Genomic DNA, 54893 nt, shown 5'->3' with positions numbered 1-54893 from the left:
CTGGGCGCGGGGGCCAACCTCGTGTTGTTCGCCGCGGGCCGCATCGGCTCGACGCAGCCCCCTGTGGTGCCGCTGGGCGAGAGCGTCCTGGCACAGGCGGCAAACCCCCTGCCCCAGGCGCTCGTGCTCACGGCCATCGTGATCGGCTTTGCACTGGTGTGCTTCTCGCTGGTGCTGGTGCTGCGCCTGATCGAGCGCGCGCGCACCGATGACGCGCTGAAGCTGCGCGAAGCCGAACCCGAGCCCACCGACCCGGTCAAGCCGCCGCTGCCCACGCCGCAAGCCGATGCCCGTGCCGGAGGTGCCGCATGAGCACGAGCGCGTTGGCCGTCACCCCGGTGCTGGTGCCGCTGGGCACCGCGATGCTCGCCGCGCTCGCGCAGCAACGCCCCACGGTGCAACAGACCATCAGCTTTGCGGGCATCGCAGCGCTGACCGTCTGTGCCCTGCTGCTGGTGGCCCAGGCCTCTTCGGGCACGCCGGCCGTGGCCCAGTTCGGCGGCTGGGCGGCGCCCTACGGGATCGAATTCGTGGTGGATGGCACCGGCGCCGCGCTCGTGCTGATCACGGCTCTGATGGGCGCGGCCTCGCTGCTGTTCCTGCTGAGTGATGCCGACCCGGGGCCGCGTCATCCGCTGCTGCTGCCGCTGGTGCACGGCGTGCTGGCCGGTGTGGGAGGCTCGTTCTGCACAGCCGACCTCTTCAACCTCTACGTCTGGTTCGAGGTGATGCTGATCTGCTCGGTGGGCCTGTTCGCGATCGGCGCTCGGGTGGACCAGCTCGACGGCACTTTCAAGTACCTGGCGCTCAATCTCTTCGGCACCCTGCTGTTGCTGATGAGCGTGGGCCTGGTCTACGGTGCCACCGGTCACCTGAACTTCGGCGCGCTGGGCGAAGCCTCGGCACAATGGCCGCCGGCCCTGGGCCTGGCCTTGCTGGCCGCGCTGACGCTCGCCTTCCTGATCAAGGCGGGGGCCTTCCCGCTGTTTGCCTGGCTGCCCGCGTCTTATCACACCTTGCCCGCGCCCGTGCTCGCCCTGTTTGCAGGCCTGCTCACCAAGGTGGGCGTGTATGCCGTGCTGCGCACGCTGGGTGACGTGTTCAATCCGGCACCGCAAGTGCTGTACGAAGCCTTGGGGTGGGTGGCCGCGGCAACGATGATCACCGGCGTGCTGGGCGCGGCCTACCACTGGGACATCCGCCGCATCCTGGCCTTCCACATCATCAGCCAGATCGGCTACATCCTGCTGGGCATCGCACTGGCCACGCCCGAGGGCCACGCGGCCACCCTCTTCTACACGCTGCACCACATCGTGGTGAAGGCCAACCTCTTCCTGATCGGCGCCATCGTCTGGGCGCTGACCGGCAGCTACGACCTGCGCCGCATCGGTGGGCTGTATGCGCCCAAGCCGCTGCTGGCCGTGCTCTTTCTCATTCCGGCGCTGTCCCTCGTGGGCATTCCGCCGTTGTCGGGCTTCTGGGCCAAGCTGCTGATCCTGCGCGAAGCCATCGCGCAAGAGCGCATCGTCTGGACCGCAGCCGCCCTGCTGGTGAGCGTGCTCACGCTGTACTCGATGATGAAGATCTGGATGGAGGCCTTCTGGAAGGCCCATCCTGATGAAACCTGGCAGCCCCCGCGCGTGCGCTTGGGGGCAGCCTACCTCGCCACGGCCGGCCTGGCGGCCGTGACCGTGTGGATCAGTCTGTGGCCGCAAAGCCTGCTGGCCTATGCCCAGGCCGCCGTGGACGGCTTCGGCCGCTGAGGATGAGAGGAGGAACCACCGTGGCCATCCTGCGTCACCCTCTGGTCTGCCTGGTGCTGCTGCTGCGCTTCCTGCGCGCCGTGGTCGTCTCGGGCTGGCAAACCGTGCGCGTGATCCTGCGCGCCAGCGGCCCTGCGGGCAAACGCCCGCCGGTGGGCTTCATCCGCATGCGCTTTGCCCCGATGAGCGAGCAAGGCGCCGCCCTGCTGGGCTGCATGATCTCGCTCACCCCGGGCACCACCACCATCGACATCGACATGGAACGCCACGAGATGCTGCTGCACATGCTCGACACCTCTGACGCCGCAGGCGCGGTGGCCGGCATCCGGCGCGAGTTCGAACGCTACCTCGTCATCCTGTTTGGAAAGAGCCCGGCATGATCATGACCTTGCTCGTCCTGAGCGCTCTGGCCGCCTCGGTGCTGGCCACCGTGCGCATCGTCCAAGGGCCCACGCACGCCGATCGCGTGGTGGCGCTGGACATCCTGCTGGCCGCCGGTGTGGCGCTGTGCGTGGCCGCGTCGCTGGCCACGGCACGCACCGTCTTTCTCGACGTGGGGATCGGCCTGGCCCTGGTGGGTTTCGTCGCGACGATCGGCTGGGCCCGCCTGATCGACCGCGCACCGCACAGTCACGTCGAGGAGACCACACCATGAGCGGTGTGTTGGAGATCCTCGCATCGCTGCTGCTGCTGGCCGGTGCTGCCTTGCTGCTGATGGCCGCCTGGGGGGTGATCCGGCTGCCCGATGCCTTGGCCCGCCAGCACGCCGCCACCAAGGCCGGCACCTTGGCACTGGCCTGCGTGTGCCTGGGAGCTGCTGGGTGGGCGCAGGATACGGGCTGGACGATGCGGCTGCTGGCGATCCTGGTGTTTCTGCTGATCACGCTGCCGGTGGCCTCCCACCTGCTGGCCCGGGCCGCGGTGCGTGAAGGCCGGGTCCAGGCCGACATCGATGCCGCTCCCCGAATCGACGACCCGCCCGGCCAGGCTTGATCAGGGGCGGGGCTGGTCGTGCGGCACCGGCGCCTTCGAGGGGCTGCGCAGGTGCATCGCCGCCTTGGCCAGCAGGTTGGCCGACACCGGCGCGGTGACGAAAAGGAACAGCGTGATCAGCAGCTCATGCAGGCTGTAGCGGCCCTCGGCCCAGTTGCTGGCCATGCTGGCCACGAGCACACCTCCCACCCCGAGGGTCGTGGCTTTGGTGGGCGCATGCAGGCGCATGTAGAAATCGGGAAAACGCAGCATGCCGATGGCACCCACCAAGGCAAAGACACCGCCAACCACCAACATCAGCGCGATGACGGCCTGGACGGCCCAATGAAGTTCGTTCCACATCGTCCACCTCACTCAATCACGTCGCCACGGGACAGGTAGCGCGCCAGCGCCACCGTGGAGGCAAAGCCCAGCAAGGCGATGATCAGCGCCGCCTCGAAGAAGAGTTCGGTGCCGAAGCGCATGCCAAAGAGGATCACCAGGGCGACGACGTTGATGTACATCGTGTCCAGGGCCAGCACGCGGTCTGGGGTCTGCGGTCCACGCAGCAGCCGCCACGCACACAGCACCAGTGCCAGGCCCACCGTCGCGAAGGCGAAGTTGAGCGCCCAGTCGATCAGGGGCCATCCGTTCATCCGAAGATCTCCATCAGCGGTTGCTCGTAGCGCTGTTTGATCTGCTCGGCCAGCGCTTGCGGGTCGGCACAGTCGAGCGCGTGCACCAGGATCTCGTGCCGCTCGTCATCGACGATGCACGACACGGTGCCCGGCGTGGTGGTGATGATCGTGGCCAGCAGCGTGATGGCTCCTGGCTGCTGCAGCTTCAAAGGCACGCGCACCCACGCAGGACGGGGGTCCGACGAGGGCGACAGCACGATGCGCGCCACGATGAAGTTGGATACCACGATGTCCCACAGCACGATGAACACGAAGCGCAGCGCCACGACCGGCTTGTGCAGGCGCGTGGCAGGCCCCAGAAAGCCATGCACAAGCCGCGGCACCACCAGCCCCAACACGGCAGCGGCAAGGATGTGTGCCGGGGCCAGGCTTTCCTGAAGCAGCAGCCACACGGCGGCCAGCAGCACCGACAGCACGGGGTGCGCCCCCCAGCGCCCGGGTCCGATCGCCTCCCGGGAGGTGGGTGCCGCGCGAGGGGCGGAAGAAGAAGTGGGACGATTCATCATGGGGTCTCCTGCCGCCCCCGATAGGGGCGGGTCGTCTCGGCCCGTTCGCCACCGTATTCGCTCAGGGCCGCACGGGCGTAGGCGGCGCGGTCGACCAACTGCTCGGCCGTGGCCTGGGTGTAGCGCTGCACAGGGGCGGCCAGCACGCTCAGCGCCACGCTGGCAGCCAGCAGCGAGCACGTGGCCAGGACCAGCTTGGCGCTGGCCCCCGAAGCCCCGCCGGCGGGCAAGTCGTCACGCACATGCCAAAACAGAATGCTGCCGGCACGCGCCAGCCCCACCAAGGTCAGAAAACCGGCCACCAGCAGCACACTCCACACCACAGCCTGCCAGGCATGATTGCTGGCCGCTTCGAGGATCATCAGTTTGCCGATGAAACCCGGCAAAGGCGGCAAGCCCGCGGTGGAGGCTGCCGCCAACAGCAGCATCAGGCCCAGCAGCGTCGGCTGCGCCACCGGCGAGGCCGGCACGAGCTGCGTGGCTGCGTCGCCGCGCTGGGCACCGACGAGCTCGGCCAGCAGGAACAGCCCAGCCGTCACCAGCGTGCTGTTGAGCATGTAGTACAGCGCCGCAGACCAGGCCTGGGTGGAAAACAGGCCCAGGCCGGCCAGCACGGTGCCGACCGAGGCCACCGTGAGCCAGGCCACTAGGCGCGGCAGCGTGCGTGCCGCCAGCGCCCCGGCCACCCCCACGGCGCTGGTGACCAGGGCCAGCGGCAGCAGGACCGGCTCCACGGTGAGGGCGGCGTCCCCAGCCCCTGCACCGAAGACCACGCCGTGCACGCGGACGATGGCATAGACACCCACCTTGGTCATCAGGGCAAAAAGCGCCGCCACCGGCGCACTGGATGCGGCATACGTGGCCGGCAGCCACATGGCCAGGGGCATCAGGGCCGCCTTGAAACCGAACACCACCAGCAGCACCAGCGCCGCGGCCTGCAGCACGACCGACTCGGGCGCCGTCACCTTGGGCACGCGCAGCGCCAGGTCCGCAAGGTTGAGCGTCCCCGTCTTCGCGTAGATGAGCGCCACACCGATCAGAAAAAGCGACGAGGCCGCGAGGTTCAGCACCACATAGTGCACACCCACGCGAAAGCGCTCCTTGCCTTGGCCATGCACCATCAGCACATAGGACGCGATGAGCAGCACCTCGAAGAACACGAAGAGATTGAACAGGTCGCCGGTGATGAAGGCACCGTTCAGGCCCATGAGCTGGAACTGGAAGATGGCATGAAAGTAGCGGCCGCGCGCGTCCCAGCCACCCGTGGCGTACCACAGCACGGGCAGTGCCACGCAGGCGGTGAGCAGCAGCATCATGGCCCCCAGGCGGTCGATGAGCACCAGGATGCCGAATGGCGCGGGCCAGTCGCCGACCTTGTAGGCCCTCAGCTCACCATGGCCGGCCTCGACGGCCAGTCGCGCAGCGATGACCCAGCCCAGGACGGCCGAGGCCAGCGCGATGCGGCGCGCCCACAGCAGCTTGCGATGGCCATGGCCGCCGTGAGGCTCGCCGCCATGGTCGCCCAGCAGGAGCAGCACGACCGCGGTGATCGCCGGCAGCAAGACCGGCAGGATGGGCAGATGGGTGCTGAACCAGTTCATGCGTGCCCTGCCTTGTCCGAACGGCCGTCGACATGATCGCTGCCGTTTTCATGATGGCTGCGCAAAGCCATCTCGATCACGAAGCCCGTGGTGGCAAAGCCGATCACGATGGCGGTGAGCACCAGCGCCTGGGGCAGCGGGTCGGCCACCTGTGCGCCCGGGGTGAGGATGGGCGGCGCGGCGCTCCACAGCCGGCCCATCGCGAAGATGAAGACATTGACCGCATAGCCCAGCAAGGTCAGGCCGATGACGACCGGGAAGGTGCGTCCGCGCAGCAGCAGGTAGATGCCGCAGGCCGTCACCCACCCGATACCGGTGGCCACGAGGAATTCCATCGTCATGCGCTCGCTCCGTTGTCCTTGGACGTTTCCTTGCTGGCCGATCCCAGCACCGACAGCATCAGCATCGTGGCACCGACCACCGTGACATAGACCCCGAGGTCGAACAGGGCCGCGGTGGCCAGCGGCAACTCGCCCAGCACGGGCACGACCGGATGGCCGTGGGCGCTGGTCAGGAAGGGTTCACCGAAGAAGAAGGCCCCCACCCCCGTGAGCCAGGCGATGCCCAAGCCCAGACCGATCCAGCGCACGAAGCGACGACCGGCCGCACCGCGCAGCAGCGCCTCGGCGCGCGCCTGGCCCATGGCCATGTACTGCAGCACCAAAGCCACGGCCGTGATCAGGCCGGCGATGAAGCCCCCACCGGGCAGATTGTGGCCGCGCCAGAAGATGAAGGCGCTCACCACCAAGGCCAGCGGCAGCACGAGGCGCGCCACCACCCGCAGCATGAGCGGCTCCTGGCTGTAACTCCAGGGCCGACCCTGCGGGTCGAGTGTCGGGCGATGCACGCGCAAGCCCTCGAGCAGGGCCAGCACACCCACGGCCGCAATGCCCAGCACGGTGATCTCGCCAAAGGTGTCGTAGCCGCGGAAGTCCACGAGAATGACGTTCACCGCGTTGGTGCCACCGCCTTCGGGCAGGGACTTTTCGAGGAAGTACCAGGAGATGGACTCGTGGTCTCGGGTGAGCATGAGCCAGGCCACCCAGGCCACACCACCGCCGCCGGCGGCCGCCAGCACCGCATCACGCCACTTGCGGCGCGCACTCGACTCAGCCGGGGTGGTCTGCGGCAACAGCGCCAGGCCCATCAGCAGCAGCACCGTGCTGACCACGTCAACCGAAAGCTGCGTCATGGCCAGATCGGGGGCCGACAAGGCCACGAAGGCCAGGGAGGACACCAGGCCCACCGCACCGGCCAGGACGACGGCCGTGAAGCGCTGGCGATGGGCCCGCAACAGCGCCACCCCCACGACCAGCAGGATGAGCCACACCGCCACCGCCACTGCAGGGGCTGGGAGCAGCTCGCGGCCCTGGGCTCCCAGGTTGTCGGCCGCCGGCAGCCAGAACGGCCAGGCCGCCAGCACGATTGCCAGGCCGATCATCCAGGCCAGGTATCGCTGCAGCGAACCGTTCTCGAGGGCGGCCGTGATCCGGCCGGCCAGGCCGAACAGGCCGTCGATGAAGCCCGTGAACACGGCCTTGCCGCTGAAGGCGCGTGGCGCGTGGCGATGCAACCGAGCGCCGGACTGCCAGGCGAAGTAGTAGACGGCACCGCCGCCCACCGCGACCGCGCTCATCAGCAGTGGCAGATTCAGGCCATGCCACAGCGCGGGCTGGAACTGCGGCGGCGGCGCGCCCAGCACCGCGGTGGCCGCGGCCACCACCAGCGGCCCGGTGAGCAGCGCCGGCATCAGGCCCACCGCGATGCAGATCGCCACGAGCAAGGCCACCGGGGCCTTCATGCCCCAGGGAGGTTCATGGGGATGGGCCGGGAGCTCGCGGGCCGGGCCGTTGAAGAACACGTCATGCACCAGGCGCAGCGAGTAGGCCATCGAGAACAGCCCGCCGACGGTGGCCAGCACCGGCACGAGCCAGCTCAGCGAGCCCCAGAACTGCGCCTGCACGGCCTGCTCGAACATCATCTCCTTCGACAGGAAGCCATTGAACGGCGGCAGACCGGCCATCGAGGCCGAGGCCAGCAATGCGAAGCTGCCCATCCACGGCATGGCCTTCATCAGGCCGCCCAGGCGGCGCATGTCGCGCGTGCCGGTTTCGTGGTCGACGATGCCCGCGGTCATGAACAGCGCCGCCTTGAAGCTGGCGTGGTTGAGGATGTGGAAGATGGCCACCACCGCCGACATCGGCGAGGACAGGCCGATCAGGAAGGCGATGAAGCCCAGGTGGCTGACGGTGGAGTAGGCCAGCAGGCCCTTCAGGTCGTGCTTGAACAGGGCCACGAAGGCGGCGAACACCATTGTGACGAGGCCCACGGTGGCAACGATGCCTTCGAACAGGGCGTTGCCGCCGATCACCGGGTACAGCCGCGCCAGCAGGAACAGCCCTGCCTTCACCATCGTGGCCGAGTGCAGGTAGGCCGATACCGGCGTGGGCGCGGCCATGGCCTCGGGCAGCCAGAAGTGGAAAGGAAACTGCGCGCTCTTGGTGAAGCAACCCAGCAAAATGAGGACGAGCGCCACCGGGAACATCGGGTGGGCCTGGATCTCGGCACCGCGGCCAAGCATCTGCGAAAGCTCATAGGTGCCGGCGATCTGGCCCAGCACCACGAAGCCAGCTAGCAGCGCCAGGCCCCCGCCGCCGGTCACCGCCAGGGCCATGCGGGCGCCGGCGCGCGACTCCTCCTTGTGGCCCCAGTAACCGATGAGCAGGAACGACGAGAGGCTGGTGAGCTCCCAGAACACCAGCAGCAGCAGCAGGTTGTCCGACAGCACGATGCCCAGCATGGCCGCCATGAAGAGCATGAGCGTGCTGAAGAACTTGCCGGCCGGATCGTCGTGGTGCAGGTAGTAGGCGGCGTACAGCACGATGAGGATGCCGATGCCGCTGATCAGTGCGGCGAACATCCAGGCCAGGCCATCCAGCCGCAGACCGATGTTCAGGCCGATGGCGCTCACCCAGGGCCAGTGGGCGAGCAGGGTCTGGCCCGCAAAGACCGGGGCGGCCAGACCAAGCAGCACCCCCAGCGCGCAAACGGCCACCAGGCCGGCCGCCCAGGCCGTGGCGCGCCGGCGCGCGGGCGTCTCGACGCGGCCCAGCCAGAAGCACAGGACGGTGCCTAGCACCAGGGGGAGCAAGACGACCGTGGCAAGCAGGTTCATCGTGTCAGGCAGGTAGGTGTGGCAGGACGCACCCGCCGTCGCAGCCGACGGCGGCACGCAAAAAACGGCTGATTTTAGAAACATGTGCCGCCGGACCTGCCTGTGGCAATCACTCAGGCGCTCCGCGCCGTCTTGTCATGTCCTTGCAAGCTCGATCGGTTTCGATCCCCGCGCTCACCGGGTGGCCCGTTAAAATTCAGCGCTTGCCCGGGGCCCTGCCCCTCCGTCCTTCGCCCCACCACTCCAGCCAGCCCCATGACCACCACGATCCAGCACGACGACCTCGTCGAAAGCGTGGCTGCCGCCCTGCAGTACATCAGCTACTACCACCCGGCCGACTACATCGCGCACCTGGCACGCGCCTACGAGCGCGAGCAGTCGCCGGCGGCGAAAGATGCGATCGCCCAGATCCTGACCAACTCGCGCATGAGCGCCGAGGGCCGCCGCCCGATCTGCCAGGACACCGGCATCGTCAACGTCTTCCTGAAGATCGGGATGGACGTGCGCTTTGCCAACTTCCCAGGCTCCATCGCCGACGCGATCAACGAAGGCGTGCGCCGCGGCTACCTGAACCCGGACAACAAGCTGCGCGCCTCGGTGCTCGACGATCCGCACTTCGAGCGCAAGAACACCAGGGACAACACGCCGGCCGTCATCCACATGGAGCTGGTGCCCGGCCACACCGTGGACGTGACGGTGGCGGCCAAGGGCGGCGGCTCCGAGAACAAGACCAAGTTCGTGATGATGAACCCCAGCGACTCGCTGGTGGACTGGGTGCTCAAGACCGTGCCCACCATGGGGGCCGGCTGGTGCCCGCCGGGCATGCTGGGCATCGGCATCGGCGGCACGGCCGAGAAGGCCATGCTGCTGGCCAAAGAAGCGCTGATGGAGGACATCGACATGTACGAACTCCAGCAGCGCGGGCCGCGCAACAAGCTCGAGGAGCTGCGCCTGGAGCTGTACGAGAAGGTCAACGCCCTGGGCATCGGGGCGCAGGGCCTGGGGGGCCTGACCACGGTGCTCGACATCAAGATCAAGACCTACCCCACGCACGCCGCCTCCAAGCCGGTGGCGATGATCCCCAATTGCGCCGCCACGCGACACGCGCACTTCGTGCTCGATGGCTCGGGCCCGGCCTACCTGGAGCCGCCGAGCCTGGACCTGTGGCCCGACGTGCACTGGGCCCCTGACTACAACAAGAGCCGTCGCGTGGACCTGAACACGCTCACGCGCGAGGAGGTGGCCAGCTGGAAGCCTGGCGAGACTCTGCTGCTGTCCGGCCGGATGCTCACGGGCCGCGATGCCGCCCACAAGCGTATCCAGGACATGCTCGCGCGCGGCGACAAACTGCCGGTGGACTTCACCAACCGGGTGATCTACTACGTCGGCCCGGTCGATCCAGTGCGCGACGAGGTGGTGGGCCCCGCCGGCCCGACCACGGCCACGCGCATGGACAAGTTCACCGAGATGATGCTGGCCCAGACGGGACTGATCGCGATGATCGGCAAGGCCGAACGCGGGCCGGTGGCCATCGAGGCGATCAAGAAGCACAAGAGCGCCTATCTGATGGCCGTGGGCGGGGCGGCCTATCTGGTCAGCAAGGCCATCAAGGGCGCCAGGGTCGTCGGCTTCGAGGACCTGGGCATGGAAGCCATCTACGAGTTCGACGTGCTCGACATGCCGGTGACGGTGGCCGTGGACGCGGGCGGCACCAGCGCTCACATCACCGGCCCGCGCGAGTGGCAGGCCCGCATCGGCAAGATCCCCGTGGCGGCCGCCTGAACCTGCGCCCGCCCCGTGCGGCCGGGACGATCGACGTCCCGCCGCCAGCGTTGCGGGGCTGAACCGGCGCGGGCCGGCGCCGCCTTTGGGGGGCGCAGGGCTGCTGTTACGCTTGAGGGTCACCACCTGCCCGCGCATGGATTTCAATTTCATCAATGTCCCTCTGCTCATTGCCTCCGCCTTGCTGCTCAGCAGCGTGCTGGCGGGCATGCTGTCGGCCCGGGCCGGCTTCTCGTTCCTGCTGATCTTCCTGATCGCCGGCGGCCTGGCCGGTGAAGACGGCCCCGGAGGGCTGAAGTTCTCGGACTTCACGCTCAGTTTCTGGGTGGGCAACGTGGCGCTCGCGGTGATCCTGCTCGACGGCGGTTTGCGCACCTCGCTGTCGACCTTCCGCACCGGGCTGAAGCCCTCACTGCTGCTGGCCACCGTGGGGGTGCTGATCACGGCCGTGCTGACCGGCCTGGGTGCGATGCTGCTGCTCGGACTGCCCTGGCAGCACGGGCTGCTGCTGGGCGCCATCGTCGGCTCCACCGACGCGGCCGCCGTGTTCGCCCTGCTCAAAACCTCGGGGGTGCAGCTCAACGAGCGCGTGGCCGCCACGCTGGAGATCGAGTCTGGCATGAACGACCCGATGGCCGTCTTCCTGACGCTGGCCTTCATCGCCCTGATCACGGCGATGCCCGACGCCGGGGGGTCGGGCCTGGCGATGATGCTGTGGTCCTTCGTGCAGCAGTTCGGCCTGGGCACGCTGATCGGCGTGGGCGCCGGGTTTCTGATGAGCGAGGTCGTGCATCGCCTGCCCCGCCAGCATGCCGGCGGGGGCATCATGGGGCTGCTGCTGGCGGCCTCGGGCCTGCTGGTGTTCTCACTCACCGGCATGGGCGGAGGCTCGGGGTTCCTGGCGATCTACCTGTACGGCATGGTCCTGGGCAACCGGGGTGGTCGCCGGGTGCGTGCAGCCTTCTCAGCGATGGACGGCTATGCCTGGCTGTCGCAGGCCATCATGTTCCTGCTGCTGGGGCTGCTGGTCACCCCCTCGGGTCTGCTCGACAGTGCGCTGCCGGCCCTGGGCGTGTCAGCGATCCTGATGCTCATCGCCCGTCCCGTGGCGGTGTGGCTGTGTCTGGCGCCGTTCCGCTTTGCCGCCCGGGAGGTGTGGTTCATCTCCTGGGTGGGGTTGCGCGGGGCCGTCCCCATCGTGCTGGCCATCTTCCCGTTGATGGCCGGTGTGGGCCACGCGATGCTGCTGTTCCAGGTGGCCTTCGTGGTCGTGCTGGTGTCGCTGGTGCTGCAAGGCACGACGATCGGCTGGGCCGGCCGGCGCTTCGGGGTGGCCCTGCCCGACCGGGACGACGAGGAACTCACCCGCGCCGTCTTCGGCGACTTTGTGCTCGACGGCCATCAGCCCACCGGGCTGCTGTGCGAGTTCTACGGGCTGCCGGCGGTGCCCGACGCGCAACTGCCCCTGTCGGAGTGGGTGGCGCGGCAATTGGGCCGCCCCGCCGTGGTGGGCGACCGCGTGCCGCTGGGCGGGGCGATGTTGAGCGTGCGCGAGATGGACGGCCCGCGCATCCGCCGGCTCGGGCTGTCGATTCCGCTGCATCCGGCCGAGGACGACCCCAGCCACGAGCGGTGACGACGCGTCAGCCGGTGGGGCCGGCCACCCCGTCGCCGTGCGCCGGGGCGCGCAGATGTACCACGCGCTGAGGGTAGGGGATCTCCACGCCCCGTTCCTCGAACAAGGCCAGGATCGCGAGGTTGACGCCCGAGCGCACATTGGCCTGGCCGTTCTCCGGATCGGCGATCCAGAAGAAGACCGTCAGCTCCAGCCCGTCGCTGGCAAAGGCGGTCAGATGCGCCGCCGGTCCGGGATCGGCGAGCACCCTGGGCACGGTTCTGACACGCTCGACGATGTGCTCGCGCAGGGTCTGCACATCGGTGCCATAGGCCACCTGCACGACGGTGGACAACAGCATGTTGCGGTCGGCCAGCGAGAGGTTTTCGACCCGCGTGGTGATCAGCGTCTCGTTGGGCACGATAGACTCACGGCCATTGGGGGCGCGGATCACCGTGTAGCGCGTGGTGATGTCGGTCACATGGCCTTCGAAATTGTCCACGCGCACGAAGTCGCCGATGCGCAAGGACCGTTCGGCCAGGATCACGAAGCCGCTGACGTAGTTGGCCGCCAGCTTCTGCAGGCCAAAGCCGATGCCCACACCGAGCGCACCGCCGAGCACCGACAGCGCCGTCAGGTCGATGCCAACCGAGGACAGCGCCACCAGCAGCCCGACGAACAGCAGCAGCGCGCGCACCGCATTGGAGGCCGCCTTGCGCAGCGACAGGCGCTCGCCCACCGCCCCCTTGAGCAGCCGGGCTTCGAGAGCGGCGGAGATCCACAACGCCACCATCATCACGAAGCCGGCCGACAAGGTGCCTTCGAGGATCTGGCGCAGCGACAGCGTGGAGCCGCCAAGCTTCCACTGGATGCCCTCGAGCTCGTCCAGCAGGACCGGCAAGGCCCCGGTGATCCACAGCACGACCGCGATCCAGGCCAGCCAGGAGATCGTGCGCTCGGCCGCGCGCATCAGGGCCGAGCCCGGAAAGGCCGCCGACAACACCCGCACGCTCATGCGGATGATCACCAGCGACAGCAGCACCGGCACGGCCACGCGGAACACCGCGATCGGCACCAGGCCCTGGACCGCCAGACGCGCACCGTACACCAGGGCCAGGGCCACGACGGGGAACAGCACGCCATCGACGATGCGCCGGCCGAACCAGATCGAGGCCTCGGGGATGCGGGGGCCGCGCACCAGCCGCACCAGAATCCAGGCCAGCCCCAGGCAGGCCACGATCACGCCGGCTTCAATCAGCGACGAAGGCTGGACGATCGCCGCCAGCAGGTCTTGCAAGTCTTTCGGGGCAGCAGCAGGGGAAGACGCCATCGCAGGGTGCCAGTAGTGGATGCGGCGCGAAGCATAGCGCCCCGCGCCACCGTGCCGCCGATCACACCCCGGCCAGCACGCGCAGATGGGCTGCGACGCTGCGCGCCAGCGCACCGAGGTGGTAGCCGCCTTCCAGGCTGGACACCACCCGCCCTTTGGCGTGGCGCTCGGCGACGTCCATCACTCGCCGGGTGATCCATTCATAGTCGGCCTCGACCAGGCCGAGCTGGCCCAGATCGTCGTCGCGGTGGGCATCGAAGCCGGCGGAGATGAAGATCATCTGCGGCCGGAAGCGCTCCAGGCGCGGCATCCAGATCATCTCGATCAGCTCGCGCACGTCCATGCCCTTGGTGTAGGCCGGCACCGGCAGGTTGCACATGTTGCCGGCCGCGGGCTGGTCCCCGCTGTAGGGGTACAGCGGATGCTGGAAGAAGCTCACCATCAGCGCGCGGTCGTCGCCGGCCAGGATGTCCTCGGTGCCGTTGCCGTGGTGCACGTCGAAGTCGACCACCGCCACGCGCTGCAGGCCGCGCACGTCCAGTGCGTGGCGTGCGGCCACCGCGACGTTGTTGAAAAAGCAAAAGCCCATGGCCTGGCTGCGCGTGGCGTGGTGGCCAGGCGGACGCACGGCGCAAAAGGCATTGTCCAGCTCACCATCGATCACCGCGTCGGTGGCCGCCACCGCCGCGCCGGCAGCGCGCAGCGCAGCCGTCCAGGTGTGCGGGCCCACCACCGTGTCCAGGTCGATGGCACGCCGCTGCCCCGAGGCCGCCACCTGCTCCATGAAATCCTTGAGGTTGGCAATATAGCCTGCGTGGTGGGCCCGTTGGACATCGCGCAGGTCGGCCAGCGGCGCCTCGCGACGCTCCAAGGCCACGTCCAGGCCGGTGGCGATCAGGTGGTCTTCAATGGCTGCGAGCCGCTCGGGGCATTCGGGGTGACCGGGCCCCATGTCATGGCGCCTGCAGTCGGGGTGACTGAAATAGCCGGTGGCCATCGTGAACTTGTCCCCTTGGGGTCTTTGCGTTTTCGGGTAAGGTCCGCGCCATGAATGCGCCGGCCTTTCCCGACTTGCACAGCCAGCTTCAGCGGCTGCGCGATCAGATTAACACGATCATCGTGGGCAAGCCGGCCCAGGTGGACGATGGCTTGGCCTGCCTGCTGGCCGGCGGCCACCTGCTGATCGAGGACGTGCCCGGCGTGGGCAAGACCACCCTGGCGCATGCCCTGGCAGTGTCGCTGGGGCTGCGCTTTGCCCGGGTGCAGTTCACCGCCGACCTGATGCCCACCGACCTGGTGGGCGTGAGCGTGTGGGAGCGCGGCAAGGAAGCCTTCGTCTTCCACCCCGGCCCGGTGTTCACCCAGGTGCTGCTGGCCGACGAGATCAACCGCGCCGGCCCCAAGACCCAAAGCGCGCTGCTGGAAGCGATGGAAGAGCACCAGGTCAGCGTCGAGGGCGAGACCCGCCCGCTGCCCTCGCCCTTTTTCGTGATCGCCACACAGAATCCGAACGACCAGCTCGGCACCTATGCCCTGCCCGAATCGCAGCTCGACCGCTTCATGATGTGCATCACCCTGGGCTACCCGGACCGCTCGGCCGAACGCGAGCTGCTGGCCGGGCAGGACCGCCGCGAGGCGGTGTCCCGGCTGCAGCCGGTGATGAGCCCGGCCGAGCTGCTGGCGGCCCAGCAGGCCGTGGGCGCCGTGCATGTGGCTCCGGCCTTGCTGGACTACCTGCAGGATCTCATCGCCGCCACGCGCGACGGCCGCTGGTTCGTCGAAGGCCTGAGCCCGCGCGCAGGCCTGGCCGTGCTGCGTGCCGCCCGCGCCCGCGCCTTGCTGGCGCAGCGCGACTACGTGGCCCCCGACGACGTCCAGGCCATCCTGCCGCAGACCATCGCGCACCGCCTGCAACCCCTGCCGGGCAGCGGACGCGGGCGCGTGGAGCAGGTGCGTGCCCTGCTCGAAGCCGTGCCCCTGCCCTGAGTTACCGATGAGCGCCCTGACCCTGCCGGCGCGCGCTCAGGCCTGGCGCGAACGATGGCAGCGCTGGTGGGCGCTACGTCATCCGCGCAGCGACAACCTGCAGCTCACCCATCGCAATGTCTACATCCTGCCCACCCGCCCCGGGGCGTTGTTCGCACTGACCTTGCTGGTGCTGCTGCTGGCCTCGATCAACTACCAGCTCAACCTGGGCTACCTGCTGACCTTCTTGCTCGCCGGCGCCGCGGTGGTGAGCATGCACGTGACCCATGGCACCCTGCGCGGCCTGGGCCTGTCGCTGCGCGCCGCGGCCCCCTGCTTCGCCGGCGAAGACGCGCGCATCGAGGTCACGCTCCAGCACACCCGGCCGCGCCCCCGCCATGGCATCGGGCTGCGGGTGGCTGCGCCCGGACGCCGGCCTCCCGCCTGGGCCTGGACGGATGTGCCCGCCGCCGGCATGGCCCAGGTGCACCTGGGCTTTCCTGCCACCCGACGCGGCTGGCTGGACGTGCCGCCACTGCACATCGAGACCCGCTTCCCGCTGGGCATCTTCAAGGTCTGGACGCTGTGGCGACCGGCCGCCCGCGTGCTGGTCTATCCCCGGCCCGACCCCCGCCCTGCGGCGCTGCCAACACCTGAGGCCCGTCCCGGCGGCCCGACCGTCAGCGCGGACCTGTCCGGCGTGGAGACCGAGGGCGTGCGCGCCTACCGCCGGGGCGACCCTCCCCGCCGCGTGGTGTGGAAGAAGGTGGCCAAGACCGACCAGCTCGTCAGCCGTGAAGGCGCCAGCACCGCCCAGCTTGAACTCTGGCTGGACTGGCAGGCCGCCGGTGGGCCCGACGCGGAGCAGCGCCTATCGCGTCTGTGCGCCTGGGTGTTGGCAGCCGAGCAGCGTGGCCTGCGCTACGGCCTGCGCCTGCCCGGCCTGGAACTGCCACCCGGCAGTGGCCCGGCGCACCAGCGCGCCTGCCTGGAAGGCTTGGCCTTGTGGTCATGACACCCGACCGCCCCCGACCCCGCGTTGCCGGACCCTGGTCGCGGCTGCGCAGCTTGCCGCGCGAGGCCCGCGACACCCTGTTCCTGCTGGCCGTGATCGCCTGGGTGGTGGCCCCCCACGCGGGTCACCTGCCCATGTGGTGCACGGGCCTGACGGCCGCCATGCTCGCCTGGCGCGCCCGCCTGGCCCTGCTCGGCCGCGCGCTGCCGGCACGCTGGGTGATGGTGGGGCTGCTGCTGCTGGCCATGGCCGCCACGGCCTGGACCCATCGCACCCTGCTGGGCAAGGACGCCGGCGTGACCCTGCTGGTCGTGCTGGTGGCCCTGAAGACGCTGGAGCTGCGGGCGCGGCGCGATGCCTTCGTGGTGTTCTTCCTGGGCTTTTTCCTGGTCCTGACCCATTTCCTGTACTCGCAGGCTCTGCCGGTGGCGATGGCGATGGTGGTCGCCGTCTGGGGGCTGCTGACCGCCTTGGTGCTGGCCCACATGCCGGTGGGCCAGCCCAGCCTGCGCCAGGCGGCAGGGCTGGCCGCAAGGATGTGTGGGCTGGGCGCGCCGATCATGGTGGTGCTCTTTCTGCTGTTCCCCCGTATCGCACCGCTGTGGGGCGTGCCCGGCGACGGCCTGGACGCCCGCACCGGCCTGTCCAACCGCCTCAGCCTGGGCAGCGTGGCCGAGCTGGCCCTGGACGACAGCGTGGCGATAACCTTGCGCTTCTTCGGTCCGGCACCACCGCCCGAGAGCCTGTACTTTCGCGGGCCGGTGCTCAGTGAGTTCGACGGCCGGGAATGGCGCCCCCTGCCCGCCGGCCTGTTCCTGCCCGGCCTGCTGCGCCCCGAGATGCGCGCGGATGCCGCCGGTGCGGTCGACTACGAGATCACGCTGGAGCCCACCCGGGTGGCCGTGCTGCCCATGCCCGAGCTCACGCCCGGCTTGCCGCCCGGCCTGCCCGAGGACCTGCGGCTGCGCCAGCGTGCCGATTTGCAATGGGCCACCAGCCGCCCCCTGGACGAGCGGCTGCGCCTGCGCGCCACAGCCCATCCGCGCTTCGAGCACGGCCCCGCGGAGCCGGTGGCCGGGCTGCGGCACTATGTGGAGCTGCCTCCGGGCTACAACCCGCGCACCCTGGCCTGGGCGGCGCAGATGCGTCGCGACCCGCGCCTGGCCCAGGCCGATGCCGACACCCTGGCCCAGGCCCTGCTGCGCCACATCCGCAGCGCCGGCTACACCTACACCCTGAACCCCGGGGCCTATGGCGACGCGCAGGGCCGCCATGCGATCGACGAGTTCTGGCTCGACCGCCGCGAAGGCTTCTGCGAGCATTTCGCCGCCGCCGTCACTGTGGTGTTGCGCGCGCTGGACATCCCGGCACGCATCGTGACCGGCTACCAGGGTGCCGAGCGCAACCCGGTGGACGGCTACTACCTGGTGCGCAACAGTTTCGCCCATGCCTGGGTGGAGTACTGGCAGCCCGGGCGGGGCTGGGTGCGCCTGGATCCCACCGCCGCCGTGGCCCCCGACCGCATCGTGCGGCACACCCCGCTGCGCCCCGCGCCCGGCCTGCTGGCCACGGCCCTGGGCAACGTCACCCCCGGCCTGCTGGCGCAACTGCGCCACCAGTGGCAGGCCCTGAACACCGCCTGGAACCAGTGGGTGCTGAACCACTCGCGCGGCCGCCAGCTCGAGCTGCTGCGTCACCTGGGTCTGCGCTCGCCAAGCTGGCAAGACCTGGTGCTGGTGTTGCTGGGCCTGCTCGTGACGGCCAGCCTGGCCGGTGCGGCCTGGGCTTGGTGGGAAAGACGCCATGTGGACCCCTGGCTTGCCACCCTGCGCCGCATGCGCGCCGTGCTGGCCCGGCGCGGGCTGGCCAGTGACGACACCACCGCCCCGCGCGAACTCGCCCGGCGGGCCCGCGAGCGCTGGGGCCCTGCGGCCCAGGCGGTGGAGGCCGTGCTGCTGGAGATGGAGGCCCTGCGCTATGCCCCCGGGGCCTGGCCGCCGATGCGCGGGCCCACTACACTGGGGCTGGGCGCCTTGGGTGCCCTGCTGCGCCGCCTGCGCCGGCATGCCCGACACCTGCCCCATGCCTGACATCCTGCTGCGATCCTCCCGCCTGTCCCAAGCCCTCGCCCTCGGTAGCCTGGCCTGCACCCTGGCCTGGGCCGCCCCCGCGTTCGCCCAGGCTCCGTCCAAGCGGCCCGCCGCCGAAAGCGCCGCGCCCACCTATGCCGGCCGTGCTGACGCCATGGCGCTGGCCGACGAGATCGCCCAGCGCCATGGTCTGGATGCGGCATGGGTGCGCGGCCATCTGGCCCAGGCCCGGATGCTGGCCGCGGTGCAGCGCCTGATCATGCCGCCGCCGGCCGGCACGGCCAAGGACTGGACAGCCTACCGCGCCCGCTTCATCGAGCCTCAGCGGGTGCGCCGCGGCGCCGAGTTCTGGCGCGAGCACGCCACCTGGCTGCGCAAGGCCGAGGCCCTGTACGGCGTGCCTGCGCAGGTCGTCGTGGGCATCATCGGCGTGGAGACGCTGTATGGGCGCCACATGGGCGGCTTCCGGGTGTTGGACGCCCTGGCCACGCTGAGCCTGGACTTCCCCCCCGGCCGGCGCGACCGCAGTGCCTTCTTCCGCGAGGAACTGGCCCAACTCTTCGTGCTGGCCGCCAGCGAGGGGCTCGACCCGGCCTCGCTGCGCGGCTCCTATGCGGGCGCCCTGGGGATGCCGCAGTTCATGCCCAGCAGTTGGAACCGCTATGCCGTGGATTTCGACGGCGACGGCCGGGTGGACCTGCACGGCAGCGTGCCCGACGTGATCGGCAGCGTCGCCCACTACCTGGCCGAATTCGGCTGGACGCCCGGACTGCCGACCCATTTCGAGGTGCGCGCGCCCGTGGACACGGCCCAGCGCGCCGAGTTGCTAGCCCCCGACATCGTGCCCAGCTTCACGGCGCAGGAGTTTCTCGACCGCCAAGCCTGGCTGCCCGAAGCCGCCCAGGCGCATGCGGGCCTGCTGGCACTCGTGGAGCTGCAAAACGGCAGCGCCGCGCCCAGCTACGTGGCGGGCACGTCGAACTTTTACGCGATCACGCGCTACAACTGGTCGAGCTACTACGCGATGGCCGTCATCGAACTCGGTTCGGCGGTGGCGCAGCTCGTGCGGACCGAGGCCGCCGCACACCAAGTCAGCGCGGGCCGGACGGACTGAACAGATCGTCGGGCAGGTCGGTGATTTCGGTCACCTCCAGCCCCTTTTCGAGCTCGTGGGCCGAATCCATCCACCAGGTCTTCTCGGCCACCGCCCCGGTAGGGTGCGTCAAGCTGTTCTCCATCGATTCCCGAAGCGCCTGAGGGGCCCGGGAGGCGGGCTTGCCGGACTTGCTCGCGAAGGAAAACATGGGCGACCTCGGACTGCTGATCTGGTGTCCATGATGCGTCGCCGGGTCACCCCCGGCAATCCCCGCATTCGTGTGGGAAGCCCCCCCAGCCGGCGCAGGACGTGCGCTGCATCACACCCCAGCCATGTTCGGCAGGCGAGCAAGTCCTCCCGGCCGCGACGGCGGCCTCAGGCCATGGGCACCAGGAAGTCGCGGCTGATGCCGCGGCCCAGATCCCCGATGCGGTCGAGGAATTGCGTCAGGTAGGCGTGCAGCCCGGTGGACAGGATCTCGTCGATGCGGGCGTACTGCAGGTCGGCATGCAGCCGTCCGGCACGCCGCCGCGTCTCGGCGGACTGCTCGTTGGCCACATGCGAGAGGTTGGACACCACCTCGGCCACGCAAGCCGCCAGCGAGCGCGGCATGTCCGGGCGCAGGATCAGCAGCTCGGCCACCTTCTCGGGCCGGATCACGTCGCGGTAAACCTTGCGGTAGACCTCGAAGCCCGACACCGACCGCAGGATCGCCGACCAGTGATAGAAGTCGTACTCCTGCTCCCGGGCCGCCTGGCTGCCGAAGAAGTCGCCGTCCATGCCCTGGAACTTCACGTCCAGCAGCCGCGCCGTGTTGTCCGCGCGCTCCAGGAAGGTGCCCAGGCGCAGGAAGTGGAAGGCCTCGTCCTGCAGCATCGTGCCCAGGGTCACGCCCCGCGACAGGTGCGAGCGGAACTTCACCCATTCGAACACCTCGCCCGGCTCGCGCTCGAAGCGCCCCTCGGCGATCAGCCGCCGGAACTCCAGCCAGGTCTGGTTCTGCGTCTCCCAGACCTCGGTGGTGAGCGTGCCGCGCACCGCACGGGCGTTCTCGCGGGCCGCACGCAGGCACGACAGGATGCTCGAGGGATTGCGCTCGTCGCACACCATGTAGTGCATCACCTGGCGCGATTGGATCGCACCGTAACGCTCGCCATAGTCGCCCGTGAGCTCGCAGATGCCCAGCAGCCCGCGCCACAATTGCTCGGCCGAGGCCGCGCCGCGGGGCATCAGCAGGGTCTGGTAGTTCACGTCGAGCATGCGGGCGGTGTTCTCCGCCCGCTCCATGTACCGCGCCATCCAGAAGAGGTGGTCCGCCGTTCGGGAAAGCATGGTCAGGCCTCCAGTACCCAGGTGTCCTTGGTGCCGCCGCCCTGCGAGGAATTGACGACGAGCGAACCCTCGGCGAGCGCCACGCGCGTGAGGCCGCCCGGCACCATCTGCACGGTGCGGCCGGTCAGCACGAAGGGGCGCAGGTCGATGTGGCGCGGCGCGATGCCGCTATCGACGAAGGTCGGGCAGGTCGACAGGCTCAGCGTGGGCTGGGCGATGTAGCCAGCCGGATCGGCCAGCAGTCGCGCCCGGAAGGCCTCGATCTCGGCCTTGGTGGCCGCCGGCCCCACCAGCATGCCGTAGCCGCCGGCACCGTGCACTTCCTTGACCACCAGATCGGCCAGGTGGTCGAGCACGTACTTCAGGTCCTGCGGCTGGCGGCACAGATAGGTGGGCACGTTGTCCAGCAGGGGCTTTTCGCCCAGGTAGAACTCCACCATCTTCGGCACATACGGGTAGATCGATTTGTCATCGGCGATCCCGGTGCCGATGGCGTTGGCCACCGTCAGATTGCCGGCACGGTAGACGTCGAGCAGGCCCGCGCAGCCCAGCACCGAGTCGGGCCGGAACGCCAGCGGGTCGAGGAAGTCGTCGTCCACGCGGCGGTAGATCACGTCCACGCGGCGCGGGCCGCGCGTCGTGCGCATGTACAGATAGCGGTCCTTCACGAACAGGTCCTGCCCCTCGACCAGTTCCACGCCCATCTGCTGCGCCAGGAAGGCATGCTCGAAGTAGGCCGAGTTGTACATGCCTGGCGTGAGCACCACCACGGTGGGCTCGCTCACGCCGGCCGGCGCGACGGCGCGCAGCGACTCGAGCAGCAGATCGGGATAGTGGGCCACCGGGGCCACGGCATGGTCGCTGAACAGCTCGGGGAACAGCCGCATCATCATCTTGCGGTTCTCGAGCATGTAGCTCACACCGCTGGGCACGCGCAGGTTGTCCTCCAGCACGTAATAGCGGCCGCTGCCGTCGGGCTGGGCGGCGCGCACGATGTCGATGCCGGCAATGTGCGCATACACCCCGCCGCTGACGTCCACGCCCTGCATCTCGGGACGGTACTGGCTGTTGCGCAGCACCTGCTCGGCGGGCACGACACCCGCGCGCAGGATCTCCTGGTCGTGGTAGACGTCATGGATGAAACGGTTGAGCGCGGTGGCCCGCTGCACCAGCCCCCGCTCCAGCGCGCGCCATTCGGCCGCGGGAATGATGCGCGGGATCAGGTCGAAGGGGATGAGCCGCTCGGTGCCCGAACCGTCCTCATCCTTGTCACCATAGACGGCAAAGGTGATGCCCACGCGGCGGAAGATCATCTCCGCCTCGCGGCGCCGCGCCTGCATCAGGTCGCGGGGCTGACGGGCAAGCCAGCGGTCGTAGGTCTTGTAATGGTCACGCACCGTCGCGCTGGTGGCATGCATCTCGTCGAAGCTGGGTCTCATCGCTCGGTTCCCTTGGCCTGGATCTAAAGCAAGTTCCGGGCCCAGGCCAGGTCCAAGCCTTGGGGCCGCGGTGCTCCATGGTGCCAGTAACGTCGGCGCAGGTCACGCTCGCATTGCCCGCGCCCGGCCATCCAGCGGTAGGCTCCGCAGGTCGGGGTGGCGATGCGCTCGATGCCGCGTTCACCATAGCGGGCCCACACCGACGCAGCCGGATGGCCGAAGCGGCTGCGATACGCCGCCTGGAACACCGCCACACGCGGCTGCACGGCCTGCAGGAAGTCGTCGGTGCTCGAGGTGCGGCTGCCGTGGTGCGGAACGAGCAGCCAGTCGGCGGCGAGCCGCTCGGCCTGGGTCTGGACCAGGCGCACCTCCTCCCGGCGCTCGATGTCGCCGGTGAGCAAAGCCCGGTGCTGCGGGGTCGAGACCTTCAGCACGCACGACACCTGGTTGGGCTTGAGCGGTGGGGCTCGGTCCTGCGGTGCCGGGTGCAGGATCTCGAAGTCCACCCCATCCCACCGCCAGGCCTGGCCGGCCGTGCAAGGCGTGTGCGACACCATCCACCGATGCAGTTCGTGGTCCGGTTCCAGCGAACTCATCACGGGCGTGTCCGGATAAGCCGCCAGGAACGCCCGCGCCCCGCCCACGTGATCGGCGTCGCGGTGCGAAAGCACAAGACGGTCCACCCGCCGCTCGCCCAGCGACTGCAGCACTGGCACCAGCACGCGCTGACCCGCATCGTCGTCGTCCGAATAGACCGGCCCGGTGTCGTAGACCAACGTATGGTGCGCCGTGCGCACCAGCACCGCCGTGCCCTGGCCCACGTCCAGCGCGATCAGCTCGAACTGCCCTGGCACCGGGCGCGACACCGTGGGCCAGCACAGTGGCAGCCACAGGGCCAGGGCCAGCAGGCGCAGGGCCGGCGGCAGGGGCAGCACCGCCAGCACCCCCCCGGTCAGACCGGCGGCCATCGCCCAGGCCGGCGCGGCCGCCGTCGCCCACTGCGCCAGGGGCCAGGCCGCCAGCCAGGCCAGGCCGCCCATGAGCCCCCCGAGGATGGCCGCCGCCACGTCCCACAGCGCAGCCCAGGCCACACCGAGCAGCGCCAGCGGTGTCACCCCCAGAGTCACGACCGGCACAGCCACCAGGTTGGCCAGGAAACCCACAACCGAGACCTGCTGGAAGCACACCAGCGTCAGCGGCGCCAGCCCCACGGTGGCGATGGCCTGGGTGCGCAGGCCGGCCCCCACCGAGCGGCGCAGCCAGCCCCGCCAGCGGGCCGCGCCGCCCGGGTCGGTCTCCAGCGTAGCCTGCACCCATTCGCGTTCGCTGCCGGCCAACAGCAGCGCCACCGCGACGAAGGACAGCCAGAAGCCCGGTTGTAGCAGCGCCCAGGGATCGACGACGGCGACCACCGTGGCCACCACCAGCAGCATCAGGCCCCAGGGCCAGTGCCGACCGAGCTGCGCCAGCACCGTCGCCGTGGCCAGCATCCACACGGTGCGCTGCGCCGGCACGCCCCAGCCGGAGAACACCGCGTAGGCCACGGCCAGCACCAGACCGCCCCAGCGCGCAGCCACCGGCGCGGGCACGGCCAGCATCCAGGCCGGATGCCCCCGCCACAGCCGGCGCAGCACCGCCGCCGCGAGCCAAGCGAACATCGTGACATGCAGGCCACTGATGGCCATCAGGTGGGCCACGCCGGTGATGCGAAAGAGGTCCCAGTCCGCCTCGTCGATCGCCGACTGCTCGCCCACCACCAGCGCCGTCAGCACCCCCGCCTGGCGCGGATCGGTCACGCGCTCGACGATGCGCTCGGCCACGGCCTGGCGCCAGCGGTCCACGAGATGCCCGTCGGCCTCGTCGAGCTTGCGATGGCGCGCACTGCGCAGCGCGCGCACGTAGCCGGTGGCGCCAAAGCCATTCTCGAAAAGCCACAGCTCCGCATCAAAACCATGGGGATTGAAGCTGCCGTGCACCTGCCGCAGGCGCACCACGAGCTGCCAGCGCTGGCCCGCCGTCAGGTCCTGCGGCGGCCGCTGCTGCAACTGGCCCTCGCGCAGCCCCCCGCGCCAAGTCAGCAACACACGCTGCGGCACCCCGACCTCTTCGGGGCGGCGCGCGGCCTGCCCGTCAGGGGCCCAGGCCGGCCGCACGGCCTGCACCTCGAAGGCAAAGCGCACACTTCCCTCGCGCCACAGAGGCAGACCCGCCACCCGGCCCACCAGCTCGAGATCCACGCCCTCCTGTGCCGGATCGAGCCGGTCGGCCAGGCGCGCATGGGCGCGCAGCTCCGTCAGACCGAAGCCCAGCAAGGCCGCCGTGAGCGCCACCCCCAGGCACCACAGCCGGCTGCGGCATGCCCGGCCGCACCACAGCACGGCGGCCCCGAGCCCGGCCAGCGCGATCGCCGCCCCATCCAGCCACAACGGCCACAGCGCGGCCTGATGCAACTGCCCGACCGTGCCCGTGCCATAACCCACCAGGGCCCAGGCCAGGCCCCATCCCTGCTTCTTCGTCATCCGACGTCCTCCCTGAACGCCTCATGGTGCGAAGTGTAGGATTGCCTGTTGTCCCGCAAGGAGCCCCGACATGTCCGTTTACAACCAGCTCAAAGCCCTGAACATCGAATTGCCGCCCGTGGCCACGCCTGCGGCCGCCTACGTGCCCTTCGTGCGCACGGGCCACCTCGTCTTCCTGTCCGGCCACATTGCCCGCAAGGACGGCAAGCCCTGGGTGGGCCAGCTCGGCAAAGACCTCGACACGCAAGAAGGCAAGGCCGCCGCGCGCGCCGTCGCGATCGACCTGATGGGCACCTTGCAGGCCGCCGTGGGCGATCTGAACAAGGTCCGGCGCATCGTCAAGCTGATGAGCCTGGTCAACAGCACGCCCACGTTCACCGAGCAGCATCTCGTGACCAACGGCGCTTCCGAACTGCTGGCCCAGGTCTTCGGCGACCGGGGCGCGCACGCACGCAGTGCCTTCGGCGTGGCGCAGATTCCGCTGGGTGCCTGCGTCGAGATCGAGCTGATCGCCGAAGTGGAGTGAGGACACCGTCTTGAATCGACTGACCCTGAACACGGCACTGGGCGCCGTCATCGTGCTCTGCCTGGGTGGCGTGGCGGCCGCCCTGGTGTCGCAGTACGTCTTCGAGATGCAGCCGTGCCCCTGGTGCATCCTGCAAAGGGTGATCTTCCTGGCCGTGGCGTTGTTGGCCGCGCTGGCCCTGCTGCTGCCCGCGCGCGCCCTCCGGCAGGCCTTGGCCGGCCTGGGCCTGGCCCTGGCCGCCTCGGGCATCGCGGCGGCGGTTTACCAAAACCGTGTGGCCGCGCAGGAGTTCTCCTGCAACCTCACGCTGGCCGACCGCATCATCAGTGCCCTGGGCCTGGAAAGCGCCGTGCCCTTCTTGTTCCGCATCTCGGCCTCGTGCATGGACGCGGCGGTCGACCTGCTGGGCCTGCCCTATGAAGCCTGGAGCGGCCTGCTCTTCCTGGTGGTGGGGCTGGTGCTGCTGGCGGGCCTGCGCGCGCGCTGACGCGCCTGAGCCCGGCCCGCCATGGCAAGCTTCTTCGACACCCTGTCGGCCCGGCTGGGCCAGGCCTGGAAACCGCAGCGCCGAGCGCGCGCCTTGCGCGCCTACCGCTGCGTGTGCCATCGCCCGGTGTTTTTCCGCAACAGCGAATGCCTGGCCTGCCACGCCCCGCTGGGCTATGAACCCTCACGCGGCCAGGTGCTCGCCCTGCGTGCGGCCCCTCAAGCCCCCGGGCTGTGGGAGCTGGCCGACGGCAGCGCACCGCAGCGCTTTCGCCGCTGTGCGAATTTCGAGTCCCCGGCCGGCTGCAACTGGCTCGTGCCCGAGCACGACCCGACACCGCTGTGTCGCGCCTGCCGCCTGAACCGCACCATCCCGGACCTGAGCCAGCCCGACAACGCGGTGCTGTGGCAGCGCATCGAGGCCGCCAAGGCCCGGCTCGTGTCCTCGCTGCTGGCACTGCAACTGCCGGTGCGCTCGCGCATCGGCGAAGACCCGCAGCACGGCCTGGCCTTCGACTTCCTGCGTGCCCTGCCGGGCGGCCCGGCAGTGGTGACCGGGCATGCCGGCGGCATCATCACCCTGGACATCGCCGAAGCCGACGATGCCCACCGCGAACGCGTGCGCCGCCAATTGCACGAGCCCTACCGCACCCTGCTGGGCCACCTGCGCCACGAGGTGGGCCACTACTACTGGGAGCGGCTGGTGGCCACCAGCGCCTGGCTGGAGGCGTTCCGCACGCTTTTCGGCGACGAGCGGCGCGATTACGCCGCCGCCCTGCAGCACCACTATGCCGAGGGTCCGCCCCCCGACTGGGCCCGCCGCCATGTCAGCGCCTATGCCAGCGCCCACCCCTGGGAGGACTGGGCCGAGACCTGGGCGCACTACCTGCACATGGTGGACACGCTGGACACGGCCCTGAGTTTCGGACTGGAGGCCGACGACCTCGAAACCGGCTACGAGCCCTTCACCCCGGACTGCCTGTACCGCCCGCAGGACCCCGACGCCGCACGCTTCTTGTCCGTGGTGAACGCCTGGACCGAACTGACCGCCGTGCTCAACGAGCTCTCGCGCAGCATGGGCCAGCCCGACTTCTACCCCTTCGTGCTGTCCCGCGCGGCCGTGGCCAAGCTGCAGTTCGTGCACCTCGTGGTGACGCAGGCGGCGGCCGAGGCCGCCGCTTGTGGCTCAGCCGGGTAGCACGCGCGTGGCCTTGAAGCCCAGGGCCTTGCCCTTGCGGGCGCGCCGGCCCATGTGCTCGGACAGGGCGGCGCCGCGATAGTCCTCGTCCTTGGCCTTGCCGCCGCGTCCCGTGCCCAGCACCTTCAAGGTCCCGGCGAAGGCTGCCACCGACACCAGCGGGTCCTTGGCATCCACGTCCATCAGCGTGAGCCCGCGGCCGCCCTTCGGTTGCAGCTTCAGCTCGTTGAGCGGGAACACCAGCAGCCGCGCGCTCAACGACAGGCAGGCCACCTGGTCGGCCCCGGGGGCCACCGGCGCGGGCGGCAGCAGGCGCGCCCCCTCGTCGAGGTCGAGGAAACTCTTGCCTGCCTTCTGGCGCGACACCATGTCGCCGATGCGCGCCAGCAGGCCGTAACCGGCCGTGCTGGCCAGCAACAGCGTCGCATCCGGCGCTCCGGCCGCGTAGTGGGCCGGCTGGGTGCCCGGCTCCAGCTCGATCATCGTCGTCACCGGCTGCCCGTCGCCCCGTGCTCCCGGCAGGGCACTGACCGCCACGGTGTAGACGCGGCCGTTGCTGCCGAAGACCAGCAGCGTATCGACCGTGCGGCACTCGAAGGTGCCGTACAGGCCGTCACCGGCCTTGAAGGCAAAGCTCGCCGGGTCGTGGCCGTGGCCTTGGCGGGCGCGCACCCAGCCTTTCTGGCTGACCACGACCGTGACCGGCTCGTCGATCACCTTGACCTCGGCCACCGCCTTCTTCTCTTCCTGGATCAGGGTGCGACGTTCGTCACCGTACTGCTTGGCATCGGCCTCGATCTCCTTGACCACGGTGCGCCTGAGCGCGGCCGGACTGCCGAGGATGTCTTCGAGCCGGACCTGCTCGCCGCGCAACTCCTTCAACTCCTGCTCGATCCTGATCGCCTCCAGGCGTGCCAACTGGCGCAGCCGGATTTCGAGGATGTCCTCGGCCTGACGCTCGCTCAAGGCGAAGCGCTCGATCAGCGCCGGCTTGGGTTCGTCGGCGTTGCGGATGATGCGGATCACCTCGTCGATGTTCAGCAGCACGAGCTGCCGCCCCTCCAGCACATGGATGCGGTCGAGCACCTTGCCGAGACGGTGGCGCGTGCGACGCTCCACCGTCGCCAGGCGAAAACCGATCCATTCGGTCAGCACCTGGCGCAAGGACTTCTGCGTGGGCCGGCCGTCGCTGCCCACCATCGTCAGGTTGACCGGCACCGAGCTCTCCAGGCTCGTGTGAGCCAGCAGGGTGGTCACGAGCTCGCGCTGGTCGATGCGGCTGGTCTTGGGCTCGAAAACCAGGCGCACCGGCGCATCCTTGCTCGATTCGTCGCGCACGGCATCGAGCACCGACAGCACGGCGGTCTTGAGCTGGAGCTGCTCGGTGGTCAGCGCCTTCTTGCCGGCCTTGATCTTGGGGTTGGTCAGCTCCTCGATCTCCTCCAGCACCTTCTGTGCACTGGTGCCGGGGGGCAGCTCGGTCACCACCAGTTGCCACTGGCCGCGCGCCAGATCCTCGATCTTCCAGCGCGCCCTCACCTTGAGGCTGCCGCGCCCGCCGGCATAGGCCTCGCGGATGTCGGCCGCGCTGCTGATCACCTGGGCGCCGCCGGGGAAGTCGGGGCCCGGCAGCAGGGCGTAGAGTTCGTCGTCGGAAAGCTCCTCGTTGCGGATCAGCGCCACCACGGCCGCCGCCACCTCGCGCAGGTTGTGCGAGGGGATCTCGGTGGCCAGGCCCACCGCAATGCCGCTGGCACCGTTGAGCAGCACGAAAGGCAATCGCGCGGGCAACTGGCGCGGCTCCTGGGTGGAGCCGTCATAGTTCGGGACGAAGTCGACCGTGCCCTCGTCGATCTCGTCGAGCAGCAGCCGCGTGATCGGTGCCAGGCGTGCCTCGGTGTAGCGCATGGCCGCAGCACCGTCGCCATCGCGCGAGCCGAAGTTGCCCTGGCCGTCGATCAGGGGATAGCGCTGACTGAAGTCCTGCGCCATGCGTACCAGCGCGTCGTAGGCCGCCGTGTCGCCATGGGGGTGGTAGCGGCCCAGCACATCGCCCACCACACGAGCGCTCTTCACGGGTTTGGCACCACCGCTGCCGGTGAAGCTCAGTCCCATGCGCTCCATCGCATACAGGATGCGGCGCTGCACGGGCTTGAGCCCGTCGCACACATCCGGCAGGGCCCGGCCCTTGACCACGCTCAGCGCGTATTCCAGGTAGGCGCGTTCGGCATAGCGGGCCAGGGTCAGGCTGTCCTCGCCTTGGCCGCCCATCGAAAAATCCATCGTCGTCTGGTCCATCATGGCGTGCTTGGTGCCGCGCTCAGTCGGCGGATTCCTGGCCGGTTTCCACGCGGGCGCGGTACTCGTCTTCCAGCATCGACATCACGATGAGCGATTCGTAGCCGTGGTCGGTGAGCACGCTCTCGCGCAGCCGGCCTTCCTCCACGAAGCCCTCGGTGTCGTACAGCGCCTTGGCGCGGGTGTTGTGGGGCCGCACATCGAGCCAGAAACGATGAGCGCCCAAATCGTTGAAGGCGATGCGCTTGAGCAGGCGCAGGCAGGCGCGCCCCAGGCCCTGCCCCTTGGGCTGGATCACCATGCGCTTGAGCTCGATCGAGCGGTGCCGGTTGCGGCAGCCCACCAGGATCACGAAACCCACAGGCCCGGGCGAATCGCCGGCTTCCACGATGAAATGGCGGAAGTCCGGAAACCGCACTGCCGCCTCGTGCTGCGTGCGGTCCCAGGGGGTGATGGTCGGCCGGTTGACCGGGTCGTTCTCCATCGCCACGACCCCGTCCAGGTCGTCGATCAAGGTGGGCCGCAGGCGGACCCGGGTGTTGCCGAGCATCGTTGGCCCTTCAGATATCGATGTCCACGGCGTCGCCGTGCAGTTCCATCAGGTCGCGGCGGGCCTGTGCCTCGCCCTTGCCCATGAGCTTGTTCATGAGCTGCTCGGTGTCGGCAAAGCCCAGGTCGCCATAGGCCACCCGCAGCAAGCGCCGCGTGTCCGGGTTGAGCGTGGTCTCCCACAATTGCTCGGCGCTCATCTCGCCCAGGCCCTTGAAGCGGCTGATGGACCAGGCCCCTTCGCGGCAGCCCTCCTTGCGCAGCTTGTCCAGGATGGCGGCGAGTTCACCCTCATCGAGCGCATAGAGCTTGGCCGCGGGCTTCTTGCCGCGCGCCGGGGCGTCCACGCGGAACAGCGGCGGCCTGGCCACGTACACATGGCCGCGCTCGATCAGCTTGGGGAAATGGCGGAAAAAGAGCGTGAGCAACAGCACCTGGATGTGGGCGCCGTCGACGTCGGCATCCGACAGGATGCAAATCTTGCCGTAGCGCAGGCCGGACAAATCGGGCTCGTCCGCCGGCCCATGAGGGTCCACACCGATCGCCACGGCGATGTCGTGGATCTCGTTGTTCTTGAACAGCAGATCGCGCTCGACCTCCCAGGCATTGAGCACCTTGCCGCGCAGCGGCAAGATGGCCTGGGTCTCCTTGTCGCGGCCCATCTTGGCGCTGCCGCCTGCCGAGTCACCTTCGACCAGGAAGACTTCGTTGACCGACAGGTCGCGGCTTTCGCAATCGGTGAGCTTGCCCGGCAGCACAGCCACGCCCGAGCCCTTCTTCTTCTCGACCTTCTGCCCGGCGCGCTGGCGCGCCTGGGCCTGCCGGATCACCAGCTCGGCCAGCTTGCGGCCCTGGTCCACGTGCTGGTTCAACCACAGCTCCAGCGCCGGCTTCACGTAGGTGGACACCAGGCGCAGCGCATCGCGGCTGTTCAGCCGCTCCTTGGTCTGGCCCTGGAACTGCGGGTCGAGCACCTTGGCGCTGAGCACGAAGCTCGCCCGCGAAAACACATCCTCGGGCATCAGCTTCACCCCCTTGGGCAAGAGGCTGTGCAGCTCGATGAAACCCTTGACCGCAGCGAACAGGCCGTCCTTCAACCCGGCTTCGTGCGTGCCGCCGGCCACCGTGGGGATGAGGTTGACATAACTCTCTCGCACGGGCGCGCCGTCTTCGGTGAAGGCCACGCACCAGGCGGCGCCCTCGCCTTCGGCGAAGTTCTCGGTCTCGCCCTCCTCGGCGTAGTGCTCACCCTCGAACAGCGAGATCACCGGGTCGCTCGGCAGCGTCTGCAACAAGTAGTCGCGCAGCCCGCCCTTGTACAGCCAGGTCTGGGTCTCGCCGGTTTTCTCATAGGTGAGAGTGACCTCGACCCCCGGCATCAGCACGGCCTTGCTGCGCAGCAGGTGCACCAGCTCCTGCCTGGGCAGCTCGGCGCTCTCGAAGTATGTCGCATCCGGCCAGGCGCGCACCGTGGTGCCCTGGCGACGCGAGCCGGGCTCGGCCTTGCGCACGGCCAGCGGCTCGATCACCTCGCCGCCGCTGAAGGCCAGGCTCGCCACCTGCCCGCCCCGCCAGACCTGCACCTGCAACCGCCTGGACAGCGCGTTGGTCACGCTCACGCCCACGCCGTGCAGGCCGCCCGAAAAGCTGTAGGCCCCGCCCGAGCCCTTGTCGAACTTGCCACCGGCATGCAGCCGCGTGAAGACGATCTCGACCACCGGCACTTTTTCCTCCGGGTGCAGCCCGAAGGGAATGCCACGGCCGTCGTCCTCGACACTGACCGAGCCGTCGGTGTGCACGGTGACCGCAATGCGCCGCCCGAAGCCGGCCAGCGCCTCGTCGGCAGCGTTGTCGATGACTTCCTGGATGATGTGCAGCGGGTTGTCGGTGCGCGTGTACATGCCCGGACGCTGCTTGACGGGCTCCAGCCCCTTGAGCACCCGGATCGACGCCTCGCCGTAGGAGTTCTGCGGTTTGCTAGCCATGGCGGCGGATTCTAGGCCGTGCCCACCACCTCCTCGACAACTGAATTCCAACTGAACGCGACCGTCGCGGCGCCAGCAGACCCGCCGGCGCTTGGCTACAGTTCACCCATGACCTCCGCCCCCGCTCCCAAGCTGTCCATGACGCAGGTGCTGATCTGCGGCGCCCTCATCGTCACGCTGTCCATGGGCATCCGCCACGGTTTCGGTCTGTGGCTGCAACCCATCACGATGGAGCGGGGCTGGACCCGCGAGACCTTCGCGTTTGCAATCGCGATCCAGAACCTGATGTGGGGCGCCACCGGCCCCTTCGCCGGCATGCTGGCCGACCGCTTCGGCGCCTTCCGCGTGTTGCTGGCCGGCGCCGTGCTGTACGCGCTGGGCCTGGTGCTGATGGGCCTGGCCACCTCGGGCCTGGCCTTCACCGGCAGCGCCGGCCTGCTGCTGGGCATGGCGCAGGCAGGCACCACCTACGCGGTCATCTATGGCGTGATCGGTCGCAATGTGGCCCCCGACAAGCGCTCTTGGGCCATGGGCGTGGCCGCCGCGGCCGGCTCCTTCGGCCAGTTCCTGATGGTGCCGGTGGAAAACTGGCTGATCGGCAGCTTCGGCTGGCAAAACGCCCTCTTCATCCTGGGCTGCCTGGCCCTGGCGATCATGCCGCTGGCCCTCGGCCTGAAGGAACCCAAGGCCACCGGGCCGGCGACGGGCTTCCAGCAAAGTGTCGGGCAGGCCCTGCGGGAGGCCTTCGGCTACCGCAGCTTCCAGTTGCTGATGGCCGGCTACTTCGTCTGCGGCTTCCAGGTGGTCTTCATCGGCGTGCACATGCCCAGCTACCTCAAGGACCAGGGCCTGTCGCCCGAGGTGGCCACCTATGCGCTGGCGTTGATCGGCCTGTTCAACGTCTTTGGCACCTATGCGGCCGGCAGCCTGGGCCAGCGCCTGGCCAAGCGCCACATCCTGGCGGCGATCTACTTCCTGCGTTCGGTGGCCATCGTGGCCTTCCTGTGGGCCCCGCTCACGCCGACGAGCGTCTACGTCTTCTCGGCCGTGATGGGCCTGCTGTGGCTGTCCACCGTGCCGCCCACCAATGCCGTGGTGGCCCAGATCTTCGGCGTGCAGTACCTGTCGATGCTGGGCGGCTTCGTCTTTTTCAGCCACCAGATCGGCTCCTTCCTCGGCGTGTGGCTGGGGGGCCTGCTCTACGACAGCACCGGCAGCTACGACGTCGTCTGGTGGATTGCCGTGGCCCTGGGCGTGTTTGCGGCCCTGGTCAACCTGCCGGTGCGGGAAACCGCCATCCAACGGGCCGCCCCGGCTGCGGCATGATCGCGCCATGAACCCGAAGCGCCCTTTGCGCCTGTTCCAGGCCCTGGCCTGGACGGTCGGCGTGCTCGTGCTGCTGGCGGTCTTTGCCTGGTATGCCCAGCCGGCCATGGTCGTCGAGCTGGCCAACCAGCTCTGGAATTGTTTCTAAGCTTCCCATGCAGGTGATCGAACAGCGCCGCCGCGAGGTGGTGATGACAGCCCCAGGCCGGCTCGGGCGTTGGTTGAAGCTGCTGGCCCCGGCCCTCGTCGACCGCATGGCCCTGGCGGCGCTGAGCCGTCAGGCGAGGCCACGATGAGCGAGCCGATGACACACGGACACGAGGCCCCGACAGCCTGGGTGCAGCGCTGGGCCTGTCTGATCCCGGCCGGTGGCGCGGTGCTCGACGTGGCCTGTGGCGCAGGGCGTCACCTGCGCTGGCTCGCCGCCCAGGGCCACCGGGTCACCGGCGTTGACCGCGACGCGCAGGCCGTCGAGCCGCTGCGGTCGCTCGGCGAGATCGTCGTGGCCGACATCGAGAACGGCCCCTGGCCCTTCGAAGGCCGGCGCTTCGAGGCCGTGGTGGTCACGAACTACCTCTGGCGTCCTTTGCTGCCCACCCTGATCGAGACCATAGCCCCCGGCGGCGTGCTGATCTACGAGACCTTCGCGCTGGGCCACGAGACGGTGGGCCGGCCGCGCAACCCGGCCTTTTTGCTGCGCCCGGGAGAACTGCTGGACGCCGCCCGCCCCGCCTTGCGGGTGGTGGCCTACGAGGACGGCTGGCTCGAGGCCCCCGAGCGCTTCGTGCAGCGCCTGGCGGCCGTGCGCGAGACCGGGCCCCAACCGGCACGGCACCGCCTGGCCTGACCCTGCAGCCGGCTGCGACCGCGTGGGTAGAATCGAGAGATTCAGAGGATGTCCCGCATGAAACCCATCACCGGCAGCATCGTGGCCCTGGTCACGCCCATGCACGACGACGGCAGCGTCGACTACGACGGCCTGCGCAAGCTCATCGACTGGCACATCGCCGAAGGCACCGACTGCATCGGCGTGGTCGGCACGACGGGTGAATCCCCCACCGTCACCGTCGACGAGCAGGCCGAGATCATCCGCGTGGCCGTCGAGCACGCCAAGGGCCGCGTGCCCATCATGGCCGGCGCAGGTGCCAACTCCACGCGCGAGGCCATCGAGCTGTCGAAGTTCGCCCAGCAGGCCGGGGCCGACTGCACACTGCAGGTGGTGCCTTACTACAACAAGCCCACCCAGGAAGGCATCTACCGCCACTTCAGGACGATCGCCGAGGCGGTGGACATCCCGATGGTGCTGTACAACGTGCCCGGCCGCACGGTGGCCGACATGCAGCATGAAACCGTGCTGCGCCTGGCCCAGGTGCCCGGCATCATCGGCATCAAGGAAGCCACGGGCCACATCGACCGCGCCGCCTGGCTGATCAAGCAGGCGCCCCGGGGCTTTTCGATCTACTCGGGCGACGACCCGACGGCCGTGGCCCTGATGCTGCTCGGAGGCCATGGCAACGTCAGCGTCACCGCCAACGTCGCCCCCCGGGCCATGCACGAACTGTGCATGGCGGCCATCGCTGGCGATGCGCGCCGGGCCGCCGAGATCCACCTGCGGCTGCTGTCGCTGCACAAGCTGCTCTTCGTCGAGCCCAATCCCATTCCGGTGAAGTGGGCCCTGCAGCGCATGGGCCTCATCGGCGGGGCGTTGCGCCTGCCGCTCACCCCTCTGGGTGAAGCCCAGCGCGGCGCCGTGGAACAAGCCCTGCGCGAAGCAGGTCTGATCTGAGCCGGCCGCCTGCGCCGGCCTTTCCCTTCCGGCCGCCCGTGCGGCGACCGGTCGCTACGAGGTAACGGAGAACGTCTTTGCAGAAACTGCCCCTGACCCGGCCGATCGTGGCCGCCTGCGCCTTGGCCCTGGCGGGCTGCTCGTCGGTGTCCAATGTCCTGTCGGGTGACAAGGTCGACTACCGCAGCGGCAGCACCCTGCGTGAAAGCACGCTGGACGTGCCCCCTGACCTGACCCAGCTTTCGCGGGACTCCCGCTATGCCCCTGCGGGCGGCAGCGTCAGCGCGGCCAGCTACCAGGGCGCCCGCCCGTCGGCCAGCACGGCTGCGACGGTGGCCCCTGCCCAGCTCGGCCAGGCCCGCATCGAGCGCGCCGGCAACCAACGCTGGCTGGTGGTGGACCTGCCCCCCGAGCAGGTGTGGCCCAAGCTGCGCAGCTTCTGGCAGGAGCTGGGCCTGACGCTCACGCTGGACTCGCCCGAGGCCGGGGTGATGGAAACCGAATGGGCCGAAAACCGCGCCAAGCTGCCCCAGGACATCATTCGCCGCACGCTCGGCCGGGTGCTCGACTCCCTGTACTCCACGGGCGAGGTGGACCGCTACCGCACCCGCGTCGAACGCACCCCGCAAGGCAGCGAGATCTACATCAGCCATCGCGGCATGGAAGAGGTCTACGTCGACCAGCGGCAGGAAACCACACGCTGGCAGCCTCGGCCCTCCGACCCCGAGATGGAAGCTGTGATGCTCACCCGGCTGCTCACCCACCTGGGCAAGTCACGCGAGCAGGCCCAGGTGATCGCCGGGCAGGCCCGTGACCTGCCGGCACGCGCCCGCGTGGTCGAGCAGGCCGGCACCGTGGGCGTGCAGATCGACGACGGTTTCGACCGGGCTTGGCGCCGTGTGGGCCTGTCGCTGGACCGCAGCGGCTTCACGGTCGAGGACCGCGACCGCGCCCGCGGCCTGTATTTCGTGCGCTACGTGCCACCCCGTCCGCCCCAGCCCGAACCGGGCCTGCTGGGACGGGTCTTCGGGCGCGGCAGCAACGAGGCTCCCCCACCCCAGCGCTACCGCATCGCCCTGCAGTCCGAAGGCGAGCGCAGCCTCGTGCTCGTGCAAAACGAGCGCGGCGAACCCGACAAGGGCGAGGCGGCCCGCCGCATCGTGAATCTGCTCGCCGAAGACCTCCGGTAAGTGTCGGCTGAAAAACCCTTGAAACATTTGTGACCCATCTATTCAAGGGTCCAGACATTCAACCTGCCGACGCTTTTCACGAGCCCAGCAAAAAGGCCGCCCGAAGGCGGCCTTTTTGCTGGGTCGAAGCCGGGAGACGCTTACTGCGAAGCCGCCGGCGAAGCAGCGTCGGCGGCAGGCGCAGCGGCCTCGGAGGCGGCGCCAGCCACCGGGGAAGCGGCTTCGGCGGGCGCCGGGGCCGGAGCGGGGGCCGGAGCGGCGGCAGGGGCTTCGGCGGCCGGGGCCGGCTCTTCCTTCTTGCCGCAGGCGGCCAGGGCCAGGGCGGCGACGATGGAAGCCAACACGAGCGACTTGTTCATTGCGTTTTCCTCGAACTGTTCAAACCGGATGGAGAATGATCTGGATCGGTTGCGGCCGGCGGGTTTCAATCTGTAAATTGCACGAGGCCATTTCCCGAAGCCCGCCGGGGTGATAGAGCAAACCGGCGCGGATTATATAGGGTTTGCACTTAATCACAATCCCAGGGTGGTGACCGGGAAGTCGGGCACTGCCCGCTGGGCCCATTCGCGCACCCGGTCGTGCATCAGGAGCAGATCGGCCGTGGCCGTGTCCACGAAACCGCGGTAGCGCCGGGGATCGACCAGACGCACCGCCTGCAGGCCCGGCGCGAACCAGAAGCACGGCATCTGCGAGGGCTCGACGTCGTGCAGCGCCAGGCACTCCACCACATGCCCCCAGTCGCGCCGCCAGGCCACCCAGCGTGCATGGCGTCGCGGCACCTCGTCGAAGCGACAGGCCAGCAAGGTCAGTCGCCGGTGGGCATAGGCCCAGCGCGTGAGGGCCTGCACGACCGCCGGCTCGCCCAGCGGCCAGTCCGCATAGTCCACATCGCACAACCAGATTTCGCGGCAGCCCACCTCGGCCGCCCGCTCGAAGGCCTGCACGATCGCCCGGTGGAAGTCGGCGCGGCTCGTGATGGGCGGTGGGGGCGTACCGTTGTCGATGGCGTCCATGGGGTCTGGCTCCTCGGGTCAGGTGGAGGCCGGAGCAAGCGGGTGCAGCCAACCGTCCTCGGCCCACTGCAAGAGCAGCTCCCGCGCGGCGTCGCTGGCCGAGCGCCAGGCGGCGGCGTCCAGTTCGCGGCGGTCGGCCAGCCGACGCATCAGCCGGGCGTCCGGTCCGGCGGCACGGAAGGCCTCACCATTGATGAAGACATGGTGCGTGTCATACATCATTCGCGTACGCCGGTCCAGCCGCAGGCCGTGCGAGAGGTCGCAGGCTCGCCCCGGCTCGAACCACACGCCGCGCTTGGGTTCGCTCAGGTACTCGCCCAGCGCGCACTGCAGGGCCCGGCGGTCCTGCAACAGCGACTGTACGGCCTGCAGCGCGAAGTCCTGCAGGGCCTGCGGCATCCGGGCCGGCGTGGCGGTGGCTGGCTGTCGCGGGTCGCGATAGAGCGGGCTGTCTTCATCGGTCTCGCGGGCCTCGAGTTCGCGCACGAGCACCTCGCGCAGCAGCTCCTCGCGGCGCGGAGCGCGAAAGCCGATCGAGGCCGTCATGCACTCGCCCTCGGCCACGCCGTCGTGCGCCCAGCGCGGCGGCAGGTAGAGCATGTCGCCCGGCTCCAGCACATGCTCCTCCTCGGCGCGGAAGTGGGCCAGGATCTTCAGCGGCACGCCCTGGAGCAAGCGGTCGTCGTCGAGACGGCCGATGCGCCAACGCCTGCGCCCGTGCACCTGCAGCAGGAAGACATCGTAGGAGTCGAAATGCGGGCCCACACCGCCGCCGTCGCTGGCATAGGAAATCATCAGATCGTCCAGGCGCGCATCGGGCACGAAGCGGAAGGCCTGCAGCAGCCGGTGCGCGCCCTCGTGATGCAGATCCACGCCTTGCACCAGCAGCGTCCAGCCGGGACGCGACAGCGGCGGCAGGGCCCGGCGCGGCAGCGCCCCATGGCGAAGCTGCCAGCCGCGCTCGGTCCGGCGGATCAGGCGGGACTCGACGTCCTCGCGCGAGGCCAGCGCAAAGAGCTGGTCGCGCGTGGGCAGCTCGGGCAGGCAGCGCCAGGCTTGGCGCACGAGCAAGGGGCGTTTGTGCCAATGACGGCGCATGAAGGTCTCGGGGCTGAGGCCACCGAGCAGGGTGAGGGGGCGTGAGATCTGCATGGCCGCCATTGTGCGATCATTGAGTATGCGCATCACCTCTCCCTGTGTCGTCAGCCTCACCTGGCGACTCGAAGACACCCTGGGTCACCTCATCGACGAGCTGGCCGAGCCCGTCGAATTCTTTTATGGCGGCGACGATCTGCTGGCCAAGGTCGAGGAGGTGCTCGAGGGGCAGGAAACGGGCTTCGAGGCCCGGCTCCACCTGGAACCCGAGCACGCCTTCGGTGACTACGACCCCTCGCTGGTCTTCTTCGAGGATCGCAAGATCTTCTCCGAGCACATCGAACCGGGCATGCAGTTCGACGGCCTGCCCGAAGGCATCACCACCCGTGACATGCCCGCCGACCGCATCTACACGGTCACCGAGGTCTATGACAGCCATGTGGTGCTGGACGGCAACCATCCCTTGGCCGGTATCGCGCTGCGCCTGGCGCTGAAGGTGCGCGACGTGCGCGAGGCCACCGAGGAGGAGATCGAGAACGGCAGCGTGGGCCAGCCGGTGCTCAGCGTGATGGCCACGGCGCCCAGCGGTTCACAGCTCCATTGACCCCCCATCGGGCCGTTGGACGCGCTCGAAGCGGGCCGTCAACGCTGGCCGGTCGAGCCGAAGCCGCCCTCGCCGCGGTGCGAGGCCTCGAAGTCCTCGACGCGCTCGAAGCGGGCCTGCACCACCGGCACGATGACCAGTTGCGCGATGCGCTCCATTGGCTGCACCGTGAAGGTCTCGTGACCGCGATTCCAGCAGCTCACCATCAGCTGGCCCTGGTAGTCCGAATCGATCAGCCCGACCAGGTTGCCCAGCACGATGCCGTGTTTGTGACCCAGGCCGGAGCGCGGCAGGATCAGCGCGGCCAGGCCGGCATCACCGATGTGGATGGCCAGCCCGGTGGGAATGAGCCGGGTCTGGCCCGGCTCGAGCACCAGCGGTGCGTCCAGACAGGCGCGCAGGTCCAGGCCGGCACTGCCGGGCGTGGCATACGTGGGCAGGTGCTCGGCCATGCGGGGGTCGAGCACTTTCAGGGCGATCGTCGTCATCGGCGGGTCGGGGGCAGGCGTTGGGCGATCTCGCGCACCAGCAGGCGCGCCAGCAGGAGCTTGTCGGCGCGGCCGCCGTCCTCGGGCAAGGCGCGCTCGCCTTGCTCGTCTACCAGCAGCAAGGCGTTGTCGTCGCGGCCGAAGGCGGTCGGGCCGAGATTGGCCACGAGCAGCGGCACCGCCTTGCGCTCGCGTTTGCTGCGGGCGTGCTCGGCCAGTTTTTCGCTCTCGGCCGCAAAGCCCACGCAGTAGGGGGGCTCGGGCAGGCGCGCCACGCTGGCCAGGATGTCGGGGTTCTCGACGAAGTTCAGCGCCGGGCACTGGCCCGAGCCGTCCTTCTTGAGCTTGTGCTCGGCCGCCTGGGCGGGCCGCCAGTCGGCCACCGCGGCCGTGGCGATGAACACATCCTGCGACGACACCACCGACATCACCGCATCGAACATCTGCACGGCGCTGCGCACGTCGATGCGGCGCACGCCGCGCGGCGTGTCCAAGGCCACCGGGCCGGCCACCAGCGTGACCTCGGCTCCCGCCTCACGGGCCGCGCGCGCCAGCGCAAAGCCCATCTTGCCGCTGGACAGATTGGTGATGCCCCGCACCGGGTCGATGGCCTCGAAGGTCGGCCCTGCGGTGATCAGCACCCGTCGGCCCTGCAGCCGCTTGGGCTCGAAGAAGGCGACGATCTCCTCGAAGAGCTCCTGCGCCTCCAGCATGCGGCCGTCGCCAAACTCGCCGCAGGCCTGATCCCCGTGGGCCGGGCCCAGCAGCACGGCGCCGTCGGCCACCACCTGGGCCACGTTGCGCCGGGTGGCCGGGTGCGACCACATCTCACGGTTCATCGCCGGCGCCAGCAGCAGCGGGCAGGGCTGCTCGCCCACGCCCCAGGGCCGGGCCAGACACATCAGGCTGATGAAGTCGTCGGCACGGCCTTGCGCCAGCGCCGCGATGCAGTCGGCACTGGCCGGCGCGATCACGATGGCATCGGCCCCTCGGGTGAGGTTGATGTGCGCCATGTTGTTGGGCTCTCGCGCGTCCCAGGGGCTCGTGACCACCGGCTGGCCCGACAGCGCTTGCATCGTCACCGCCGTGATGAAACGCTCGGCGCTCTCGCTCATCACCACCCGCACCGAGGCGCCAGCCTTGACGAGCAGGCGCACGAGTTCGGCGCTCTTGTAGCAGGCCACGCCGCCGGACAGGGCCAGCACGAGCCTGCGGCCCTGCAGGGCCAGGGGAGGGTCAGATTTCACGGGCGGAGATGGTGTACTTGAAGCGGTCGGGATCGAGCGGATCGTAACGGCCCTGGGCATGCTCGGCCTGCGGGTACATCAAAAAGCCCAGGCGCGGACCGTCTGAGCCGGGCAGGGCCACGTCGTGCGCGGTGTTGTAGGCCATCCAGTTGCCCTCCCAGCCGCCGAACAGCCCCGCGTAGACGGGAGCGACGAGCGGGTCGCGCGGATCGCGGATCCACTGCGCGGACTCCTGCCGCATGACCTTGCCCACGTCGGCCGGATCCATCGCCACCCAGCCATGCTCGCGCAGGAAGACCTCGGCACGGCAGTGCTGGGCCGATTTCAGGTTGACGGGGTTCGCGCCGAGCTCGCGGTAGCCGAACGCCGAGGGCGCCAGCCGGATGCCGTAGACGTCACGGGCGGGCACCCCCACGGCACGGCACAGCCCCACGAAGAGCGCGTTGATGTCTCCACACTTGCCGCCGAAGTTGCCGGTCTCGAGCATGGCCCGGATGTCGCCCACGCCACAGCCGCGCACCAGCGGCTCCCGGTAGGTGGAATGAACCACCCAGTCGTAGATGCGACGCACCTTGTCCGCATCACGGCGGGCGCTGCCCACGATGCGGCGCGCGGTGTCGCGCACGATGCCGTCGGTGGGCATCAGGTCGGTGGGTTGCAGCCAGAAGCGCAACGTGGCGGGATCTTCGGACACCGGCGACGGGCGTTGCCAATCGACGGCCCGGTCGCGGGTGAGGACCACGCTGCTCACCTCGACCACCGGGGCCGGCACCGACGCCTCGAAGCGGGCCATCAGCATGCGCGCGCCGTAGCGGTCATCGGCGACGATGCCGGCACTGGACGCATTGCCGCGCCATTGGTGGCCGAGCGACTGCTGGTAATCGGTGTGCACGGACGGCAGCGGCAGCCACACGCGGGCCGCACCCACGGGCTGCTGCAACTCGACGCGGGTGGTGACCTCGAAGCGGCGCCAGCCTCCCGGGGCCGGCTCGAAGCGGCGCTGCGCCCGGGCCGTTGCCAACGCGCCGAGTCCAAGCACAGCCGCGCCCAATCCCTGCAGCACGCGGCGACGATTCACGAAGCCTTGAACCATGGTCTCTTCCTAGAAACAAAAAACGCTACGAGCCTGGCCGAGGCAGATTATCGGCCCTGGCGCAGCAGGGGTTCGATCAGTTCACGGGCCTGGGCTCCCGTCCAGTCGAACTCGCCGATCACGCTCCAGCGCGGCCTGCCCCAACGGTCGACGATCACGGTGGTGGGCAGCACGCGCGGCGTCCAGGCTTTGGCGGCCGCACCATCGCGGTCCATCAACACCGGCAGGGCCTGCGGAATCTCGCCGAAAACCAGGTCCAGGAAGGACCGCACCTTGGCCTCGCCCTCCTGGTGGTTCACGGCCAGCACCGCCAATCCCTGGTCGGCCCGGCTCTCGGCCAGGCGCAGCAAGGCCGGCATTTCCGACACACAAGGCTCGCACCAACTGGCCCAGAAGTTCAGCACCACGACCCGGCCCCGCCAGTCGGCCAAGCGACGCACGCCTCCTTCCAAGGCCGGCAAGGCCAGCGGTGGCACCGACCGGTCGGCCGGCCAGGGCCGCACCACGGCCCGGGGCAGCGCCCACGGGGCCGAAGGCAGCAGGCCCAGCAGGGCAGCCAGCCTCAGGCAGGCGCGACGGGTCGGCAAGGCAGGATGGGACGCAGCGGTCACGACAGGCGTTGAAGACGGCAGGAACGAGCGCGGATTATCCGCAGCCCCGGCCCATACCCGATCCCGATCCCAGGTCTTTATAAATTTTCAGAAATTTCTGAAATTTCAGACGATACTTGAGCCATCTCAAGCCTCCCCCGAGTCGCCCCCATGAACAGCATGACCCCCCTGGTGCGCAGCTTCGTCGCCCACTTCGGGGAGATGGGCAGCCGCTGGGGCATCAACCGCACCGTGGGGCAGATCTATGCGCTGATCTTCGTCTCGCCCCGCCCGCTCCATGCCGACGAGATCGCCGAGCGGCTGGAGTTCTCGCGCTCCAACGTCAGCATGGGCCTGAAGGAACTGCAGGCTTGGCGGTTGGTGAAGCTCAGGCACCTCAGCGGCGACCGCCGCGAGTACTTCGAGGCGCCCTCCGACGCCTGGGAGATCTTCCGCACCCTGGCCGAAGAACGCCGCCGCCGCGAGATCGAGCCCACGCTGTCGATGCTGCGCAATGCCTTGCTGGAGGAACCCACGCATGAAGAGGACCGCTTCGCCCAGGAGCGCATGAAGGGCATGCACGACCTGATCGAGCTGCTGACCACCTGGTTCGACGACGTGCAGCGCATGGATGCCCAGACGCTGGCCCAGTTGATGAAGATGGGCTCGCGTGTGGGCAAGCTGCTCGAGTACACCGGCAAGCTGCGCCCGCAAGGCGCCCTGCCCCGCTGATCCCCCCAAGCCCACCGCGCCCCACGCCATGGATGCCCTCCTCCTCGCCCGGCTGCAGTTCGCGGCCAACATCACCTTCCACATCCTCTTTCCCACGATCACGATCGCGCTGTGCTGGGTCCTGCTTTTCTTCCGCTGGCGCTGGCTGCGCACGCAGGATGCGGCCTGGCTCGGCGCTTACCGTTTCTGGACCAAGGTCTTCGCGCTGAGCTTTGCGCTCGGGGTGGTCTCGGGCATCACGATGAGCTTCCAGTTCGGCACCAACTGGCCGGGCTTCATGGAGCGGGTGGGCAACATCGCCGGCCCGCTGCTGGGCTATGAGGTGCTCACCGCCTTCTTCCTCGAAGCCACCTTCCTGGGCGTGATGCTCTTCGGCCACGGCAAGGTGAGCGAACGGGTGCACCTGCTGGCCACCTTCCTCGTGGCCCTGGGCACGACGATGAGCGCCTTCTGGATCCTCAGCCTCAACTCCTGGATGCAGACACCTGCCGGCTACGAGATCATCGATGGCGAGTTCCACGTGAGGAGCTGGGCCGAGGTGGTCTTCAACCCCTCCTTCCCCTACCGGCTGAGCCACATGCTGCTGGCCTCGGGGCTGACAGTGGCCTTCCTGCTGGCCGGCCTGAGCGCCTGGCAGGTGCTCAAGGGCAAGGCCAACGCCTCCACGCCCAAGGTGATGCGCACCGGGCTCACGCTGGGCGCGGTGCTCATCCCGCTGCAAATCTTCGTGGGGGATCTGCACGGCCTGAACACGTTGCAGCACCAGCCGCAGAAGATCGCGGCGATGGAAGGCGTGTGGGAGACCGAGCGCGGCGCGCCGCTGTTGCTGTTCGCCTGGCCCGACGAGGCCACGCGCAGCAACCGCTTCGAGCTGGGCATCCCCAAAGGCGCGAGCCTCATCCTCACGCACGAGCTCGACGGCGAGATCCGTGGCCTGAACGAATTCATCGGCTCGCATCCGCCGGTGGCGCCGGTCTTCTTCGGCTTTCGCATCATGGTGGGCACGGGCATGTTGATGCTCTTGATGAGCTGGCTGGGCTGGTGGATGCTGCGCCGGCGCGGCTGGGTGCCGCAACGGCTGCCGCGCGGCCTGCTGTGGGGCCTGACCGCGATGAGCTTCTCCGGCTGGGTGGCCACGGTGGCCGGTTGGTACGTCACCGAGATCGGCCGCCAGCCCTACATCGTGCAGGGCCTGCTGCGTACCTCCGAGGTGGTGTCGAGCACGCCCGCGCCGATGATCGCACTGACCCTGGCCGCCTACGTGACCGTCTACCTGGCGCTCATCGTCGCCTACGTGGGCGTGCTGGCTCACATGGCCGGCAAGCCCATCGACGCCCCGGTGCGCTATGCCAGCACCCGCCCAACCCAGGCTGCAAAGGCCCACTCATGAGCTTCGACGACACCCTGCCTCTGATCTTCATGGCCGTGATGGGCCTGGCCATGCTCGCCTATGTCGTGCTCGACGGCTTCGACCTGGGCGTGGGCATGCTGATGCACCGCGCCACCCCCGAGCAGAAAGACGTGATGGTCTCGTCCATCGGCCCCTTCTGGGACGCCAACGAGACCTGGCTCGTGCTGGGCGTGGGCATCCTGCTCATCGCCTTCCCCAAGGCCCATGGCATCGTGCTCACGGCCCTGTACCTGCCCGTGGCGGTGATGCTGATCGGCCTGATCCTGCGCGGCGTGGCCTTCGACTTCCGCGTGAAGGCCCAGGACGAACACAAGCCGTTGTGGAACCGCGCCTTCTTCGCCGGCTCGATGATGGCCTCGCTGGCCCAGGGCTGGATGCTGGGGCGCTACATCACCGGCTTTGCCGAAGGTTGGCAGTTCACCGCCTTTGCCGCGGCCATCGCGGTCGCGCTGGCCACGGCCTATGTGCTGCTGGGCGCCACCTGGTTGATCATGAAGACCGAAGGCGAGCTGCAGGCCCGTGCGGCCGGTTGGGCCCGGCTGGCCTGGCTGCCGGTGGTGCTGGGCATGGCGCTGATCTCGCTGGCCACCCCCTGGGTGAGCGAGACGGTGCGCGGCCGCTGGTTCACGATGCCCGGGTTCATCGCGCTGCTGCCCATCCCGCTGGTGACCGCCGCCGCGCTCATCACGCTGCGCGTGCTGCTGAACTCCCCGCGGGTCCTGGGCCGCCTGTGCTGGGTGCCCTTCACGCTGGTGGTGGCGGTGTTCGTGCTGGGCTTCTTCGGCCTGGCCTACAGCCTCTACCCCTATGTGGTGATGGACCGGCTCACGATCTGGGAAGCTGCCAGCGCGCCCGCGTCGCTGAAGGTGATCCTGTTCGGCACGGCGTTGACCGTGCCGGCCATCGTCGGCTACACCGTCTTCGCCTACCGGGTGTTCTGGGGCAAGGCGCGGGAGCTGACCTACGCCTGAGCCAAGCTCAGCGTCTTGGCAGCCCGTCGGGGTCGGACGCCGGCCCGGCGGGCGGCACCCGCGAGAGCTGAAGCACCTGGGCGGCAGGGGTATCGGTCAGCGTCGTGACCGAGCCCAGGCCCAGGTCCATCGAGCCGCCCACGCGGCGGTAGCGGGCCTGCCACTGGCGGCGCCAGGCCCCGGCGCGCTCGATGTGGCGCTCGAACTGCACCTGCACACGGGCCCCGCCGCTGCTGAGTTGGCCGATGGCCTGCTGCAGGGCCAGAAAGACCGCCGGCCCGATGCTGCGCTCGGCCCACACGGTGCAGGACCCATCGGTGGTAGTGGCGAGCATCACGGCCCCGTCGGGGCTGCGCAGCACGGCGCCCGCGCGGCCGGCCAGCAAGGCCCCCACTTCGGGAAAGATCGGATCCAGCGGGTCGAAGCCCCGGGTGAGCGCCCAGTCCATCACCGGCACCGGCTCGCCCTCGTGGGCCACGCAACCCTCGACGAACCAGCGCACCACCTCGGCCGGGGCAGCCTCCCGCGACGGGGTGGACACCTGGGCCCCGACGCTGCAGACGCCGGCCACGGACAGCACCGCGGCCAGGGCTGCACGGCGCCGGCAAACCGTCACGGCCCTGCCGTCCTCAGACCCGCTCGGCCACCCAGGCCTGCACCGAGGCCAGGGCCTGGGGCAGCCGGCTGGCGTCCGTGCCGCCGGCCATCGCCAGGTCAGGCTTGCCGCCGCCCTTGCCGCCCACCTGCTGGGCCACGAAGTTCACCAGCTCGCCGGCCTTGAGTTTGGCTGTGTTGTCGCTCGTCACGCCGGCAGCAAGCTGGACCTTGCCGCCGTCGACGGCTGCCAGCACGATGGCCGCCGTCTTGAGCTTGTCCTTGAGCTTGTCCATGGTCTCGCGCAGGGTCCGGGCATCGGCACCGTCCAGGGTGGCGGCCAGCACGCGAATGCCCTTGACGTCGACCGCCCGTGACAGCAGTTCATCGCCCTGGGCCGAAGCCAGCTTGCCCTTGAGCGAGGCCAGTTCCTTCTCGAGCGAACGCACCTGCTCGAGCACCTGGGCCACGCGCTGGGGCACCTCGGTCGGCGTGGCCTTGAGCGTGCCGGCCAGTTGGGTCACGGTGGACTCCAGCCCCTGCAGGTAAGCCAGTGCATTCTCGCCGGTCACCGCCTCGATGCGTCGCACGCCGGCGGCCACGCCCCCTTCGGCCACGATCTTGAACAGGCCGATGTCGCCGGTGCGGGCCACATGGGTGCCCCCGCACAGCTCGCGACTCGTCCCGATGTCCAGCACGCGCACCTGGTCGCCGTACTTCTCGCCGAAAAGCATCACCGCCCCGAGTTTCTGGGCCTCCTCGATGGGCATGACGCGCGCCCGCGTATCGGCATTGGCCAGAATCTCGGCGTTGACCAAGGCCTCGATGCGCCGGATCTGCTCGGGCGTCAGCGGCGCATGGTGGGCGAAATCGAAGCGCGTGCGTTCGGCATTGACCAGCGAGCCCTTTTGCTGCACATGCTCGCCCAGCACCTCGCGCAAGGCCTTGTGCATCAGGTGGGTCGCGCTGTGGTTACGCATCGTGCGGGCGCGGCGCTCGCCGTCCACCCGGGCATCGATCAGGTCCCCCACCCGGATCTCGCCTTCCACCACCCGGCCGTGGTGACCGAAGACATCAGCCTGGATCTTCTGGGTGTCTTCGACGAGGAAGCGCGAGGTCTTGTTGCGCAGCTCGCCGGTGTCGCCCACCTGGCCGCCGGATTCGGCATAGAACGGCGTGTGGTCCAGCACGATCACCGCGTCGTCGCCGGCGCGGGCGCTGGCCACCGAAGTGCCGTCGACATAGACGGCCGTGACCCGGGCTCCCTCGTGCACCAGGCGCTCGTAGCCGTGGAAGGTGGTCGGCGCACCGCGGTAGTCCAGTCCGGCGGCCATCTTGAACTTGCCCGCCGCACGGGCCTGCTCGCGCTGGCGTGCCATGGCCGCCTCGAAGCCGGCCACATCCACCGTCACGCCCCGCTCGCGGCATACGTCGGCGGTGAGGTCCAGCGGGAAGCCGTAGGTGTCGTGCAACTTGAAAGCGAGTTCGCCATCGATCTGCTTTACGCCGCCGGCCAGCGCGCCTTCGAGGATCTCCATGCCATGCGCAATCGTCTGGAAGAAGCGCTCCTCCTCCTGCTTGAGCACCTCGGTGATGCGCGCCTCGTGCTGGCGCAGCTCGGGGTAAGCCTCGCCCATCTGGTTCACCAGCTCGCGCACGATGCGATGGAAGAACGGCGCACGCGCACCGAGCTTGTAGCCATGCCGGATGGCACGGCGGGCGATGCGGCGCAGCACGTAGCCGCGGCCTTCGTTGCCGGGGATCACTTCGTCGGCCACCGTGAACGCGCAGGCGCGGATGTGGTCGGCGATCACCTTGAGCGACGCAGACTCCTTGTCGCAGTCCCCGGCGCCGGCGGCGTCCACGGCCTGCTTGGCCGCCGCCAGCAGCGCCACGAAGAGGTCGATCTCGTAGTTCGAGTGCACGCCCTGCAGCACCGCGGCGATGCGCTCCAGCCCCATGCCGGTGTCCACGCTGGGCTTGGGCAGCGGGTGCATCTGGCCGTCCTCGGTGCGGTTGAACTGCATGAAGACGTTGTTCCAGATCTCGATGTAGCGGTCGCCGTCCTCGTCGGGGCTGCCCGGCGGGCCGCCGGGGATGCCTTCGCCGTGGTCGTAGAAAATTTCGGTGCACGGGCCGCAGGGGCCCGTGTCGCCCATCATCCAGAAGTTATCGGAGGCGTAGCGCGCGCCCTTGTTGTCGCCGATGCGCACGATGCGCTCGGCCGGCACGCCCACTTCCTTGTGCCAGATGTCGTAGGCCTCGTCGTCTTCGGCATACACCGTGACCCACAGCTTCGAGGCCGGCAGCTTGAAGTGCTCGGTCAGCAGCTCCCAGGCGTACTTGATCGCATCGCGCTTGAAGTAGTCGCCGAAGCTGAAGTTACCCAGCATCTCGAAGAAGGTGTGGTGGCGCGCGGTGTAGCCCACGTTCTCGAGGTCGTTGTGCTTGCCGCCGGCGCGGATGCATTTCTGCGCCGTGGCCGCCCGCGTGTAGGGCCGCTTGTCGAAGCCGAGGAACACGTCCTTGAACTGGTTCATCCCGGCGTTGGTGAAGAGCAGCGTCGGGTCGTCACCGGGCACCACGGGACTGGAAGCCACGATGGTGTGTCCCTTGGACTCGAAAAACTTCAGGAAGGTCTGGCGGATCTCGGCGGCTTTCATCCGGGGCTTTCTGGGCAAGGCAAGACGGCTCGCCAAGCGCATGGGCGGCGGCGCAGCCCGTAAATGCTTGATTTGGCGAAGTTTTCGATTATAGAAAGCCCGCTGTGCCCTTGTGCCGAGACGCCCCACCAGCCAGCGGTGGTCGCCCAGGTGTCAGCAGGGCCCGCAGCACCGGCCTATGATGGCCGCAACACCCATTCGTCCGAGGACATTCGCCCATGGATCCCACCACCTCCCCCCTGGCCGCCCTGAAGGACCCTGCCCTGTTCAAGACCGAGGCCCTGATCGACGGCCAGTGGGTGGCCGGCAGCGGGCGCTTTGCGGTCAGCGACCCCGCCACCGGCCGGCGTCTGGCCGAGGTGGCCAACCTGGGGGCCTCCGAGACCGAGGCGGCCATCGCCGCCGCCCATGCCGCCTGGCCGGCCTGGCGGGCCCAGACGGCCAAGCAGCGCGCGGCCGTGCTGATGAAGTGGTTCCAGCTTCTGAACGAACACGCCGACGACCTGGCCCGCCTGATGACCGCCGAGCAGGGCAAGCCCCTGGCCGAGGCCCGTGGCGAGGTGCTCTATGCCGCAAGCTTCGTGGAATGGTTCGCCGAGGAGGCCCGGCGCGTGTACGGCGAGACCATCCCCACCACCGATCCCACCAAGCGCTACCTGGTGATCAAGCAGCCCATCGGCGTGTGTGCAGCCATCACGCCCTGGAACTTCCCCATCGCGATGATCACCCGCAAGGTGGCCCCGGCCCTAGCCGCGGGGTGCCCGGTGGTGATCAAGCCGGCCGAGCAGACGCCGCTGTCGGCCCTGGCCGCTGCCGAACTGGCCCAGCGCGCGGGCATGCCGCCGGGGGTGCTGAACGTCGTCACCGGCGACAGCGCCCGCTCCATCGAGATCGGCAAGGTGCTGTGCGGCAGCGACGTGGTGCGCCACCTCTCCTTCACCGGCTCCACCGAGGTCGGACGCATCCTGATGCAGCAATGTGCACCCACCATCAAGAAGCTGTCATTGGAGCTGGGCGGCAACGCACCCTTCATCGTCTTCGACGATGCGGATGTGGACAGCGCCGTGGAAGGCGCGATGGCCAGCAAGTACCGCAACGCGGGCCAGACCTGCGTGTGTGCCAACCGGCTGTACGTGCAGGACGGAATCTACGAGGCCTTCACCGCGAAGCTGGCCGAGAAGGTGCGCAGCCTCAAGGTGGGCAACGGCTTCGAGGCCGGCGTGCAACTGGGCCCGCTGATCGACGAGCCCGCCCTGGCCAAGGTGGAAGCCCACGTGGCCGACGCCACCGCCAAGGGCGCCCGCGTGCTGACCGGCGGCCGGCGCGTGGGCGAACGCTTCTTCGCCCCCACCGTGCTGGCCGACGTGACGTCCGAGATGCTGTGCTCGCGAGAGGAGACCTTCGGCCCGGTGGCCCCGGTGTTGCGCTTCCGATCCGAGGACGAAGTGATCGCGCTGGCCAATGCCACGGAATTCGGGCTTGCGAGCTATTTCTACAGCCGAGACATCGGCCGCATCTTCCGCGTGGCCGAGGCGCTGGAGTACGGCATGGTGGGCATCAATACGGGGCTGATCTCGGTGGCCGAGGTGCCCTTCGGCGGCGTCAAGCAGTCGGGCTTGGGCCGCGAGGGCTCGCACCACGGCATGGACGACTACCTGGAGGTGAAGTACCTGTGCCTGGGCGATCTGCACAAGTAAGGTGTCGCCAAACGAAAGGGCCGCTCACGCGGCCCTGGATCATTGTGGAGCGGGTGAAGGGAATCGAACCCTCGTATCAAGCTTGGGAAGCTGGCGTTCTACCATTGAACTACACCCGCATCGGATGCGCATTATACGGAGCACATCGCACCAAGGACAAAGGCCTCCGATCACTCGAAGGCCTTTGAATGTGTGGGGTGGCTGATGGGACTCGAACCCACGACGACCAGAATCACAATCTGGGACTCTACCAACTGAGCTACAGCCACCGCAGAGCCTGAAATTATATCCATGAAACGGCCGCCCCGTCCAGCCGGGGCGGCCGTGGTGCTCAGCGCGTGACGGTCTGGGTCTTGACCTTGAAGCGTTCCTTGAGCGAAGCGTAGTAGGCCTGGGCTTCGGCAGCGCCCCAGGCTTCGGTGTACTGCGCCTTGAGCTGCTCGCCTGCAGGCGAAGGATCGCGGCCCAGCACCTTGTTGATGCGCACGACCGCGTAGCCCTCGCTGCCCAGATCCACGCCCACCCAGGCCGGCAGGGGGTCGGCGGGGGCGGCCAGCGCGGCACGCAGCGCCTGCGGCGGCAGCCCGCCAGCCTCCAACCGTGACACCGCCTTGGGAGCCTCCAGGCTGGCCGACTCGGGAGCGGTCTTCCAGGCCTCCAGCTTGGCCTGGCCTTCCTGGCGCGCCAGCTCGGCGGCCTTGCGGGCCACGACACGCCCACGCACACGGTCGCGCACCTCCTCCAGCGGCAAGGTGCGTGCCGGCGAGTGCTCGACGATGCGGGCCGAGACGAGCCGGCCCGGCGCCACTTCGATGGCCTGGGTGTTGCGCTTGCCCGCGATGCTGTCGGCACTGAACAGGGCTTCGAGCAGGCGGGCATTGGCCAGCGGACCTTCGGCGCCGCTGGCGGGCTGGCGCTCGACACGCTCGGCCTTGCGCACCTGCAGCCCCAGTGCGTCGGCCGCAGGCTGGAGGCTGTCGGGCTGTTCGTAGACCAGGTTGCTGAACTGCTCGGCCACCTCGGCGAAGCGGGTCTGCGCGAGCTGGCTGCGCACGGCGTCCTCGATCTCGGCACGCACGGCCTCGAACGGCTTGCGCTCTCCGCCACGCACCTCGGTCAGGCGGATGATGTGGATGCCGAAGTCCGTCTCGACCAGATCGCTGATCTGGCCGGGCTTGAGCGCGTAGACGGCGTCCTCGAAGGGCTTGACCATGGCGCCGCGGCCGAAGAAGCCGAGGTCGCCCCCCTGCGCGGCCGAACCCGGGTCCTGGGAATGCTGGCGCGCCAGCTCGGCGAAAGCTTCGGGCCGGGCCTTGAGCTGGTCGAGCAGTTGCTGGGCCTTGGCGCGGGCCTGCTCGCGCTGGCCGGCCTCGGCCTGGATGAGGATGTGACTGGCGCGACGCTCTTCGGGCGTGGCGTAGCGCGAGGCGTTTTGCTCGTAGTACTTGCGCAGGTCATCGGTCGAGATGTTCAGCCCTTTCTTGACCGATTCGATGTCGAGCACAAGGTATTCGACCGAGGCCTGCTCACGCGACTGGAACTGCGAGGCATGGGCCGGGTCGTTGTAGTAAGCAGTCAGCTCCTCGTCGGTGGGCTCGACGCGCCCGGTGAAGTCCTTGGCGGCAAAGAGCTTCCACTGCACCTCGCGCGACTGCAAGAAGGCATCGAGGGCCTGGTCACGCACGGTGCGTCCGGCCACGGCGCTGCCGGCCACAGGGCCCATCACCTGGCGCAGCGAGAGGTCGCGGCGCAGGCTCTCGGCGAACTGCTCAGAACTCATGCCCTGGGCACTCAGGATGTCCTGGTTCACCGTGCCGTCGGGCCGGCGCAGGAACTCGAACTGAGGATCGGTCCGGAAGATGCGGCGCACCCGCTCGTCACCCGTGACCAGATGCTGCTTGTCGGCGGCCAGGGCCAGCACACGCTCGCGCACCAGCGAGTCCAGGGTGCTCTGCTTCATCGCAGGGGTGTCGAGCATCGCGATGTCCACGCCGGGCATCTGCTGACGCACACGCTCAATCGAGCGGCGATGCGCTTCATCGAGCTCGGCCTGTGTGATCTCCAGGTTGCCCACATGGGCCACGACCTGGCGACCCTCGCGGAATTGCGTGTAGCCGTCCAGCCCGAAGAAGACGAAGGACGGGATGATCAGCAGCAACAACACCAGAAACAGGATGCGCGAGTTGTTGCGGATGGCGTCGAACATCGGACAGACCTCTTGAGTGGGCGGCAGGCCGGCCGCCAAAGGATGAACCGCCTTCAAAGACAACAAAGGCGAACCGCGGTTCGCCTTGGAGTCCTGTCGGTGGGTCCGGGGCCGCGCATCAGGATGTCACGGCACGCAAGCCACGCATTTTAGCGCAGCCCCGCAGTGGCAACGCAGGGCCCGTGGTGGGTGCTGAGGGGTTCGAACCCCCGACCTACGCCTTGTAAGGGCGCCGCTCTACCCGCTGAGCTAAGCACCCGGGCCGACGCGCCGGTCAGTTCAGCGCGTCCTTCAGGGCTTTGCCCGGACGGAACTTCGGCACCTTGGCCGCCTTGATCTTGATGGTGGCACCGGTGCGCGGGTTGCGGCCACTGCGCGCGGCGCGCTTGCCCACGGCAAAGGTGCCAAAGCCCACCAGCGAGACGGTGCCGCCCTTTTTCAGGGTGGTCCGCACGCCGCCGATCATGGCCTCCAGGGCGCGGCTGGCAGCGGCCTTGGAGATGTCGGCTTGCTTGGCGATGTGCTCGATGAGTTCAGTCTTGTTCACGAAAACCCCCTCTCAAGGTGTCTCACACAAAAGATATGGATCCCGGCGCCGCGATTGCGCATGACGCTGTGATGGTGGATTGGGCGGCTGGCGAAGCTGCGCGACCATTACAGCCACGGCCCTCGACAGTGTCAAGGGCGGATGCGGATTCTATGCGCTTTGCCGTTGTTTCATGAGTGAAAGATCCGCGTGAAATCTCGTCTTGACAGGGGGTTGTGCGCCCTTCGCCCGCGGTGCGGTCAGCCCCCGCTGAGGGCCTGTGCCACCGCGCGGCCGAGGTCCTGGGTGCGGGCCGTCCCCCCGAGGTCAGGGGTGCGCGGTGCGCCGCTGGAAGGCTCGAGCACCTGCTCGATGGCCGCCAGGATCGCATCGTGCGCCGGCCGATGGCCGAGGAAATCGAGCATCATCGCGGCCGACCAGATCTGCCCGATGGGATTGGCGATGTGACGCCCGGCAATGTCCGGGGCCGAACCGTGCACCGGCTCGAACAGCGAGGGAAAGCGCCGTTCCGGATTGAGGTTGGCCGAAGGCGCAATGCCGATCGTGCCGGTGCAGGCGGGCCCCAGGTCGCTCAGGATGTCGCCAAAGAGGTTGCTGGCCACCACCACGTCGAAATGCTCGGGCCGCTGCACGAAATGGGCCGTCAGGATGTCGATGTGGAACTTGTCCACGCTCACCCCGGGATACAGCCTGCTCATGGCCTCGACCCGTTCGTCCCAGTACGGCATCGTGATGGCGATGCCGTTGGACTTGGTGGCCGAGGTCAGCCTGCGGCGCGGGCGCGACTGCGCCAGCTCGAAGGCGAACTTGAGCACGCGGTCCACGCCGATGCGGCTCATCACGGTTTCCTGGATGACGATCTCGCGCTCGGTGCCTTCGTACATGCGCCCGCCCACCGAGGAGTATTCGCCTTCGGTGTTCTCGCGCACGATCATCATGTCGATCTCGCCGGTAGCGCGCGGCTGGCCGTCGCGGCGCACCAGCGGAGAGCGGATGCCGGGCATCAGCCGGGCCGGGCGCAGGTTGATGTACTGGTCGAACTCCCGGCGGAACTTCAGCAGCGAGCCCCACAGCGAGACGTGGTCGGGGATCTTCTGGGGCCAGCCCACCGCACCGAAGAAGATCGCGTCGTGCCCGCCGATGCGGTCCTTCCAGTCGTCGGGCAGCATCTTGCCGTGGCGCTCGTAGTAGTCCCAGCTCGCAAAGTCGAACTCGTCCACCTCCAGCGCGATGCCGAACCGGCGTGCGGCGGCGTCGAGCACGCGCAGGCCCTCGGGCATCACTTCCTTGCCGATGCCGTCACCGGCGATCGCTGCGATGCGCAGCTTGCCCGGGGTGTTCGAAACGCTCATGCCATCCACCTTCAGTCCGACAGCCCACCGGGACGGCGGGTCGATGAGGAGGATTCTGGGTCTGACCTCGGTCTTCGACAAGCAATGATCTGGCAAGATATTCCTTCCATCATGGAAGGAATGGAGCCCCCCCGATGATCGAACGCCGGGATCTGCAACTGGTGCTGGCCGTGGCCGACCAGGGCAGCCTGGCTGCCGCGGCGCGTGCGCTGGACATGGAACCGCCCGCCGTGACCAAGCGGCTGGCGGCGCTGGAGTCGCGCCTGGGCCTGCGGCTGTTCCACCGCACCACCCGCCGCCTGGCCCTCACCGACGAAGGTGAAGTGTTCTGTGCCCGGGCGCGCGAGC

General features: G+C 69.0%; 52 protein-coding genes, 3 tRNA genes and 1 pseudogene (2 of these 56 only partly in view). 26 read left to right on the top strand and 30 right to left on the bottom strand.

Annotated elements, in window-relative coordinates; all coding sequences use genetic code 11:
• The 5 genes in view from AC1ECW_RS06470 to mnhG are tightly spaced (at most 20 nt apart) and all read left to right on the top strand, a layout consistent with a single transcriptional unit that may run on beyond the window.
• Positions 1–312, top strand: the 3' portion of a protein-coding gene (locus AC1ECW_RS06470; protein ID WP_409707398.1) for a sodium:proton antiporter. Its footprint begins 102 nt before the window's first position; only the last 312 of its 414 coding nucleotides appear in the window; the start codon falls outside the window, past its left edge; its stop codon occupies positions 310–312.
• On the top strand, positions 309–1763 hold the full coding sequence (locus tag AC1ECW_RS06465) for a proton-conducting transporter transmembrane domain-containing protein (RefSeq protein WP_409707401.1): 1455 nt from the start codon (positions 309–311) through the stop codon (positions 1761–1763). Before AC1ECW_RS06470 ends, AC1ECW_RS06465 begins: the two co-directional genes overlap by 4 nt.
• Before the next feature lie 20 nt (positions 1764–1783).
• Entirely contained in the window at positions 1784–2143 is a 360-nt protein-coding gene (locus AC1ECW_RS06460; RefSeq protein WP_409707404.1) for a Na+/H+ antiporter subunit E, read from the top strand.
• Entirely contained in the window at positions 2140–2418 is a 279-nt protein-coding gene (locus AC1ECW_RS06455; RefSeq protein ID WP_409707407.1) for an MrpF/PhaF family protein, read from the top strand. Before AC1ECW_RS06460 ends, AC1ECW_RS06455 begins: the two co-directional genes overlap by 4 nt.
• Positions 2415–2756, top strand: a complete 342-nt coding sequence (gene mnhG, locus AC1ECW_RS06450; RefSeq protein WP_409707410.1) for a monovalent cation/H(+) antiporter subunit G — start codon at positions 2415–2417, stop codon at positions 2754–2756. Before AC1ECW_RS06455 ends, mnhG begins: the two co-directional genes overlap by 4 nt.
• Here the strand turns inward: mnhG and AC1ECW_RS06445 are convergent, their stop codons facing one another.
• From AC1ECW_RS06445 to AC1ECW_RS06420, 6 genes are read right to left on the bottom strand one after another with little or no spacing between them, the layout of a single operon-like run.
• Complete coding sequence (locus tag AC1ECW_RS06445; RefSeq protein ID WP_409707413.1) at positions 2757–3098, bottom strand: Na+/H+ antiporter subunit G; 342 nt, start codon at positions 3096–3098, stop codon at positions 2757–2759.
• A gap of 8 nt (positions 3099–3106) precedes the next feature.
• Positions 3107–3391: a K+/H+ antiporter subunit F gene (locus AC1ECW_RS06440; protein ID WP_409707417.1), complete on the bottom strand. Its 285-nt coding sequence runs from the start codon at positions 3389–3391 to the stop codon at positions 3107–3109.
• On the bottom strand, positions 3388–3939 hold the full coding sequence (locus tag AC1ECW_RS06435) for a Na+/H+ antiporter subunit E (RefSeq protein ID WP_481201470.1): 552 nt from the start codon (positions 3937–3939) through the stop codon (positions 3388–3390). Before AC1ECW_RS06435 ends, AC1ECW_RS06440 begins: the two co-directional genes overlap by 4 nt.
• Entirely contained in the window at positions 3936–5540 is a 1605-nt protein-coding gene (locus tag AC1ECW_RS06430) for a monovalent cation/H+ antiporter subunit D (RefSeq protein ID WP_409707424.1), read from the bottom strand. The genes AC1ECW_RS06435 and AC1ECW_RS06430 overlap by 4 nt, the downstream gene beginning before the upstream one ends.
• Positions 5537–5881, bottom strand: a complete 345-nt coding sequence (locus tag AC1ECW_RS06425; protein ID WP_409707427.1) for a Na+/H+ antiporter subunit C — start codon at positions 5879–5881, stop codon at positions 5537–5539. Before AC1ECW_RS06425 ends, AC1ECW_RS06430 begins: the two co-directional genes overlap by 4 nt.
• Complete coding sequence (locus AC1ECW_RS06420; RefSeq protein ID WP_481201469.1) at positions 5878–8715, bottom strand: monovalent cation/H+ antiporter subunit A; 2838 nt, start codon at positions 8713–8715, stop codon at positions 5878–5880. Before AC1ECW_RS06420 ends, AC1ECW_RS06425 begins: the two co-directional genes overlap by 4 nt.
• 255 nt (positions 8716–8970) lie before the next feature.
• Here AC1ECW_RS06420 and AC1ECW_RS06415 point away from each other — a divergent pair, with 255 nt between their 5' ends.
• Together AC1ECW_RS06415 and AC1ECW_RS06410 are read left to right on the top strand one after the other, a co-directional pair.
• Positions 8971–10497, top strand: a complete 1527-nt coding sequence (locus tag AC1ECW_RS06415; protein ID WP_409705042.1) for a fumarate hydratase — start codon at positions 8971–8973, stop codon at positions 10495–10497.
• Between the two features lie 136 nt (positions 10498–10633).
• Positions 10634–12133 carry a potassium/proton antiporter gene (locus tag AC1ECW_RS06410; protein WP_409705040.1) on the top strand — a complete coding sequence of 500 codons (1500 nt, stop codon included), beginning with the start codon at positions 10634–10636 and terminating at the stop codon, positions 12131–12133.
• A 7-nt stretch (positions 12134–12140) separates the two neighbouring features.
• Here the strand turns inward: AC1ECW_RS06410 and AC1ECW_RS06405 are convergent, their stop codons facing one another.
• On the bottom strand, positions 12141–13442 hold the full coding sequence (locus AC1ECW_RS06405; protein WP_481201468.1) for a mechanosensitive ion channel family protein: 1302 nt from the start codon (positions 13440–13442) through the stop codon (positions 12141–12143).
• A gap of 61 nt (positions 13443–13503) precedes the next feature.
• Positions 13504–14439, bottom strand: a complete 936-nt coding sequence (locus AC1ECW_RS06400; RefSeq protein ID WP_481201467.1) for a histone deacetylase family protein — start codon at positions 14437–14439, stop codon at positions 13504–13506.
• A gap of 50 nt (positions 14440–14489) precedes the next feature.
• Here AC1ECW_RS06400 and AC1ECW_RS06395 point away from each other — a divergent pair, with 50 nt between their 5' ends.
• The 4 genes from AC1ECW_RS06395 to mltB are packed head-to-tail and all read left to right on the top strand — an operon-like array spanning position 14490 to position 19626.
• The gene (locus AC1ECW_RS06395) at positions 14490–15428 is read left to right on the top strand and encodes an AAA family ATPase (RefSeq protein WP_409705036.1); all 939 of its coding nucleotides are present in this window, start codon (positions 14490–14492) and stop codon (positions 15426–15428) included.
• Positions 15429–15435: 7 nt separating this feature from the next.
• Positions 15436–16422: a DUF58 domain-containing protein gene (locus AC1ECW_RS06390; protein WP_481201466.1), complete on the top strand. Its 987-nt coding sequence runs from the start codon at positions 15436–15438 to the stop codon at positions 16420–16422.
• Positions 16419–18512 (top strand): transglutaminase TgpA family protein, encoded by a 2094-nt coding sequence (locus AC1ECW_RS06385; RefSeq protein WP_481201465.1) that lies wholly within the window; start codon positions 16419–16421, stop codon positions 18510–18512. The genes AC1ECW_RS06390 and AC1ECW_RS06385 overlap by 4 nt, the downstream gene beginning before the upstream one ends.
• Positions 18505–19626: a lytic murein transglycosylase B gene (mltB, locus tag AC1ECW_RS06380; RefSeq protein WP_481201464.1), complete on the top strand. Its 1122-nt coding sequence runs from the start codon at positions 18505–18507 to the stop codon at positions 19624–19626. Before AC1ECW_RS06385 ends, mltB begins: the two co-directional genes overlap by 8 nt.
• Here mltB and AC1ECW_RS06375 read toward each other — a convergent pair.
• The 4 genes from AC1ECW_RS06375 to AC1ECW_RS06360 form a co-directional block, all read right to left on the bottom strand.
• Positions 19604–19738 carry a hypothetical protein gene (locus AC1ECW_RS06375; RefSeq protein ID WP_409705028.1) on the bottom strand — a complete coding sequence of 45 codons (135 nt, stop codon included), beginning with the start codon at positions 19736–19738 and terminating at the stop codon, positions 19604–19606. The genes mltB and AC1ECW_RS06375 overlap by 23 nt on opposite strands.
• 245 nt (positions 19739–19983) lie before the next feature.
• Positions 19984–20940 carry an alpha-E domain-containing protein gene (locus AC1ECW_RS06370; protein WP_409705026.1) on the bottom strand — a complete coding sequence of 319 codons (957 nt, stop codon included), beginning with the start codon at positions 20938–20940 and terminating at the stop codon, positions 19984–19986.
• A 2-nt stretch (positions 20941–20942) separates the two neighbouring features.
• Positions 20943–22379 carry a circularly permuted type 2 ATP-grasp protein gene (locus AC1ECW_RS06365; protein WP_409705024.1) on the bottom strand — a complete coding sequence of 479 codons (1437 nt, stop codon included), beginning with the start codon at positions 22377–22379 and terminating at the stop codon, positions 20943–20945.
• A gap of 23 nt (positions 22380–22402) precedes the next feature.
• Positions 22403–24898 (bottom strand): DNA internalization-related competence protein ComEC/Rec2, encoded by a 2496-nt coding sequence (locus AC1ECW_RS06360; RefSeq protein ID WP_409705022.1) that lies wholly within the window; start codon positions 24896–24898, stop codon positions 22403–22405.
• Positions 24899–24968: 70 nt separating this feature from the next.
• On the opposite strand from AC1ECW_RS06360, the gene AC1ECW_RS06355 reads away from it, so the two are divergent.
• From AC1ECW_RS06355 to AC1ECW_RS06345, 3 genes are read left to right on the top strand one after another with little or no spacing between them, the layout of a single operon-like run.
• Positions 24969–25424 carry a RidA family protein gene (locus tag AC1ECW_RS06355; RefSeq protein WP_409705020.1) on the top strand — a complete coding sequence of 152 codons (456 nt, stop codon included), beginning with the start codon at positions 24969–24971 and terminating at the stop codon, positions 25422–25424.
• A 10-nt stretch (positions 25425–25434) separates the two neighbouring features.
• The gene (locus AC1ECW_RS06350) at positions 25435–25911 is read left to right on the top strand and encodes a disulfide bond formation protein B (RefSeq protein WP_409705018.1); all 477 of its coding nucleotides are present in this window, start codon (positions 25435–25437) and stop codon (positions 25909–25911) included.
• Between the two features lie 21 nt (positions 25912–25932).
• Positions 25933–27108, top strand: a complete 1176-nt coding sequence (locus AC1ECW_RS06345; RefSeq protein WP_481201463.1) for a zinc-binding metallopeptidase family protein — start codon at positions 25933–25935, stop codon at positions 27106–27108.
• On the opposite strand, the gene parC is transcribed toward AC1ECW_RS06345, so the two are convergent.
• Genes parC through AC1ECW_RS06330 form a run of 3 tightly spaced genes read right to left on the bottom strand, consistent with a single transcriptional unit; the run spans position 27097 to position 31940 of the window.
• Positions 27097–29409: a DNA topoisomerase IV subunit A gene (gene parC / locus AC1ECW_RS06340; protein WP_481201462.1), complete on the bottom strand. Its 2313-nt coding sequence runs from the start codon at positions 29407–29409 to the stop codon at positions 27097–27099. The two genes, AC1ECW_RS06345 and parC, sit on opposite strands and share 12 nt — an antisense overlap.
• 19 nt (positions 29410–29428) lie before the next feature.
• Positions 29429–29956 (bottom strand): GNAT family N-acetyltransferase, encoded by a 528-nt coding sequence (locus AC1ECW_RS06335; protein ID WP_409706431.1) that lies wholly within the window; start codon positions 29954–29956, stop codon positions 29429–29431.
• Between the two features lie 10 nt (positions 29957–29966).
• Positions 29967–31940, bottom strand: a complete 1974-nt coding sequence (locus AC1ECW_RS06330) for a DNA topoisomerase IV subunit B (protein WP_481201461.1) — start codon at positions 31938–31940, stop codon at positions 29967–29969.
• 108 nt (positions 31941–32048) lie between these two features.
• Here AC1ECW_RS06330 and AC1ECW_RS06325 point away from each other — a divergent pair, with 108 nt between their 5' ends.
• The 6 genes from AC1ECW_RS06325 to bamC all read left to right on the top strand — a co-directional run bounded on the left by AC1ECW_RS06325 (position 32049) and on the right by bamC (position 36242).
• Complete coding sequence (locus tag AC1ECW_RS06325) at positions 32049–33266, top strand: MFS transporter (protein ID WP_481201460.1); 1218 nt, start codon at positions 32049–32051, stop codon at positions 33264–33266.
• A 7-nt stretch (positions 33267–33273) separates the two neighbouring features.
• Positions 33274–33414 carry a hypothetical protein gene (locus tag AC1ECW_RS06320; protein WP_409706440.1) on the top strand — a complete coding sequence of 47 codons (141 nt, stop codon included), beginning with the start codon at positions 33274–33276 and terminating at the stop codon, positions 33412–33414.
• A gap of 7 nt (positions 33415–33421) precedes the next feature.
• On the top strand, positions 33422–33562 hold the full coding sequence (locus tag AC1ECW_RS06315) for a hypothetical protein (protein WP_409706443.1): 141 nt from the start codon (positions 33422–33424) through the stop codon (positions 33560–33562).
• The gene (locus AC1ECW_RS06310) at positions 33559–34113 is read left to right on the top strand and encodes a class I SAM-dependent methyltransferase (RefSeq protein WP_409706446.1); all 555 of its coding nucleotides are present in this window, start codon (positions 33559–33561) and stop codon (positions 34111–34113) included. The genes AC1ECW_RS06315 and AC1ECW_RS06310 overlap by 4 nt, the downstream gene beginning before the upstream one ends.
• A 57-nt stretch (positions 34114–34170) precedes the next feature.
• Entirely contained in the window at positions 34171–35052 is an 882-nt protein-coding gene (gene dapA / locus AC1ECW_RS06305) for a 4-hydroxy-tetrahydrodipicolinate synthase (protein WP_409706449.1), read from the top strand.
• Positions 35053–35129: 77 nt separating this feature from the next.
• Positions 35130–36242 carry an outer membrane protein assembly factor BamC gene (bamC, locus tag AC1ECW_RS06300; protein WP_409706452.1) on the top strand — a complete coding sequence of 371 codons (1113 nt, stop codon included), beginning with the start codon at positions 35130–35132 and terminating at the stop codon, positions 36240–36242.
• A gap of 140 nt (positions 36243–36382) precedes the next feature.
• On the opposite strand, the gene AC1ECW_RS06295 is transcribed toward bamC, so the two are convergent.
• From AC1ECW_RS06295 to AC1ECW_RS06285, 3 genes are all read right to left on the bottom strand, one after another.
• A complete protein-coding gene (locus tag AC1ECW_RS06295; RefSeq protein ID WP_409706455.1) occupies positions 36383–36601 on the bottom strand; it encodes a hypothetical protein in 219 nt (72 codons plus the stop codon).
• 153 nt (positions 36602–36754) lie between these two features.
• On the bottom strand, positions 36755–37255 hold the full coding sequence (locus AC1ECW_RS06290; RefSeq protein ID WP_409706458.1) for a hypothetical protein: 501 nt from the start codon (positions 37253–37255) through the stop codon (positions 36755–36757).
• 18 nt (positions 37256–37273) lie between these two features.
• Positions 37274–38407 carry a JmjC domain-containing protein gene (locus tag AC1ECW_RS06285; protein ID WP_409706461.1) on the bottom strand — a complete coding sequence of 378 codons (1134 nt, stop codon included), beginning with the start codon at positions 38405–38407 and terminating at the stop codon, positions 37274–37276.
• A gap of 25 nt (positions 38408–38432) precedes the next feature.
• On the opposite strand from AC1ECW_RS06285, the gene AC1ECW_RS06280 reads away from it, so the two are divergent.
• Positions 38433–38954 carry an FKBP-type peptidyl-prolyl cis-trans isomerase gene (locus AC1ECW_RS06280; RefSeq protein WP_409706464.1) on the top strand — a complete coding sequence of 174 codons (522 nt, stop codon included), beginning with the start codon at positions 38433–38435 and terminating at the stop codon, positions 38952–38954.
• A 38-nt stretch (positions 38955–38992) separates the two neighbouring features.
• Here AC1ECW_RS06280 and dut read toward each other — a convergent pair whose 3' ends face one another.
• Genes dut through AC1ECW_RS06260 form a run of 4 tightly spaced genes read right to left on the bottom strand, consistent with a single transcriptional unit; the run spans position 38993 to position 42393 of the window.
• Positions 38993–39442, bottom strand: a complete 450-nt coding sequence (gene dut / locus AC1ECW_RS06275) for a dUTP diphosphatase (protein WP_481201459.1) — start codon at positions 39440–39442, stop codon at positions 38993–38995.
• A complete protein-coding gene (gene coaBC, locus AC1ECW_RS06270) occupies positions 39439–40689 on the bottom strand; it encodes a bifunctional phosphopantothenoylcysteine decarboxylase/phosphopantothenate--cysteine ligase CoaBC (protein WP_481201458.1) in 1251 nt (416 codons plus the stop codon). Before coaBC ends, dut begins: the two co-directional genes overlap by 4 nt.
• Entirely contained in the window at positions 40679–41782 is a 1104-nt protein-coding gene (locus AC1ECW_RS06265) for a transglutaminase-like domain-containing protein (RefSeq protein ID WP_481201457.1), read from the bottom strand. The genes coaBC and AC1ECW_RS06265 overlap by 11 nt, the downstream gene beginning before the upstream one ends.
• 47 nt (positions 41783–41829) lie before the next feature.
• A complete protein-coding gene (locus tag AC1ECW_RS06260) occupies positions 41830–42393 on the bottom strand; it encodes a TlpA disulfide reductase family protein (RefSeq protein WP_481201456.1) in 564 nt (187 codons plus the stop codon).
• 150 nt (positions 42394–42543) lie between these two features.
• On the opposite strand from AC1ECW_RS06260, the gene AC1ECW_RS06255 reads away from it, so the two are divergent.
• From AC1ECW_RS06255 to AC1ECW_RS06245, 3 genes are read left to right on the top strand one after another with little or no spacing between them, the layout of a single operon-like run.
• Positions 42544–43104 (top strand): GbsR/MarR family transcriptional regulator, encoded by a 561-nt coding sequence (locus AC1ECW_RS06255; protein WP_409708304.1) that lies wholly within the window; start codon positions 42544–42546, stop codon positions 43102–43104.
• A gap of 28 nt (positions 43105–43132) precedes the next feature.
• On the top strand, positions 43133–44494 hold the full coding sequence (locus AC1ECW_RS06250; protein ID WP_409708301.1) for a cytochrome ubiquinol oxidase subunit I: 1362 nt from the start codon (positions 43133–43135) through the stop codon (positions 44492–44494).
• Entirely contained in the window at positions 44491–45486 is a 996-nt protein-coding gene (locus AC1ECW_RS06245) for a cytochrome d ubiquinol oxidase subunit II (protein WP_481201455.1), read from the top strand. The genes AC1ECW_RS06250 and AC1ECW_RS06245 overlap by 4 nt, the downstream gene beginning before the upstream one ends.
• A 7-nt stretch (positions 45487–45493) precedes the next feature.
• On the opposite strand, the gene AC1ECW_RS06240 is transcribed toward AC1ECW_RS06245, so the two are convergent.
• Positions 45494–46102 carry an NMCC_0638 family (lipo)protein gene (locus tag AC1ECW_RS06240; protein WP_481201454.1) on the bottom strand — a complete coding sequence of 203 codons (609 nt, stop codon included), beginning with the start codon at positions 46100–46102 and terminating at the stop codon, positions 45494–45496.
• 13 nt (positions 46103–46115) lie between these two features.
• Complete coding sequence (alaS, locus tag AC1ECW_RS06235; protein WP_481201453.1) at positions 46116–48743, bottom strand: alanine--tRNA ligase; 2628 nt, start codon at positions 48741–48743, stop codon at positions 46116–46118.
• A gap of 218 nt (positions 48744–48961) precedes the next feature.
• Here alaS and AC1ECW_RS06230 point away from each other — a divergent pair, with 218 nt between their 5' ends.
• Complete coding sequence (locus tag AC1ECW_RS06230) at positions 48962–50440, top strand: NAD-dependent succinate-semialdehyde dehydrogenase (protein ID WP_481201452.1); 1479 nt, start codon at positions 48962–48964, stop codon at positions 50438–50440.
• A gap of 45 nt (positions 50441–50485) precedes the next feature.
• Here the strand turns inward: AC1ECW_RS06230 and AC1ECW_RS06225 are convergent.
• From AC1ECW_RS06225 to AC1ECW_RS06200, 6 genes are all read right to left on the bottom strand, one after another.
• Positions 50486–50559 (bottom strand) — tRNA-Gly (locus AC1ECW_RS06225).
• 74 nt (positions 50560–50633) lie between these two features.
• Positions 50634–50709: transfer RNA gene (locus AC1ECW_RS06220), tRNA-His, on the bottom strand.
• 62 nt (positions 50710–50771) lie between these two features.
• Positions 50772–52646 carry a SurA N-terminal domain-containing protein gene (locus tag AC1ECW_RS06215; protein WP_481201451.1) on the bottom strand — a complete coding sequence of 625 codons (1875 nt, stop codon included), beginning with the start codon at positions 52644–52646 and terminating at the stop codon, positions 50772–50774.
• 183 nt (positions 52647–52829) lie between these two features.
• Positions 52830–52905, bottom strand: a tRNA-Val gene (locus AC1ECW_RS06210).
• A 15-nt stretch (positions 52906–52920) separates the two neighbouring features.
• Positions 52921–53193 (bottom strand): HU family DNA-binding protein, encoded by a 273-nt coding sequence (locus tag AC1ECW_RS06205; protein ID WP_104301907.1) that lies wholly within the window; start codon positions 53191–53193, stop codon positions 52921–52923.
• A 239-nt stretch (positions 53194–53432) separates the two neighbouring features.
• Positions 53433–54545, bottom strand: coding sequence for a tartrate dehydrogenase (locus AC1ECW_RS06200; protein WP_481201450.1), 1113 nt, complete (start codon positions 54543–54545; stop codon positions 53433–53435).
• 134 nt (positions 54546–54679) lie between these two features.
• Here AC1ECW_RS06200 and AC1ECW_RS06195 point away from each other — a divergent pair.
• A pseudogene (locus AC1ECW_RS06195) lies at positions 54680–54893 on the top strand (LysR family transcriptional regulator); its annotated part runs 614 nt beyond the window's last position; the annotation flags it as partial.

This window comes from Caldimonas hydrothermalis, from assembly GCF_056746695.1.
Note: the sequence above shows the minus strand (reverse complement) of the source record. Positions and strands in the feature narration are given on the sequence as shown.

Excerpts from the sequence above, each read along its gene's own strand:
- AC1ECW_RS06465 (WP_409707401.1), top strand. The coding sequence starts at position 309 with ATGAGCACGAGCGCGTTGGCCGTCACCCCGGTGCTGGTGCCGCTGGGC.
- AC1ECW_RS06455 (WP_409707407.1), top strand. The coding sequence starts at position 2,140 with ATGATCATGACCTTGCTCGTCCTGAGCGCTCTGGCCGCCTCGGTGCTG.
- mnhG (WP_409707410.1), top strand. The coding sequence starts at position 2,415 with ATGAGCGGTGTGTTGGAGATCCTCGCATCGCTGCTGCTGCTGGCCGGT.
- AC1ECW_RS06445 (WP_409707413.1), bottom strand. The coding sequence starts at position 3,098 with ATGTGGAACGAACTTCATTGGGCCGTCCAGGCCGTCATCGCGCTGATG.
- AC1ECW_RS06440 (WP_409707417.1), bottom strand. The coding sequence starts at position 3,391 with ATGAACGGATGGCCCCTGATCGACTGGGCGCTCAACTTCGCCTTCGCG.
- AC1ECW_RS06435 (WP_481201470.1), bottom strand. The coding sequence starts at position 3,939 with ATGATGAATCGTCCCACTTCTTCTTCCGCCCCTCGCGCGGCACCCACC.
- AC1ECW_RS06430 (WP_409707424.1), bottom strand. The coding sequence starts at position 5,540 with ATGAACTGGTTCAGCACCCATCTGCCCATCCTGCCGGTCTTGCTGCCG.
- AC1ECW_RS06425 (WP_409707427.1), bottom strand. The coding sequence starts at position 5,881 with ATGACGATGGAATTCCTCGTGGCCACCGGTATCGGGTGGGTGACGGCC.
- AC1ECW_RS06420 (WP_481201469.1), bottom strand. The coding sequence starts at position 8,715 with ATGAACCTGCTTGCCACGGTCGTCTTGCTCCCCCTGGTGCTAGGCACC.
- AC1ECW_RS06415 (WP_409705042.1), top strand. The coding sequence starts at position 8,971 with ATGACCACCACGATCCAGCACGACGACCTCGTCGAAAGCGTGGCTGCC.
- AC1ECW_RS06410 (WP_409705040.1), top strand. The coding sequence starts at position 10,634 with ATGGATTTCAATTTCATCAATGTCCCTCTGCTCATTGCCTCCGCCTTG.
- AC1ECW_RS06405 (WP_481201468.1), bottom strand. The coding sequence starts at position 13,442 with ATGGCGTCTTCCCCTGCTGCTGCCCCGAAAGACTTGCAAGACCTGCTG.
- AC1ECW_RS06400 (WP_481201467.1), bottom strand. The coding sequence starts at position 14,439 with ATGGCCACCGGCTATTTCAGTCACCCCGACTGCAGGCGCCATGACATG.
- AC1ECW_RS06395 (WP_409705036.1), top strand. The coding sequence starts at position 14,490 with ATGAATGCGCCGGCCTTTCCCGACTTGCACAGCCAGCTTCAGCGGCTG.
- AC1ECW_RS06390 (WP_481201466.1), top strand. The coding sequence starts at position 15,436 with ATGAGCGCCCTGACCCTGCCGGCGCGCGCTCAGGCCTGGCGCGAACGA.
- AC1ECW_RS06385 (WP_481201465.1), top strand. The coding sequence starts at position 16,419 with ATGACACCCGACCGCCCCCGACCCCGCGTTGCCGGACCCTGGTCGCGG.
- mltB (WP_481201464.1), top strand. The coding sequence starts at position 18,505 with ATGCCTGACATCCTGCTGCGATCCTCCCGCCTGTCCCAAGCCCTCGCC.
- AC1ECW_RS06370 (WP_409705026.1), bottom strand. The coding sequence starts at position 20,940 with ATGCTTTCCCGAACGGCGGACCACCTCTTCTGGATGGCGCGGTACATG.
- AC1ECW_RS06365 (WP_409705024.1), bottom strand. The coding sequence starts at position 22,379 with ATGAGACCCAGCTTCGACGAGATGCATGCCACCAGCGCGACGGTGCGT.
- AC1ECW_RS06360 (WP_409705022.1), bottom strand. The coding sequence starts at position 24,898 with ATGACGAAGAAGCAGGGATGGGGCCTGGCCTGGGCCCTGGTGGGTTAT.
- AC1ECW_RS06355 (WP_409705020.1), top strand. The coding sequence starts at position 24,969 with ATGTCCGTTTACAACCAGCTCAAAGCCCTGAACATCGAATTGCCGCCC.
- AC1ECW_RS06345 (WP_481201463.1), top strand. The coding sequence starts at position 25,933 with ATGGCAAGCTTCTTCGACACCCTGTCGGCCCGGCTGGGCCAGGCCTGG.
- parC (WP_481201462.1), bottom strand. The coding sequence starts at position 29,409 with ATGATGGACCAGACGACGATGGATTTTTCGATGGGCGGCCAAGGCGAG.
- AC1ECW_RS06335 (WP_409706431.1), bottom strand. The coding sequence starts at position 29,956 with ATGCTCGGCAACACCCGGGTCCGCCTGCGGCCCACCTTGATCGACGAC.
- AC1ECW_RS06330 (WP_481201461.1), bottom strand. The coding sequence starts at position 31,940 with ATGGCTAGCAAACCGCAGAACTCCTACGGCGAGGCGTCGATCCGGGTG.
- AC1ECW_RS06325 (WP_481201460.1), top strand. The coding sequence starts at position 32,049 with ATGACCTCCGCCCCCGCTCCCAAGCTGTCCATGACGCAGGTGCTGATC.
- AC1ECW_RS06320 (WP_409706440.1), top strand. The coding sequence starts at position 33,274 with ATGAACCCGAAGCGCCCTTTGCGCCTGTTCCAGGCCCTGGCCTGGACG.
- AC1ECW_RS06315 (WP_409706443.1), top strand. The coding sequence starts at position 33,422 with ATGCAGGTGATCGAACAGCGCCGCCGCGAGGTGGTGATGACAGCCCCA.
- AC1ECW_RS06310 (WP_409706446.1), top strand. The coding sequence starts at position 33,559 with ATGAGCGAGCCGATGACACACGGACACGAGGCCCCGACAGCCTGGGTG.
- dapA (WP_409706449.1), top strand. The coding sequence starts at position 34,171 with ATGAAACCCATCACCGGCAGCATCGTGGCCCTGGTCACGCCCATGCAC.
- AC1ECW_RS06295 (WP_409706455.1), bottom strand. The coding sequence starts at position 36,601 with ATGAACAAGTCGCTCGTGTTGGCTTCCATCGTCGCCGCCCTGGCCCTG.
- AC1ECW_RS06290 (WP_409706458.1), bottom strand. The coding sequence starts at position 37,255 with ATGGACGCCATCGACAACGGTACGCCCCCACCGCCCATCACGAGCCGC.
- AC1ECW_RS06285 (WP_409706461.1), bottom strand. The coding sequence starts at position 38,407 with ATGCAGATCTCACGCCCCCTCACCCTGCTCGGTGGCCTCAGCCCCGAG.
- AC1ECW_RS06280 (WP_409706464.1), top strand. The coding sequence starts at position 38,433 with ATGCGCATCACCTCTCCCTGTGTCGTCAGCCTCACCTGGCGACTCGAA.
- dut (WP_481201459.1), bottom strand. The coding sequence starts at position 39,442 with ATGACGACGATCGCCCTGAAAGTGCTCGACCCCCGCATGGCCGAGCAC.
- AC1ECW_RS06265 (WP_481201457.1), bottom strand. The coding sequence starts at position 41,782 with ATGGTTCAAGGCTTCGTGAATCGTCGCCGCGTGCTGCAGGGATTGGGC.
- AC1ECW_RS06255 (WP_409708304.1), top strand. The coding sequence starts at position 42,544 with ATGAACAGCATGACCCCCCTGGTGCGCAGCTTCGTCGCCCACTTCGGG.
- AC1ECW_RS06250 (WP_409708301.1), top strand. The coding sequence starts at position 43,133 with ATGGATGCCCTCCTCCTCGCCCGGCTGCAGTTCGCGGCCAACATCACC.
- AC1ECW_RS06245 (WP_481201455.1), top strand. The coding sequence starts at position 44,491 with ATGAGCTTCGACGACACCCTGCCTCTGATCTTCATGGCCGTGATGGGC.
- alaS (WP_481201453.1), bottom strand. The coding sequence starts at position 48,743 with ATGAAAGCCGCCGAGATCCGCCAGACCTTCCTGAAGTTTTTCGAGTCC.
- AC1ECW_RS06230 (WP_481201452.1), top strand. The coding sequence starts at position 48,962 with ATGGATCCCACCACCTCCCCCCTGGCCGCCCTGAAGGACCCTGCCCTG.
- AC1ECW_RS06215 (WP_481201451.1), bottom strand. The coding sequence starts at position 52,646 with ATGTTCGACGCCATCCGCAACAACTCGCGCATCCTGTTTCTGGTGTTG.
- AC1ECW_RS06200 (WP_481201450.1), bottom strand. The coding sequence starts at position 54,545 with ATGAGCGTTTCGAACACCCCGGGCAAGCTGCGCATCGCAGCGATCGCC.